Annotated in this window: 48 protein-coding genes, 2 tRNA genes and 1 pseudogene (1 of these 51 only partly in view); 15 read left to right on the top strand and 36 right to left on the bottom strand. The window is 71.8% G+C overall.

The window, feature by feature from the left end:
* Nucleotides 1–51 precede the first annotated feature (51 nt).
* Entirely contained in the window at nt 52–1,578 is a 1,527-nt protein-coding gene (locus ACQPY0_RS06570; RefSeq protein ID WP_432985938.1) for a glycosyltransferase family 39 protein, read from the top strand.
* A gap of 9 nt (nt 1,579–1,587) precedes the next feature.
* The gene (locus ACQPY0_RS06565; protein ID WP_432985936.1) at nt 1,588–3,195 is read left to right on the top strand and encodes a glycosyl hydrolase family 79 C-terminal domain-containing protein; all 1,608 of its coding nucleotides are present in this window, start codon (nt 1,588–1,590) and stop codon (nt 3,193–3,195) included.
* Here the strand turns inward: ACQPY0_RS06565 and ACQPY0_RS06560 are convergent.
* The 16 genes from ACQPY0_RS06560 to sigJ all read right to left on the bottom strand — a co-directional run bounded on the left by ACQPY0_RS06560 (nt 3,182) and on the right by sigJ (nt 22,026).
* Entirely contained in the window at nt 3,182–4,003 is an 822-nt protein-coding gene (locus ACQPY0_RS06560; RefSeq protein ID WP_432985934.1) for a TIGR02452 family protein, read from the bottom strand. The two genes, ACQPY0_RS06565 and ACQPY0_RS06560, sit on opposite strands and share 14 nt — an antisense overlap.
* A gap of 67 nt (nt 4,004–4,070) precedes the next feature.
* Nucleotides 4,071–4,895 (bottom strand): sortase, encoded by an 825-nt coding sequence (locus ACQPY0_RS06555; RefSeq protein WP_432985932.1) that lies wholly within the window; start codon nt 4,893–4,895, stop codon nt 4,071–4,073.
* Nucleotides 4,892–7,660 carry a hypothetical protein gene (locus ACQPY0_RS06550; RefSeq protein ID WP_432985930.1) on the bottom strand — a complete coding sequence of 923 codons (2,769 nt, stop codon included), beginning with the start codon at nt 7,658–7,660 and terminating at the stop codon, nt 4,892–4,894. The genes ACQPY0_RS06555 and ACQPY0_RS06550 overlap by 4 nt, the downstream gene beginning before the upstream one ends.
* Complete coding sequence (locus ACQPY0_RS06545; RefSeq protein ID WP_432985928.1) at nt 7,657–9,345, bottom strand: substrate-binding domain-containing protein; 1,689 nt, start codon at nt 9,343–9,345, stop codon at nt 7,657–7,659. The genes ACQPY0_RS06550 and ACQPY0_RS06545 overlap by 4 nt, the downstream gene beginning before the upstream one ends.
* 20 nt (nt 9,346–9,365) lie before the next feature.
* Nucleotides 9,366–10,451: a phosphate ABC transporter permease PstA gene (gene pstA / locus ACQPY0_RS06540; protein ID WP_432985926.1), complete on the bottom strand. Its 1,086-nt coding sequence runs from the start codon at nt 10,449–10,451 to the stop codon at nt 9,366–9,368.
* Nucleotides 10,452–10,463: 12 nt separating this feature from the next.
* Nucleotides 10,464–11,465: a phosphate ABC transporter permease subunit PstC gene (pstC, locus tag ACQPY0_RS06535; protein ID WP_432985924.1), complete on the bottom strand. Its 1,002-nt coding sequence runs from the start codon at nt 11,463–11,465 to the stop codon at nt 10,464–10,466.
* On the bottom strand, nt 11,462–12,277 hold the full coding sequence (locus ACQPY0_RS06530) for a phosphate ABC transporter ATP-binding protein (protein WP_432995042.1): 816 nt from the start codon (nt 12,275–12,277) through the stop codon (nt 11,462–11,464). The genes pstC and ACQPY0_RS06530 overlap by 4 nt, the downstream gene beginning before the upstream one ends.
* Nucleotides 12,278–12,285: 8 nt before the next feature.
* Nucleotides 12,286–13,065 (bottom strand): LPXTG cell wall anchor domain-containing protein, encoded by a 780-nt coding sequence (locus tag ACQPY0_RS06525; protein ID WP_432985922.1) that lies wholly within the window; start codon nt 13,063–13,065, stop codon nt 12,286–12,288.
* Nucleotides 13,062–14,132, bottom strand: coding sequence for a WxL protein peptidoglycan domain-containing protein (locus tag ACQPY0_RS06520; protein WP_432985920.1), 1,071 nt, complete (start codon nt 14,130–14,132; stop codon nt 13,062–13,064). The genes ACQPY0_RS06525 and ACQPY0_RS06520 overlap by 4 nt, the downstream gene beginning before the upstream one ends.
* A 74-nt stretch (nt 14,133–14,206) precedes the next feature.
* Nucleotides 14,207–15,931 carry an Ig-like domain repeat protein gene (locus tag ACQPY0_RS06515; RefSeq protein WP_432985918.1) on the bottom strand — a complete coding sequence of 575 codons (1,725 nt, stop codon included), beginning with the start codon at nt 15,929–15,931 and terminating at the stop codon, nt 14,207–14,209.
* 46 nt (nt 15,932–15,977) lie between these two features.
* Nucleotides 15,978–17,027, bottom strand: a complete 1,050-nt coding sequence (locus ACQPY0_RS06510; RefSeq protein ID WP_432985916.1) for a PstS family phosphate ABC transporter substrate-binding protein — start codon at nt 17,025–17,027, stop codon at nt 15,978–15,980.
* A 172-nt stretch (nt 17,028–17,199) separates the two neighbouring features.
* Complete coding sequence (locus ACQPY0_RS06505; protein WP_432985914.1) at nt 17,200–17,760, bottom strand: hypothetical protein; 561 nt, start codon at nt 17,758–17,760, stop codon at nt 17,200–17,202.
* 168 nt (nt 17,761–17,928) lie between these two features.
* Entirely contained in the window at nt 17,929–18,816 is an 888-nt protein-coding gene (locus tag ACQPY0_RS06500) for an alpha/beta fold hydrolase (protein ID WP_432985912.1), read from the bottom strand.
* A 38-nt stretch (nt 18,817–18,854) separates the two neighbouring features.
* Nucleotides 18,855–19,901, bottom strand: a complete 1,047-nt coding sequence (locus ACQPY0_RS06495; RefSeq protein WP_432985910.1) for an NADPH:quinone reductase — start codon at nt 19,899–19,901, stop codon at nt 18,855–18,857.
* Nucleotides 19,902–19,939: 38 nt separating this feature from the next.
* Nucleotides 19,940–21,106, bottom strand: coding sequence for an FAD-dependent oxidoreductase (locus tag ACQPY0_RS06490; RefSeq protein WP_432985908.1), 1,167 nt, complete (start codon nt 21,104–21,106; stop codon nt 19,940–19,942).
* Nucleotides 21,103–22,026 (bottom strand): RNA polymerase sigma factor SigJ, encoded by a 924-nt coding sequence (gene sigJ / locus ACQPY0_RS06485; protein WP_432985906.1) that lies wholly within the window; start codon nt 22,024–22,026, stop codon nt 21,103–21,105. The genes ACQPY0_RS06490 and sigJ overlap by 4 nt, the downstream gene beginning before the upstream one ends.
* A 149-nt stretch (nt 22,027–22,175) precedes the next feature.
* Here sigJ and ACQPY0_RS06480 point away from each other — a divergent pair, with 149 nt between their 5' ends.
* Nucleotides 22,176–22,931, top strand: a complete 756-nt coding sequence (locus ACQPY0_RS06480) for an alpha/beta fold hydrolase (protein ID WP_432985904.1) — start codon at nt 22,176–22,178, stop codon at nt 22,929–22,931.
* On the opposite strand, the gene ACQPY0_RS06475 is transcribed toward ACQPY0_RS06480, so the two are convergent.
* The 5 genes from ACQPY0_RS06475 to ACQPY0_RS06455 form a co-directional block, all read right to left on the bottom strand.
* Complete coding sequence (locus ACQPY0_RS06475) at nt 22,922–24,283, bottom strand: aldehyde dehydrogenase (NADP(+)) (protein ID WP_432985902.1); 1,362 nt, start codon at nt 24,281–24,283, stop codon at nt 22,922–22,924. The two genes, ACQPY0_RS06480 and ACQPY0_RS06475, sit on opposite strands and share 10 nt — an antisense overlap.
* On the bottom strand, nt 24,280–24,849 hold the full coding sequence (locus ACQPY0_RS06470) for a DAK2 domain-containing protein (RefSeq protein WP_432985900.1): 570 nt from the start codon (nt 24,847–24,849) through the stop codon (nt 24,280–24,282). Before ACQPY0_RS06470 ends, ACQPY0_RS06475 begins: the two co-directional genes overlap by 4 nt.
* On the bottom strand, nt 24,846–25,838 hold the full coding sequence (locus ACQPY0_RS06465) for a dihydroxyacetone kinase subunit DhaK (RefSeq protein ID WP_432985898.1): 993 nt from the start codon (nt 25,836–25,838) through the stop codon (nt 24,846–24,848). Before ACQPY0_RS06465 ends, ACQPY0_RS06470 begins: the two co-directional genes overlap by 4 nt.
* 19 nt (nt 25,839–25,857) lie before the next feature.
* The gene (locus tag ACQPY0_RS06460) at nt 25,858–26,859 is read right to left on the bottom strand and encodes a LacI family DNA-binding transcriptional regulator (RefSeq protein ID WP_432985896.1); all 1,002 of its coding nucleotides are present in this window, start codon (nt 26,857–26,859) and stop codon (nt 25,858–25,860) included.
* Between the two features lie 62 nt (nt 26,860–26,921).
* Nucleotides 26,922–27,824, bottom strand: a complete 903-nt coding sequence (locus ACQPY0_RS06455) for a dihydrodipicolinate synthase family protein (RefSeq protein ID WP_432985894.1) — start codon at nt 27,822–27,824, stop codon at nt 26,922–26,924.
* 238 nt (nt 27,825–28,062) lie between these two features.
* Between ACQPY0_RS06455 and ACQPY0_RS06450 the strand changes: the two genes are divergently transcribed.
* The 4 genes from ACQPY0_RS06450 to ACQPY0_RS06435 are packed head-to-tail and all read left to right on the top strand — an operon-like array spanning nt 28,063 to nt 32,516.
* Nucleotides 28,063–29,430, top strand: a complete 1,368-nt coding sequence (locus ACQPY0_RS06450) for an ABC transporter substrate-binding protein (protein ID WP_432985892.1) — start codon at nt 28,063–28,065, stop codon at nt 29,428–29,430.
* An 11-nt stretch (nt 29,431–29,441) separates the two neighbouring features.
* Entirely contained in the window at nt 29,442–30,356 is a 915-nt protein-coding gene (locus ACQPY0_RS06445; RefSeq protein ID WP_432985890.1) for a carbohydrate ABC transporter permease, read from the top strand.
* Nucleotides 30,241–31,191, top strand: coding sequence for a carbohydrate ABC transporter permease (locus ACQPY0_RS06440; RefSeq protein ID WP_432985888.1), 951 nt, complete (start codon nt 30,241–30,243; stop codon nt 31,189–31,191). The genes ACQPY0_RS06445 and ACQPY0_RS06440 overlap by 116 nt, the downstream gene beginning before the upstream one ends.
* Before the next feature lie 5 nt (nt 31,192–31,196).
* Entirely contained in the window at nt 31,197–32,516 is a 1,320-nt protein-coding gene (locus tag ACQPY0_RS06435; RefSeq protein ID WP_432985886.1) for an FAD-dependent oxidoreductase, read from the top strand.
* A gap of 48 nt (nt 32,517–32,564) precedes the next feature.
* On the opposite strand, the gene ACQPY0_RS06430 is transcribed toward ACQPY0_RS06435, so the two are convergent.
* Nucleotides 32,565–33,617, bottom strand: a complete 1,053-nt coding sequence (locus ACQPY0_RS06430; protein WP_432985884.1) for a Gfo/Idh/MocA family oxidoreductase — start codon at nt 33,615–33,617, stop codon at nt 32,565–32,567.
* A 300-nt stretch (nt 33,618–33,917) separates the two neighbouring features.
* Between ACQPY0_RS06430 and ACQPY0_RS06425 the strand changes: the two genes are divergently transcribed.
* Nucleotides 33,918–35,447: a hypothetical protein gene (locus tag ACQPY0_RS06425; RefSeq protein WP_432985882.1), complete on the top strand. Its 1,530-nt coding sequence runs from the start codon at nt 33,918–33,920 to the stop codon at nt 35,445–35,447.
* Between the two features lie 235 nt (nt 35,448–35,682).
* Nucleotides 35,683–36,852, top strand: coding sequence for a cellulose binding domain-containing protein (locus ACQPY0_RS06420; protein ID WP_432985880.1), 1,170 nt, complete (start codon nt 35,683–35,685; stop codon nt 36,850–36,852).
* Between the two features lie 333 nt (nt 36,853–37,185).
* Here ACQPY0_RS06420 and ACQPY0_RS06415 read toward each other — a convergent pair.
* The 10 genes from ACQPY0_RS06415 to ACQPY0_RS06370 all read right to left on the bottom strand — a co-directional run bounded on the left by ACQPY0_RS06415 (nt 37,186) and on the right by ACQPY0_RS06370 (nt 45,139).
* Nucleotides 37,186–37,262, bottom strand: a tRNA-Met gene (locus ACQPY0_RS06415).
* Nucleotides 37,263–37,704: 442 nt separating this feature from the next.
* Nucleotides 37,705–38,262: a Uma2 family endonuclease gene (locus tag ACQPY0_RS06410; RefSeq protein ID WP_432985878.1), complete on the bottom strand. Its 558-nt coding sequence runs from the start codon at nt 38,260–38,262 to the stop codon at nt 37,705–37,707.
* A 170-nt stretch (nt 38,263–38,432) separates the two neighbouring features.
* On the bottom strand, nt 38,433–38,600 hold the full coding sequence (locus ACQPY0_RS06405; protein WP_432985876.1) for a hypothetical protein: 168 nt from the start codon (nt 38,598–38,600) through the stop codon (nt 38,433–38,435).
* Nucleotides 38,601–38,602: 2 nt separating this feature from the next.
* Nucleotides 38,603–38,728, bottom strand: a complete 126-nt coding sequence (locus ACQPY0_RS06400; protein ID WP_432985874.1) for a hypothetical protein — start codon at nt 38,726–38,728, stop codon at nt 38,603–38,605.
* A gap of 182 nt (nt 38,729–38,910) precedes the next feature.
* The gene (locus ACQPY0_RS06395) at nt 38,911–39,234 is read right to left on the bottom strand and encodes a hypothetical protein (protein WP_432985872.1); all 324 of its coding nucleotides are present in this window, start codon (nt 39,232–39,234) and stop codon (nt 38,911–38,913) included.
* Nucleotides 39,235–39,414: 180 nt separating this feature from the next.
* Entirely contained in the window at nt 39,415–39,783 is a 369-nt protein-coding gene (locus ACQPY0_RS06390) for a helix-turn-helix domain-containing protein (protein WP_432985871.1), read from the bottom strand.
* Nucleotides 39,784–39,924: 141 nt separating this feature from the next.
* Nucleotides 39,925–40,485 carry a Uma2 family endonuclease gene (locus tag ACQPY0_RS06385; RefSeq protein WP_432985869.1) on the bottom strand — a complete coding sequence of 187 codons (561 nt, stop codon included), beginning with the start codon at nt 40,483–40,485 and terminating at the stop codon, nt 39,925–39,927.
* Nucleotides 40,486–40,847: 362 nt separating this feature from the next.
* Nucleotides 40,848–40,921, bottom strand: a tRNA-Met gene (locus ACQPY0_RS06380).
* Between the two features lie 122 nt (nt 40,922–41,043).
* Nucleotides 41,044–44,043 carry a UPF0182 family membrane protein gene (locus ACQPY0_RS06375; protein ID WP_432985867.1) on the bottom strand — a complete coding sequence of 1,000 codons (3,000 nt, stop codon included), beginning with the start codon at nt 44,041–44,043 and terminating at the stop codon, nt 41,044–41,046.
* Between the two features lie 61 nt (nt 44,044–44,104).
* The gene (locus ACQPY0_RS06370) at nt 44,105–45,139 is read right to left on the bottom strand and encodes a YlbL family protein (protein WP_432985865.1); all 1,035 of its coding nucleotides are present in this window, start codon (nt 45,137–45,139) and stop codon (nt 44,105–44,107) included.
* A gap of 56 nt (nt 45,140–45,195) precedes the next feature.
* On the opposite strand from ACQPY0_RS06370, the gene ACQPY0_RS06365 reads away from it, so the two are divergent.
* Nucleotides 45,196–46,572 carry a zinc-dependent metalloprotease gene (locus ACQPY0_RS06365; protein WP_432985863.1) on the top strand — a complete coding sequence of 459 codons (1,377 nt, stop codon included), beginning with the start codon at nt 45,196–45,198 and terminating at the stop codon, nt 46,570–46,572.
* A gap of 281 nt (nt 46,573–46,853) precedes the next feature.
* Here the strand turns inward: ACQPY0_RS06365 and ACQPY0_RS06360 are convergent, their stop codons facing one another.
* A complete protein-coding gene (locus tag ACQPY0_RS06360; protein WP_432985861.1) occupies nt 46,854–47,444 on the bottom strand; it encodes a hypothetical protein in 591 nt (196 codons plus the stop codon).
* A complete protein-coding gene (locus tag ACQPY0_RS06355; protein ID WP_432985859.1) occupies nt 47,441–47,965 on the bottom strand; it encodes a M48 metallopeptidase family protein in 525 nt (174 codons plus the stop codon). The genes ACQPY0_RS06360 and ACQPY0_RS06355 overlap by 4 nt, the downstream gene beginning before the upstream one ends.
* A gap of 373 nt (nt 47,966–48,338) precedes the next feature.
* Here ACQPY0_RS06355 and ACQPY0_RS06350 point away from each other — a divergent pair, with 373 nt between their 5' ends.
* From ACQPY0_RS06350 to ACQPY0_RS06340, 3 genes and pseudogenes are all read left to right on the top strand, one after another.
* On the top strand, nt 48,339–48,494 hold the full coding sequence (locus ACQPY0_RS06350) for a DUF5679 domain-containing protein (protein ID WP_425516560.1): 156 nt from the start codon (nt 48,339–48,341) through the stop codon (nt 48,492–48,494).
* A gap of 393 nt (nt 48,495–48,887) precedes the next feature.
* The gene (locus ACQPY0_RS06345) at nt 48,888–50,597 is read left to right on the top strand and encodes a hypothetical protein (protein ID WP_432985857.1); all 1,710 of its coding nucleotides are present in this window, start codon (nt 48,888–48,890) and stop codon (nt 50,595–50,597) included.
* Between the two features lie 474 nt (nt 50,598–51,071).
* Nucleotides 51,072–52,376 (top strand): annotated as a pseudogene (locus tag ACQPY0_RS06340) (ABC1 kinase family protein); the annotation flags it as partial.
* 558 nt (nt 52,377–52,934) lie between these two features.
* Here ACQPY0_RS06340 and ACQPY0_RS06335 read toward each other — a convergent pair.
* On the bottom strand, nt 52,935–53,318 hold the full coding sequence (locus ACQPY0_RS06335; protein WP_432985855.1) for a WhiB family transcriptional regulator: 384 nt from the start codon (nt 53,316–53,318) through the stop codon (nt 52,935–52,937).
* 776 nt (nt 53,319–54,094) lie between these two features.
* Nucleotides 54,095–56,203 (bottom strand): ATP-dependent DNA helicase UvrD2, encoded by a 2,109-nt coding sequence (locus tag ACQPY0_RS06330; RefSeq protein ID WP_432985853.1) that lies wholly within the window; start codon nt 56,201–56,203, stop codon nt 54,095–54,097.
* An 86-nt stretch (nt 56,204–56,289) separates the two neighbouring features.
* Here ACQPY0_RS06330 and ACQPY0_RS06325 point away from each other — a divergent pair, with 86 nt between their 5' ends.
* Both ACQPY0_RS06325 and ACQPY0_RS06320 read left to right on the top strand, forming a co-directional pair.
* Complete coding sequence (locus ACQPY0_RS06325) at nt 56,290–56,532, top strand: mycoredoxin (protein WP_432985851.1); 243 nt, start codon at nt 56,290–56,292, stop codon at nt 56,530–56,532.
* Nucleotides 56,533–56,595: 63 nt separating this feature from the next.
* Nucleotides 56,596–57,013, top strand: partial view of a hypothetical protein gene (locus ACQPY0_RS06320; RefSeq protein WP_432985849.1) — the 5' portion only. Its footprint extends 179 nt past the window's final position; the window shows 418 of its 597 coding nt (coding positions 1–418); it begins with the start codon at nt 56,596–56,598; its stop codon lies beyond the right edge, outside the window.

The raw sequence follows: 57,013 nt of genomic DNA, 5'->3' as shown, positions 1-57,013 counted from the left end.
CCGCGGGTGCTAGCCTCGGCACGAATCCGGGCCTGAGGGGAGGCGGAACCGATGTCGACCGATGTCGTTGCGGCGCCATCTGCCCCGTCGGCGACGCAGGAGGCCGCGGTCCGCCCGTGGTGGGACTGGTGGCGGGTCGCCCTCGGCCCCGCGGTCGCCGCGGTGGTCGCCGGGTCGATCCTGCCGGCCGGGCGGCACCTGTGGCAGGACGAATACGTCACCGCCTACGCCTCCCGGCTGACCTGGCCCCAGCTCGGCCACCTGCTGCAGCACATCGACATCGTGCACGGCCTCTACTACGTCTTCATGCACCTGTGGGTGCAGATCTTCGGCGCCTCGACGCTCGCGCTGCGGGCGCCCTCGATCATCGCCATGGGAGTCGCGGCCGGGGCTCTGGCCGTGCTCGGGCGCCGGCTCGTGGACACCACCACCGGTGTGCTGGCCGGGCTGCTCCTCGCGGTCGTGCCCTCGGTGTCACGCTACGCGCAGGAGGCGCGCTCCTACGCCTGGGTCAGCGTGCTGGTGCTGCTGACCACGCTCGGGCTCACCAGCGCCCTGCGCGATCCCCGGACCCGGCGCTGGGTGCTCTACGGGACCGGGCTGGTGGCGCTGACATACCTGCACTTCGTGGCGCTGCTCGTGGTGCCCGCGCACGCGCTGCTGGTCTGGCGGCTCAAGGGGGGCGGCCGGCGCGCGCTGCGGCCGTGGGCGCTGGCGGTGCTGATCCCGGCCGCGCTGGCGGCGCCGATGGCGTTCCTCGCGAAAGGCCAGGACGCGCAGGTCGCCTGGATCGGCCGGGACTCGCAGAAGGTGTCGGACTTCCCCACCACGCTCTTCGGCGACCACGCGGTCGCCTGGACGATGATGATCGCCGGAGCCTACGGCGCCGTCGCGCTCTGGCAGGCCTACCGCGAGGTGGTGCCCGCGCTGCTCGCCTGGGCGCTCGTGCCGCCGGTGGTCACCTGGGCGGTGTTCCCCGTCATCCACGTCTTCCTGGCGAAATACGTGCTGTTCACCCTGCCCGCGTGGGCGCTGCTGGTCGCGGCGGCGGTGGTCGTGCCACTGCGCCGGCCCGGCCCGCGGCTCGTGCGATACCGCTGGTTCGCCATGCCCGCCGCCCTGCTGGCCGTCCTCGCGCTCGGCTGGGGAGTCCAGGAGCGGATCCGCTCCGCCGAGTCCCTCGGCGAGCCGGACTTCCGCGGCGCCGCCGCGTTCATGCGCACTCAGGCGCAGCCGGGCGACGGCATCGTCTACTCGGCCCCGTCGGGCAACGCCGACGGGCGCGTCCCCATCCTGGTGGAGATGGGCCCGGCCGTCCCGCGCGAGGTGTTCCAGCAGGTCTCGGGCGCGCAGGCCGGCACCTACACCGGCATCGCCTGCCCCGACCCGGCCGCGTGCCTGGGCGACACCCAGCGCATGTGGGCGGTCGCCATCGACGCGCCGGCCGGCGACCCGCTGCACGACTTCCCCCAGGCCCGCAAGCGCCTGCTCACGGGCGAGTTCAGCATCGCCGGCACCGAGCGGTTCCGGCGCCTGCAGGTGGTGCTCCTGCTGCGGCACCCGGCCGAGGGCACCTGAGGCGGGCCGATGAGCGTGCAGCCGCCCGAGGTCTTCACACCCGGCCGGCCGGGCAGGACGCCACCGCTGTGGCTGATCGCGGCCGTCGTCGCCGTGACCCTGCTGTGCGCCACGGCCGCGGCCGCGTGGGGCAGCCGCGGCGGGCCGGAGGCCGCGGCGCTGCCCGGGCGGCGGCTGGCGCACGCCTCGCTCGGCGCGCACGGCTCACCCTCGCCCGCCGCGTCGCTGACCGTGTCCCGCGCGCCGGGCTCGGCGACGATCACCGTGGAGCGCAACGGATCCGGCAACCCGCTGCCGGCGGGCGCCCTGGGGCTGTCCTTCGAGGCCGACCAGCTGGCCCTCTCCCCCGGCTTCGACCCGAACCGCGGCAACATCAAGAATCTGCTGCGCACGCTCGGCACCGGCAACATCAAGATCGGCGCCAACGCCGTCGACTCGTACGTGCTGTGGAACCCCTCCGGCGGCCAGGTGCCGTCGTGGGCGAAGACGCCCATCGGCTACGCGGAGATCGATCGGCTGGCCGCGTTGTCGGCCGCCACCGGCTGGCCGGTCGAGCTCGCGGTCAACCTGGCCCACCTCGACGCGGCGGGCGTCGCCGACGAGGCCCGCTACGCCGCGTCCAAGCTCGGCCCGCGGCTGCTGGCCATGGAGTGCGGCAACGAGCCCAACGGCTACCCCGGGCGGGTGCGGGGCGCGGACTGGGGCTATCAGCAGTACCTCGCGGACTTCGACGCGTGCGCCAACGCCATCTCCGGCGCCGGGGTGCGGGTCGCCGGACCGAACACGTACAACAACACGTGGATCACCGAGTTCGCGCGGGACCGGCACGCGCGGGTGGCGTTCCTCACCGACCAGCCGTACTCCCTGTCCCAGCACAACCAGCCCGGGCACACGATCACCGAGCTGCTGTCGCCGGAGAACGCCCGCAGCGACGTGTCCTCGATGGCGCCGGCGCTGAGCGCGGCCCAGCAATACGGGCTCCCGCTGCGCCACGACGAGACGAACTCGGTCAACCTGGGCGGCCTGGCCGGAGTCAGCGACGTCTACGGTTCCGCGCTGTGGGCGGTCGACTACACGCTCATGCTCGTGCGCCAGGGCCTGTCCGGCCTCAACTTCCACGGCACCATCGGCGTGTGCGACCGCCCCGAGCAGGACAACAACGTCCGCGTCTACACCCCGCTGTGCGCGGCCACCGAGGACGACCGGCGGGCCGGCAACCTCAGCCCCCGGCCGCTGTACTACGGGATGCTCATGGTCGCGCTGATGGGCACCGGCACCTTCATCCCGGCGACGGTGAACACGCGGCACAACCTGACCGCGTACGCCGTGCGCGGCAGCGACGGCAAGACCCGCGTGATGCTGGTCAACAAGGAGGCCACGACGGCCGCCCCGGCCACGGTGGCGCTGAGCACCGGCCATCCCGCCGGCACCAAGGCCTCGGTCATCCGCCTCGCGGGCGCGTCCCTGGACTCCCGGAAGAACATCACGGTCGCCGGCGCCACGGTCCGCCCCGACGGCACGTTCGTCCAGGGCCCCGCCGAGTCCCTGACCACCACCTCGGCGGGCCTGACCATGACGCTTTCCGGCGGCAGCGCCGCCCTGGTCACGCTGTCGTGAACGTCTCCGCGAACGCGTTGTGTGCGGCGGGGGCGGCGCGGCGGCGTATTTGGACCGGGGTGTGCGGGAGCCGGTCGTAGATCGCGAACACGACCCGGTCGAAGCACGGGACCCGCTCCAGCGCGACCGCGAACGCCCGGGCCACCTCGTGCGGGACGTTGCGGAACACGCCGCAGCCCCACGCCCCGAGCACGAGGCTGCGGTGCCCGTGCGCGGCCGCGATCGCAAGCACCCGGGTCGCCCGCCGGCGCAGCACCTCCGGCACGTCCCCGGCGTCGGCGGGCTGGTTGCGCAGGATCGCCCCGAGGTTCGGCGCGGCGGCGGTGAGGAACGCGGTCTCGTAGGGCTCGTCGAGCAGGCGGCCCTTGTCGTCGCGGAACACCGGGACGCCGGGCGAGTAGATGACGCGGTCGCTGTAGCGCAGGTCGCGATGGGCGCGATGGAACTCGTAGAACGCGGGGGCGGTGCGCTGGCAGGCGTACAGCGCCGAGGCCCGCGCCAGGCTCTCCTCCTGTGCCTCGGCTCCGGCGAGAAACCCGCCGCCGGGATTCCTGGCCGAGGCGAACACGAGCGTGGCCGCGCCTTCCACGCGCCGCGCAGCGGCCAGCGTCGACTCGCGCGTGACCTCGATGGAGGTCTTCTGCGCTGGACCGGTTGCGTCGATCGGATCGTCCGGCTCGTACAGGCGCGTGCCGTCCATCGCTTTCCGGACGGCGAGCTGCCTGGTCTGCCCAGCCTCGTTGACGTACGCACCGCGCTCGGCGATCGCTACGCTCTGGCGGGCGATCTCCCGCAGTCGGCCACTCACGGCGACCACCGTACCGAACGCCCGCGGGCCGGCCTGCTGGTCGGCGCGGTCAGCCCGCCGGCCCGAGTCAGATGAGGTTGGGCAGGAGCTGGCCCAGGGAGTCCGTCACCCCCCAGAGGGTGGCCAGCAGGGCGGGGACGCCGACGATCCAGGTCTGCACAGCACCCCAGCGCCGTGCCGCCCAGGTGCCGCCGAACGCCGTCACCGCCAGCAGCTGCAGCCACAGCACCAGGCTGATCAGGGCGTCCGGGTTGGCCTGCATGGCCTTCTCGCGGGTCTCGATCGTCGACGGGCGGCCCGGCGGGCCCAGTTTCGGGTCACCCTTCAGCGCCGCGTCGACGTACACCACCTGGTCCGTGGCCCAGCCCGTGCGCCACCCCTCGCCCTCCGCCGTCGCCAGCGTCAGCCGGCTGCCGCCCTTCTGCAGGGGCGCCGGCATCGGGTCCTCGGCGTGGCGGATCTTCTGCACCTCGTAGTCGAACTCGCCCTGGCCGGTGATGACCGTCAGGTGGTCGCCGGGTGCGAGGGCGGTCAGGTCACCGAACGGGGCGCCGTACGCGGCCGCGTGGCCGTAGACGACGCTGGTGCCGGGCTGGCCGGGCAGGGGCGTGTCGCGGCGGTGGCCCGGGGCCGCGCGCATCACGTCGGCGTCCGTGCCCTCGACGATGACCTGGCTCAGGCCGATCGCCGGGGCGACGATCAGCGCGATCGGCGTCCCCGGGTCGATCATGCCGCCGATCGGGGCCTCGGCCGTCGAGAGGCTGCGGCGCAGCTCGGCGTACAGATCGCGCTGGTTGTGCTCCTGGCGCAGGGCGCTGGCGCCCAGCAGGTAGACCATCAGCCAGGCGCACAGCAGGCCCAGGGTCAGCAGCGCGCGGGACCAGATCCTCATCTCAGGCTCCGTCGCCATTCGTTGAAGCCGGTGACCATGCGCAGGATCGAGCCCGCGCAGCCCGCGCACAGGCCGACGAGCAGGACCAGCGGCAGGCCCCAGGACGCCAGGACCGAGGACAGCAGCGCCGTCGTGCCCGTGGGCTTGGCCACCGGCGCGGCCGGGGCCGGCGAGGCGCTCGCCGAGGCGCTGGGCGCACCCGACGGGCGGGAGCCGGTGTCGGGGACCGCCGCCGTGCCGCCGCCACCACCATTGCTGCTCGGCGTGGTGCCGGTGGCGGTGGGCTGGGGATTGTCGGCGACCGGGACGACGCGGGGGACGTCGCCCTTTTGGGCGGCGACCGCGTCCGCGGCCTTCAACGTGTACGCCGTCAGCTCCCCGAAACCGTTGGCCGCCGTCAGGGGCAGGTAGCCGGGCGGGAGCTGACCGTTGGCGGCTCCCTGGACCTGGCCGTCGGCGACCGCGTAGCGCAGCAGCTGCGCCAGGCGGGCCGGGTCGTCGCCCGTGATGTCCTTGGTCGCCACCGCCGCGTAGACGGGCAGGGTGCCGGGGTACGCGCCGGCCGAGGAGCGCAGCGCGTCGTACGGCATCACCCAGGCGTTCGCGACCGCGTCGGGCTTGGCCAGCTGCATCGCGGTCTTCAGGGACTCGTCGGTGGGGCCGGTGAAGGTGCGCCCCGACACGTCCGTGAACTTCGCCTTCTTGTCCACTGTGGACGTCGTCTGCAGGGCGGCCGTGCGCAGCTGGTAGTACTGCGCCTGCGCCAGCGACGTGATGCCCATGACGAAGCGGTCGCCGCGGCGCTGGCGGCCGTACGCGGTCAGGTTCAGCGCCGCGGGGGCGCCGCCGGTGTCCAGCGAGATGCTGCAGCGCATGCGCACGTTGGACTGGCCGAACTGGACGCGGTCGACGACCTGCATCATCGTCGTGACGGGGGCGGCGACGAGCGGGCCGAAGGGCTGCGGCGGGAACTGCTGGATTTGTTCCGCGGGCAGGCCGCAGGTGCTGTACGGCGTCACGCTCGGGTCGATGAAGTCGTCCAGCAGCGGCCAGAACTCGCGGGGCAGCTCGATGCCCTTGTAACCGGGGTTGACGACCATGCCCCAGGGGTCGGCCTCGCCGTTGAGGAAGGCCCGGGCCTCGGGGTCGGCGTTGAGGTACGCGCTCAGCGCCCACATCACGTCGGAGTTGCCCGACAGCGCGAGCAGGGCACTGGAGGACAGCGCCTCGAACAGGGAGTCGCCGACGTCCGGGTTGAGGGCGCGGAACTCCGGGTCCAGCGAGATGTACAGCGGATTGCCGGCCATGGCCTTGTACTCGCCCGTGGAGCGGCCATAGGCGTCGCGCAGGTCCGGGCGGGACGGGTAGGACTCGCTGAGCAGTTTGGCGATGAGCCTGGGGTTCAGCTTGAGATCGGCGTACTCGTTGTGGTTCTTGTCGTCGATCATGTAACTGATCGCGAACCCGGACACCGCGATCGGCGCGTTCACCACCGGCCGGCCGTAGTCGCCCGAGTCCGGCGGCCGGCTGACCAGGGCGGCGTTGATGGAGCCGTCGCCGAGCTGACTCTTGGCCTGCGGCTCGCCCATCTGGACGTGCCGGAACTTGAAGCGCGTCGGGTCCGAGCAGAACGCCGGCGCCCACTGCGTCGTGGCCTCGGCGAGCATCTCGGAGCCATACAGGTCGACGGGCACGCGGGTGTCGCCGATGTCGCAGATGTTGGCGGAGGTGCCGAACCCGAGCTTGACGCTGAACCGGTTCTTCCAGATCGACGGGCTCCACCAGTCCGCGGCGGTGACCGCGGTATCGACCTGGAAGCGGGAGACCGGGCTGGTCATGAAGTCGTTGACCTCGTGCTGGCCGCCGGCGCGGCACGCGGTCTCGGCGTCGGTGGTCGGGCGTCCCGGCGCCGGGCGGTCCCCGGCGGGCAGGTTCTTGAACGTCGAGTCGCAGCTCATGCCCATGATGGGCAGGATCACCAGCGAGCAGACTTCGGTGGCGGAGCAGCCCAGGGAGGCGTTCTCCTGGCCGGTCCACACGACGAACCGGGCGCTGCCGTTGCCGTCCTTGTCGGTACTGGCGAACGTGGTGTTGGTCGGCGGGGCGGCCGGGTCCTCGACGTTGACCATGTCGGGCGCGAGCACCGGGCCGCAGACGTCGCTGCGGTCGTAGCTGGTCAGCGGGCGGTACACGGTCTTGTCGGCGGCCACGAACGGCTCGTAGTGGGCGACCTGGTCGACCGGGCCGGGGCAGTTGGCCGGCAGCGGGTCGGGGAAGCCGACGATCTGCTTGACGTCGTTCGGCGCCGCGTCGCGGTCCAGGCGCCACGGCGGGAACATGTACGGGATGTTGTAGGTGTCCTTGCGCTGGTCGATGCCCTGGGTCCAGCAGGTGCTCGGCTTCAGGGTGCCGCTGGCGTCGTCGCCACGGCACTGCATGATCATGACGGGGTACTCCTGCAGGCTGGCGTCGGCCGCGTTCTGGTTGTCGACCACGCCCAGGCTCGGGTGCGCCCCGCTCCACTTGACCTCGATCTGCTGCCGGGCCTTGAGCTGCGCGACCTGGCTCACCTGGGCGGTGACCGTGCGGGTGTCGGCGGTGACCTCAGTCCCGTCGGCGTTGGTGTGCTTGCGGGTCATCGTCTGGGTGTGGTTGTACTCGAACGTCTCCGCCCGCGCGGGCGACACCGGCGGCAGCAGGGAGGAGGACAGCAGCGACACCAGGATGAGCAGGACGAGCGCGGCCGCCCGTCGCCGGGGTGTCACCGCTCGTCCCGGCGGGCCAGGCGGCGGGCGAAGATTGCCGGCACGAACAGCACGGCCACGAGTAGCAGCGCCGCGACCGGGCCGAGGATCGAGGCGTAGCGGTTGGCACGGAAGGCCGCGAGGTCGGTCGGGGTGCCGATGGCGTTGGCGTCGGTGGTGCCGTTCGAGCCGCTGCCGCCGACGACCTCGCCCGTGTCCGGGTCGATCTGCGCGCCGCCGTCGGTGCCGCCCGCTCCTCCGTTGCCGTTGGTTCCGTTCCCGCCGCCGCTGCCGTTCCCGCTGCCGCTGCCGTTGCCGCCGTTGCCATTGCCGTTGCCGCCGCCGTTGCCATTGCCGTTGCCGTCCCCGCCGCCGGAGCCGGCGTTGGCGCCCTTCGGCGGGCACGGGCCGGCACCGATCTTGTCGCAGGCCGGGGGCATCGGCGCGATCTCGGCGAGGTGGTTGCGGCTGAGGTTGCCCGGCACGAACGTCGGGTTGTTGCAGCTGGTGACCGGCTGGTCCTTGAGCTCCACGGCGGAGTCGGCGGCCTTGAGCTTCTTGACCTGCTCGAAGCCGGCCTGCACCAGGTTCAGCGGTAGCGGCGAGTAGCCCTTCTTGCCCATAACCTGCTGTCCGCCGCAGATGGAGTACGACAGGAAGTCCACCAGCGTCTGGCGCTTCGCGGTGGTCATCCGCTTCTCCTTGGGATCGCCGGCGGTGGCGATCGGCAGGATCATGTACGAGTACGAGGACAGCGGATACGTGCGCGCGTCGTCCTTGACGTACACGTCGTCGAGGTTCTGGATGAGGTACTCGTTCGAGTTCGGGTCGGTGTTGATCTTCGCCGAGGTCAGCGCGACGGCGACGTTGTAGTCCTTCGGCTCGGTGAAGTAGCCGGCCTTGTTGCCGATCTTGGCAACCGGGTAGTCGATGTTCGTCGCGTAGGAGTACTCGTCGTAGCCGATCGACCCGTTGCCGGACTTCGACACGATGAAGTTCATGACGCCGTCGGAGCCGGTCTGCGGCACCGCCTTGCTTCCCTCCGGCCGCGGGTAGTACTCGGTCGGCACGTTCCGCCCGGCGTACGCGCTCCACAGGGCCGAGTGCTGATTCACGAGATACCGCGTGAACTGCGCAGTCGACCCGGAGCCCTCGGCGTGCAGGACCGGGATGATCGGTAGCGACGGCAGCTTGCGCCCGTTGTTGTCCGCGGTGATCGCCGGGTCGTTCCAGTTCGTGATCTTGTTCGTGAAGATCTTCGCCAGCGTATCGCCGGACAGGCGCAGGTCGCGCACCAGCTTGCCGCCGACCTCGATGTGGTACGGGAACGAGGTGCCGCCGGCGACCAGGGGCAGGTACGCGTACGGCCGGTCCTTCGCCGTGTCGTCCTGCCCGGTCAGCGCGTCCTTGCCCTGGAACGGGATGTCGGTGATGGCGAAGTCGTTGGTCTGGTTCGCGTAGTCCTTGCGGCCGGCCGCCGAGCCCAGCGAGGTGAACACGACCTGCAGGCCCTGGGGGGTCACGTCGGAGATCCACTGGGTGAGCGCGTTGGCGCTCCAGGACGAGCCGGTGCCCTCGATGCGCACGTGCGCCGCGGCGGTGGCCGGGCGGGCGGTGGCGGTCAGCAGCAGGGCAACCACCGCACCGAACACGCCGAGGCGCCGGACGAACGCACCGGGCCGGAACACGGGAATGGTCGGTTTCATGCTGATCTTCCTCATGGGAGTTAGCGCCGGCGAGCCAGGTAGCGGGTGATCGCGAACAGCAGCAGGACGAGCACGAGCAGGACGATCGCGGCGCCGAAGCCGCGGGTGATGTAGTTCGGCTGGCCGCTGCGCACGGCCGTGAAGATGTACAGCGGCAGCGAGTTCATCGTGTAGTGCAGCGGGTCGTAGTTCATGAACGTCGACGCGCCGGAGGTGAGCAGGACCGGCGCGGTCTCGCCGACGCCGCGGGCGACGGCCAGGATCAGTGCGGTCGCCAGGCCCGGGCGGGCGGTCGGCAGCACGACCCGGCGGACCACCTGCCACTGTGAGGCACCCAGGGCCAGGCCGGCCTCGCGTAGGCCGCCGGGCACGACCCGCAGCACGACGTCGGAGGCGCGGGCGATGATCGGGATCATCGTCACCGAGATCGCGAGGCCCGCCGCGAAGCCGCTCTTGGGGAAGTTGAACGCCACGATGAGCGCCGTGTAGATGAACAGGCCGGCGAGGATGTCGGGGACCGCCGTCATCGCCTCGATCAGCGTGCGCACGGTCTTGGCGAGCCGGCCGCCGACCTCGGTCATGTAGACCGCGGTCGCGATGCCCAGCGGCAGCGAGATGACGACCGCGATGCCGACCTCGATCACCGAGCCGACGATGGCGTGCAGGATGCCGCCCCGGTCCAGCGGCGCGTCGCCGGGGACGCCGGCCATGTCCTTGGTGTAGAAGTTCAGGTGCGGCAGGGCCGGGGCGCCACGGAAGAGGGTGTACCCGATCGTGAGCAGCAGGGCCAGCCCGACGAGCACCGCCCCGGCGTGCAGCGCGGCCGAGGCCACCCGGTCGGCGACCACCGGGCGCGGGTTGCCCGCCGCGGTCACGATCGCGTAGAGCAGCACGAACGCGAGATACCAGCCGATGAAGAAGCCCGTCAGGCCGGACAGCAGCAGGACCTGGGTGTAGAGCAGCCAGGTCAGGCCGAGCGAGCCGGCCGCGGCGCCGATGAGGCTGGCCCGGTCGTCGATGGTCGCGGAGTGCAACTGGCGGGGGCGTTCGGGCTCAGCAGGTACCGATGCATCCGTCTGTTGCTTTTCGGGCAGAACCGTCGTCATGCTGTCCCCCGCTCAGATCTCGGTCGCCGCGCCGCTGCGGCTGCGGCTGACGATGACCGCGGCGAGCGTGTTGACGATGACGGTGATGACGAACAGCACGAAGCCGGCGGTGAGCAGGGCGGAGAGCTGGATCGCGGTCGCCTCGCCGAAGCGGTTGGCGATCAGCGAGGAGACGGTGATCCCGCCGTTCTCCAGGACCCGGGCCTTGAGCTCGAAGATCGGCGCGATGATCAGCAGCACCGCGACCGTCTCGCCCAGCGCCCGGCCCAGGGCCAGCATCGTGCCGCCGATGATGCCGCCGCGGCCGAAGGGCAGCACGACCGCGCGGACCATGCCCCAGCGGGTCGCACCGAGCGCCAGCGCCGCCTCCCGCTCGCCGACCGGCGCCTGCGCGAAGACCTCGCGCATGACGGAGCAGCCGATCGGGATCGCCATCATGGCCACGGCGACGCCCGCGATGAAGACGGATCCGGTGTACCGCGACTGCGCCCACACCGGCGCGTCCGGGTCGGTGTCCACCTCGAAGATCGGGATGAACCCGAGGTGCTGGTGGATCCAGTGGGCGACCTCGAGCAGGTACGGCTGGAGCATGAAGAAGCCCCAGAGCCCGTAGACGATGCTGGGCACCGCGGCCATGAGGTCGACCATCGCCACGAGCGCGCCGCGCAGCTTGGCGGGCGCGTACTCGCTGATGTAGAGCGCGCTGGTCACCGCGAGCGGGAACGCGACCAGCAGCGCGACACCGGCGACCAGGAACGTACCCAGGAGCACCTCGGACATGCCGACCTGGTCGCGCTCGGGCTGCCAGTCGTGCTCGGTGAAGAAGCTCCAGCCGTATCGCCGGAAGGTCGGCACGGCCTCGATGGCGAGCATGAAGCCGATCGCGCCGAAGATGATCAGGACGAGCACGCCGATGCTGGTGCTGCCGGTCCGGAAGATCCGGTCGACCACCGCCGGGCGGGTGACGAGCCGGCGCGGGACGTCCTCCGCGTCGCTCTCGAGCAGCTCGGTCATCCGAACCTGCCGTGCACGTAGTCGGCGGTGCGCGGGTCCTGCGGGTTGCCGAACATGTCCTCGGTCGGCCCGTGCTCGACGATCACGCCCGGCGTGCCCTGCTCGGCCAGGAAGAACGCGCACTGGTCGGAGACCCGGTTCGCCTGCTGCATGTTGTGCGTGACGATGATGATCGTCACCTCCGCGGCGAGCTCGGCGATGGTCTGCTCGATGACCCGGGTCGAGGTCGGGTCGAGCGCCGAGCAGGGCTCGTCCATGAGCAGGACCCGCGGGCGTACCGCGAGCGAGCGCGCGATGCACAGCCGCTGCTGCTGGCCGCCGGAGAGCGCGCCGCCGGGCGTGTGCAGCCGGTCGGCGACCTCGCGCCACAGGCCGGCCTTGATCAGGCACTCCTCGACGAGGTAGTCCCGCTCGGCGCGCTTGACCCGCTTGCCGGTGAGCTTGAGCCCGGCGACGACGTTCTCGTAGATGCTCATCGTCGGGAACGGGTTGGGCTTCTGGAACACCATGCCGATGTCCCGCCGGGCCTCGGTGATGCGCCGCCCGGCCGCGTAGATGTCCTCGCCGTCGAGCAGCACCTCGCCCGCGAGCTGCGCCGAGGCGACCAGCTCGTGCATCCGGTTGAGGATGCGCAGGAACGTGGACTTGCCGCAGCCGGACGGGCCGATGAGCGCGGTGACCTGGCCGGCGTTCATGGTCAGCGAGACCCGGTCGAGCACCTTGCGGGTGCCGAACCAGGCCGAGATCGAGCGTGCGTCGAGGGTCGCCGGGCGGGGTACCTCCGCGTACGGCGGCGGCGGCAGGAGCTCCATCGTCTCGGTCACGACCGCGCCCCCGCCCCGACCTTGCGCCGGCGGGCGGCGACGAGCGCCGCGGAGCCGAGCGCGACCAGGCCCACGCCGACGCCGGCGATGAGCAGGATGTTGAGGCCGGTCTTGGGCAGGTCGCCCCCGCCGCCGCCCGGCGTGGTGGTGCTCGTCGTCGGCTCGGGGCTGCCGCTGACGCTCACCAGGATCGGCACGCCGTCGTCGCGGCGCGGGGCGGTGAGCATCATCGGGGCCGCGAGATCGCTCTTGGCACCCAGCAGCGTCCAGGTGTCGCCGTTGATCTTGATGTCGGCCGAGACGTACTTGTCGTTCTGCGTCGGCTCGTTGGGCACGCCGAGGTAGATCCGCAGCTGGACCAGGCCGTTCCAGCGGGTGGGGTACTGCTGGATGAACTCCCCCATCGACAGTCCCCCGGCCGGCGCCTCGACGGTCGGGTGCGCGGGGTCGGCGTAGGCGGTCGCGCCGGTCAGGAACGTGCCGGTCCACAGCTGCGGCGAGACGCCCTCGCGCGGCTGGTAGGCCAGCAGCGTCGCCTTGCGCCCGTCGCCGTCGTACGGGCTGGGCGCGGCGACCCGGCTCACGGCCTTGGCCACGAACGGCTTGTCGCCGAGCTTCCCGGAGGTCCTGGCCTTGCCGTCAGCGCCGTAGAGCACGATGCCGCCGGTGGAGCGGTCGTCGGTGTACGGCACCTTCTGCGCGCTGCTGGAACCGCACGCGGCGACGGCCGCCGTGAGGGTCAGCACGGCCGCCAGGGCCGTGATCCGGCGGCTCATTTGCTCATCGCCGGCATGTCGCGCTGGGCCCTCTTCTTGGGAGTGGCCGTCGGCAGCGTGGGCCGCGGCTTCGGGGTGCTGTCCTTGGACTTGTCCTTGGGGCGCGGCCGGCCGAAGCGGCGGCCGAGCAGCACGGCCAGGCCGACGAGCACGGCGATGACGACCAGGGTCAGCAGCCACGGGATCGCCCAGATGGTCACCGAGGACTTCGCGGTCGCGATCTGCTGGCCAACCGGCTGGGCCGGGTCCGGGTAGGGCTCGAGGTCGACGTTGGCGTCGATCGGGCCGGCCGGGAAGACGCCGTCGATGTGCGCGGTGTAGGTCACGCGCTGGCCGGGCAGCAGCTCCGGCAGGTCGCGGCGGGCCTCGGAGCCGAGGTGGGTGCCGAAGATCGTGGAGGTCATGTACACCTTGGCGTGGCTGGACAACCGGATGTTGCCGGTGTTGACGACGGTGTACGTCACGTCGACGCCGCCCTTGCCGACGGGGTTGGCGGTGCCGCTGTAGGTCGCCTGGACCTTCTGCGCCTCGAGCGTCGGCCGGAGCAGCCCGGCGATCCTCAAGTAGAGCCGGACCGCGACGCGGGTGTCGAGCTTGACGTCGCTGCCGTTGGTGGCGAGCGAGACCACGACGCCGCCCGCGTGGTCGCCGGGGGTGGCGCCCTGGGGCACGTCGACGATGAACGGGATGGCCACGGACGCGCCGGGGTCGATGTCGACCGTCGGGCTCGGGAACTTCATCCAGGAGCCGATGTCGGTGGGCTTCGTCGCCGCGGGCAGCAGGTCGAACGCGCCGGTGCTGGTGTTGAACGCGTCGGTGCCGTAGATGAGGAACGTGGCGCGGACCTTGCTGGAGTTGGTGACGAGGACGTGCTCCTCGACCTTGCCGCCCAGCGCGCCCTGCAGCGTGTAGTGCGTGCGCTTGTCCGGCTTGCCGTCGGCGGTCGCGGGCCGCACGGACCACGCACGATTCCCGTCGTCGTTCGGCTCGGCTCGGGCGGGTGCGCCGGCGGCCAGCAGGAACGCGACGACGGTCGCGATGACGGTGGTCGTGCGGGCTAACTTCATGGCCGGATTCCGTTCTCGTCGCAAGGGGCCAGGCCGGCCTCACGGCCGGCCTGGCGACTTGGTGTTGCTGGGACTTACGGGCTGACCAGGGTCAGCGTGAGGGTGCTCTGGTACAGACCGGTCGGGGACGTGTCCGGAATCCGCAGCTCCAGGTTGGCGCTGAGGTTCTGGGTGCCCAGGCCGTTGCCCGCGCCGGCGTGGGCGAACAGGCTGCTGGTGTGCAGACCGTCGCTGTTCGCCGTCTTGAGCTTCGAGTCGACCGGGGTGCCGGCCCCGAGCACGCCCTCGGCGTCGCCGCCGGTGGCCAGCGCCGGGGTCCAGCCCAGGTTGCTCGCCGTGACAGTGGTCGAGCCGTTGACGAAGTCAGCGGCCTGGCCGTTGAGCGTCCAGCCGTCCTGGGTCGGGCGGGTGTCGTTGACCGACACGCCAGCCAGCGAACCGGTGAACACCCAGGCGTGACGGTGACCCGTCGCGTCGGTCGCCTGCGCCGGGTGGCCGTTCGGGTCGTTGACCGGAACCTGGGTCAGGTGCACGGCCGTGCCCGAGGCGACCTGCAGCGACAGGGCGCCCGCGAACGGCTGGGTGTCGTTCTGGGCGTCGATCGGCACGGCGGCCGAGTTGCTGCCCACAACGGCGTAGTTGATGATCGACGAGGACGACGACTGGAAGCCGTTGACGCTCGGGGTGAACGTGGCGATCAGCAGGTGGTTGCCGATACCCAGGCTCGCCGTCAGCGTCGCCGCACCCGTGCCGGCGTTGTAGTTGCCCGCGCCGAGGTCGGTGCCGCCGTCGAAGAAGTGGACCGAACCGGCGGTGCCGGCCGGGGCCACCTGGGCCGACAGGTTCACGTCGGCCTTGCCGTTGCCACCCGCGGTCACGCCGCTCGGCGGGTTCACCGAGAGGGTGGTGCTGGTGGGCGTGCCGGCGGGGTTCACCGTGTAGGCCAGCGCCGAGGACGTCGAACCGTTGAACGAGTCCGGGTCGGCCGGCGTGAACTGCGCGGTGAACGAGTGGTTGCCGTCGGCCGGGGTGGTCGCCAGGGTGGCGATACCGGTCGTGGCGTTGTAGGTGGCGGCACCGAGGTCGTTGGCACCGTCGAAGATGTGCACCGAACCGGCGGCCGCCGGCTCGACCTTGGCGGTCAGGGTGACCTGGCTGCCGTGGTTGGCCGGGCTGTTCGGGCTCGCCGTCAGCGTGGTGGTGGTGCTGGTCTTGCTACCGGGGTAGACGACCGACCAGGTGCCCGCCGAGGGGTTGACCTGGATGTCGACCCGGTAGTAGTTCACGTTCTGCGGCTGGCCCGGCGCCGTGGTGATGAGCCGCAGCTGGTAGATGTTCGCCAGGTTCGCGGCCGTCTCGGTGTTCGGGTTCGACGCGATGTAGCTGGCCAGCGAGGGCACACCGGCGACGCCGGTCGCGACCGCGTTGGTCGAGGTGGAAAGCGGAGCGGGAGCGTTGGGGTTCGGGAAGTTCTGCGCGCTCGTCAGCAGGCCGCTGATGAACTGGTCCGGCGGGGTGTTGGCCTTCGGCGTGGCCACCCGCAGGAACGCCCGGCTGTCGCCGTCGCGCCCGTGCCCGTCCGCCTCCGCGTAGGCGACGATGGGGCTGTCGTTCACGCTGCCGCCCGTCACGACCTGGCCGGCCGCGTTGTACAGCGTGAGCGAACCGATCACATTCGGGTCCGGCTCGAACGGCGGCTGGATCGTCGCCGCGAAGGCGCTGCCCCCGCCCACGAGAACGCCGGCCGCGACGATCAGAGCGGACGCCCCGACCATCAACGCCCTGGAGCGAATGCCCACTTTAGGGGCTCCCTTCCTTGGTTTGTTTGGGTGTGGCTTACCGACGTCAGGCGGTGTGGCAGAGGCCGGCGTCGGCGTACTGGTAGGTGAAGCCCGCAGCGTCCTCGATCAGCGGCTGCGCGAGGAACGACTGCGACATGAACCCGCCGGGCGCGAACAGGTCCTTGTTCCACTTCTGGTTGACCTCGCTCTGGCGCACGACGATGTAGACCGGGCGCGTCGCCGAGAAGCCGGCGCTGAGCAGCTTCACCGGGTCGGTGGCGACCGGCGTGCCGTTGTTGAAGTAGCCGTTGTGGATCATCACGACCCGGGCGGTCGAGAACGGCGCGATGGCGTTCGCGTTGTTCTGGATCGCCGACGGGTCGTGCTCCTCGGCGCGCTGGACGTCCGAGCGGACCTGCGCCTCGGACAGGCCGAGCTGCTGGATGAAGAACTGCTCGGTGCCGGAGGTCGACGGGGGCAGGATCGGCACGATCGGCGTGTTCGCCGCCGCGGCCGGGCCGTTCCAGCCGGTGACCTGGCCCCAGTTGCGGATGGTGCCGGTGGCCGAGAAGATCTGCGTCAGGTCGGCCTTGCTGATGCCGTTGGTGCCGGCGTTGGTCGCCGCCAGGTTCGACACGGCGATCTTGAGGCCGTCGAGCGCCATCTGGTAGCAGTGCAGGCCGCCCCAGCCGTTGGCCACGGCCGTGTCGTCCTCACCCTTCGACGGCGGGCGCGACATGCGGACGAACTGCACCTTGTGCGTGGCGCCCTTGTCGCTGTTGTTCAGGAACGTGATGCCGCCGCCGGAGCCGTTCGGCCGGGTGACCGGGACGGTGCCGCCGCGCAGGACCACGCCGGCGCCCGCGGTGAGCTTGCCGTTCGCGTCGCCGGTCGCGTCGAAGTTGAGCACGCGGCCGCCCGAGGCGTTGAAGCCCGGGTTGCCCAGGTAGTCACCGTCGGCGAGGAAGTTCCCGGCGTACTGGATGGTGTCCGAGCCGATGCCGACGATGTCGGCGGCCTCGCCCGCGTGGTCCGCGTGCGCCGGGGTGGCCTGGGTGAGCAGGAGGGCCGTGACCCCCAGGAGCCCGAGGCCGGCCTTGCTGAGTCTTCTCATTCCGTGCCCTTCTTTGCCTTTCGGGAATGGGTGCACCGGGCACGTTGTCAGTCGATAACCAAATATCGGAGGTCGAATCATGAACGACGAATGAAGCATTTTTTAGTTGAATTCCGGGCAGCCGGAACCGCGCCTATGACCCGTTTGGTCATAGACAAACATTTATATTCGATTAAGCCACCCGACGGTCCCGCGAAGCCTCGCGCAGCACCCGGCGACCGCCCGTCACCAGCGCGGACGGCACCGCGGCCAGAAAGCGGCCGACGTTGTACTGGCTTTCTCTGGCCCGCAGGTAGGAGCGGTGGGACACCGCGACCGGCACACCGTCGAGTTCAACCCGCCAGACCCAGTGCCCGCTGGTACCGAGTGCGGTGGAGACGGCGTGCAGGCGGTCGGCCCCGGCGACAACTTCCAGCACGGCGTCGCGGCACTGCGCCTCGGTGTCGAAGGCGCGTTCCCCACGGCCGAGGATCCGGTTGTTGGGCGAGCACAGCATCCAGGCGGTCGTCTGTTGCCGGTCCGCAACAGACTCGTCATCGCCGGATGCGACCATCGCCAGGAAAATAAACCGCGGCGGCAGCATGTGGACATTCCTCCCCGAATGTTCGATCCCGGCGCGCCGGAACGCTCGTGACACTGCCGGCGCGCAGGCCACCGTGCTGACATTCGATAAAGGCGATGACGCGCCGCGCGTTCCTGTCCGCACGCCGGACATGCGGGAGGTGAACATCAAGAAACGCGTGATAATCCATTCAGCAGGAATCGCTGACCGAACAGGCGATACCCAGCCGGTTCGCGCCTGAATTCCACCTGAATGCCCGCTGCAAGCGCACCGCCGGGGTGCGTTCAACGCCCTCCTGCCGCGCCTCGCGGCCGGCCGATCGCTCGCCGCGGGCCGCGGTCAGGCGGCTGCCGGCGCCGCGGCGCCCTGGGCGCGGGTGAGGAAGCCGGTGATGAGCGGCTCGGCCTCGTCGAGGTGGGACTCGAGGAGGAAGTGACCGCCGTCGAGGAGGTGGATCTCCGCGGCCGGGAGGTCGCGGCGGAAGGCCTCCGCACCGGCCGGGCCGAAGATCTCGTCGTTGCGGCCCCAGACCGCCAGCAGCGGGACCTGCGAGGCGCGGAAGTACTCGTGGACCGCCGGGTACAGGGCCACGTTGCTGGGGTAGTCCGCGAACAGGGCCAGCTGGATCTCGGGGTTGCCCGGGCGGCTGACCAGGGCGCAGTCGTGCCGCCACGAGTCCGGGTCGACCAGGTCGGGGTCGGGGACGCCGTGGGTGTACTGCCAGCGGATGCCGGCCTCGCTCAACGCGGTCAGCAACGGCTCGGCGTCGCGAGCGGAGCGGGTCTCGGCGTAGCGCCACAGCGGGTCCCAGAAGGCGGCGACGAAGCCCTCGTCGTACGCGTTGCCGTTCTGGGTGACGATCGAGCGCACGCGCTCCGGGTGGCGCAGGGCCAGGCGCCAGCCCGTCGGGGCGCCGTAGTCCTGGACGATCATGGAGTACTCGGCGATGCCCAGCTCGGCCAGGAGCGCCTCCATCGCGTCGGCCAGGTGCTCGAAGGTGTACTCGAACTCGTCCACCGGCGGGGCGGCACTCAGCCCGAAGCCGGGCAGATCGGGCGCGACGACGTGGAAGGTCGTGGCCAGCCGGGGGATCAGCGCACGGTACATGTACGAGCTGGCGGGGCAGCCGTGCAGCAGAACGACGTGCGGCGCGCCCGGGTCGCCGGCCTCGCGGTAGAAGACCGTCCGGCCGCCGACCTGCGCGTTGCGGTGATGAACCTGGGCCACGACCGGGCACTGCCCAGCACCGCGACGGGAAAACCCCGCTACTCGTCGCAGACGCGGATCAGAACCTTGCCCACGGCACCCGACTCGACCGCCGCGTGGGCCGCGGCCGTCTCCGCCAGGGCGAACTCGTGCAGCGGCACGCCGGCCGCCGCGCCGAAGCGCAGAGCGCCCGCGGCCAGGGCCGCGTTCACCGCCGCCGCCCCCTCGGCCAGGGCCGCGCGCGGGACGGTGTAGAGCAGGATGAACTGGTATCGCGCGTTGAGCACCATGTGCCGGCGCACGTCCATCGTGAGCGGGCCGCCCGAGCTGTCGTTGGCGTACACCGCGATGGTCCCGCCCGGCCGCAGCACCGCCAGGTTGAGCTCCGCGTTGTGCGCCGCCGCCACCTCGACCACCACGTCGACGCCGTCGGGCAGGGCGGCGCGGATCTGGTCGGCGGCGTCGGCGTCGCGGTAGTTCACCACGTGCGGGGCGCCGGCGCGGCGGGCCAGCTCGGCCTTCTCCGGGCTGCTGACGGTGGCCACGACCGAGGCGCCGGCCCACACCGCGAGCTGGATCGCCGCGTTGCCGACCGCGCCGGCTCCCCCCGCGACCAGGACGTTCACGCCGGCCAGCGCGCCGGGGGCGAGGCGCGCCGGCGCGCCCTCGTGGACGGTGAGCGCGCGGTGGGCGGTCATGGCGGGCACACCGACGCTCGCGCCGGCCTCGAAGGAGGCCTCGGCGGGCAGTGGCACGGCCCGATCCGCCGGCACCACCGTGAACTGCTGCGCCGTCCCGCTGCCCGGGCGCTGGTACGCGGCCATGACCAGCCACACCCGGTCACCGGCGGCCAGCCCGGTCACGCCCGCGCCGACGGCGTCGACCACGCCCGCGCCGTCCTGGTTGGGCACCTGGCCGTCGCCGGGCACGGGCGCCATGGCGGTGGCGCCGGTGCGGGTCTTCCAGTCGGTCGGGTTGACCCCGGACACCACGACCCGGACGCGGACCTCGCCCGGGCCCGGCTCGACGATCTCCCGCTCGGTCTCGCGCAGCACGGAGGCCGCACCGAACTCGCAGTACACGATCGCCCGGTTGCTCTTCGTCATGCGCCAACCCTACGAGGCCGGGCCCCCGACCGGCATCATCAGCCGCGTAGGGTCGACGCCCGCCGGAGCGCGGCCTGCGCGAGCCGCACCGCGGTGCGGGCCGAGTTCAGCGACACCTCGCCGAGCAGGCCCGGCGCCGCCACGCTGTCGCCGGCCAGGAAGACGCCGTCGCCGCGGTCGATCGGCGGGCGGTCGCGCCAGGTCGCGCCGGGCGGGTCGACGGCGCCGGTGCGCTGGTTGGCGAACGCGTCACGGCGCCAGACGACCCGGTCGCGCCACCCCGGCACGGTGGCGTCGGCGAGGGACTCGAGGCGGGCGGCGGCGGCCCGGATCGGCTCGTCGGCGCCGGCCAGCAGCTCCAGCTGGAACAGGGCGTGGCCGGGCGGGGCGAGGGAGGGGTCGGGCAGGGAGTACCGCTCCACGAACCCGCCCTCGTCGAGGTCCGAGACCACGAACGGGTCGCGCCGGTCCGCGCGCAGGCCGAGGTCGAGCAGCGCGGCCCGCCCGCTCGGCCAGGTCAGCGCGGCGCCGCCGAGCAGCGTGCGGGCGGCGTCCAGGGCGGTGGCGACGATGACGGGGCCGGGCGGCAGGGCATCGACGCGCTCGCCGGTGACGATCCGGGCGCCGAGGCCGCGGGCGTGGGCCGCCATCCGCTCGACCATCGCCGACCAGCCGCCGTGGACGTAGCGGACCGCGGGCCACGCCGGCCTGGCCGCCCGCAGCGCCCGCTCCCAGACGAAGGCGGCCGAGAGGCGGCCGGGGTCGGCGGTGTACGTGATGACGCCGACCAGCCCCTCGATCGCCCGCGCCGCGACCGGGCCGAAGCGGCGCTCGGCCCACGGGCCGAACGGCTCGCCGGCCGGGGCGGCCACCCGCCGGTGCGCGAGCGCCCGCAGCAGCGCGAGCGGCGGTGTGGCCCGGACGCGCCCGCCGTGGCGGAACCGGAACCGGGCGAGCTCTCCCGGGGCCGGCCGGCTGCAGGGCTGGACCAGGCCGCGGGCGGCGAGCCAGCGGAAGGGCTCGCCGTCGCTGTAGAGCACGTGGGTGCCGTCGTTGGCGACGTAGGGCGCCGGCGTCGAGCGCGCCCGGCCGCCCAGCGTGCGGTGGGCCTCGTACAGCGTGACGTCCAGGCCCTGCTCGGCGGCGGCGATGGCGGCGGTGAGGCCGGCCAGGCCGCCGCCGACGATGGTGATGGATTGCCTCATGCCGAACCAGACGCGCGCCCCGCCCCCGATCGTGACAAGGAGGCCAGCTTCTGCGGGTTGGCGACGAGGAACACGGTGCCGATCCGCTCCCCGGCCGGCTCGATCGCCACGACCAGGATGATCCGCTCGCCGACCCGCATGACGATGGCCGGCGCCCCGTTGACCTCCTCGACGCTCGCGTCGAACTCGGCCGGCCCGGCCAGCCCGATCGACTCCAGGTAGCGCTGCGCCCCCTGCGAGTTGGAGATCGCGGCGAAGAACCGCCCGACCCGGTCGGCGCCCTCGATGACCCGCAGCGGCGCCTTGGCCCGCCCGCCGCCGTCGCCGACCAGGCGCACGTCGGCCGCGAACAGCTCGATGAGCGCGCCGAGCTCGCCGCCGAAGCACGCGGCCAGGAACCGCTCGGTGAGCCGGCGGCGGTGGGCCCGGTCGGCGCGGTACCGCGGCCGCCCCTCCCGCACGTGGTCCCGCGCCCGCCGGGCCAGCTGCCGGGTCGCCGCCTCGCTGCGCCCGATCACCTCCCCGACCTCGGCGTGCGAGAGCCCGAAGGCCTCGTGCAGCACGAACGCGGCCCGCTCCAGCGGCGAGAGCGTCTCCAGCACCACCAGGAGCGCCAGTTCCACCGACTCGGCGAGCTCCACCCGCTCCTCGGCCACCGGCTCGGTGCTGATCAGCTCGGGCAACCAGGGGCCCGGGTAGCTCTCCCGCCGCGCCCGCAGCCGCCGCAGCCGGTCGATCGCGAGCCGGCTCGTCACCGTGACCAGGAACCCCTCGACGTTGCCGACCTGGTCGCGATCCACGGTGGACCAGCGCAGCCAGGCCTCCTGGACCACGTCCTCGGCGTCGGACCACGTGCCGAGGATGCGGTACGCGACGTCGAGCATCCGGCGGCGGTGCGGCGAGAAGTCATCGGTGGCCATGCGAGACAAGACGCTCCTCGGAGCCGGTTCGTGACATTCGTGCGCCGGCGAGCCGGTCGTGGGCGATTTTACCGTTCTGGGCGCTGCGGGACCGGCCTCATCCGCCCGGGCGAGGACTGCCCGGCGCGGCAGCTGCCACCGTTGGCCCTATGAGCGCGGTCCTGACCCTCGCACTGATCGCCCTGCTGGCGCCCGCCCCGGCCGGCGCGGCGAAGCCGACGGTCGTGCTCGTGCACGGCGCGTGGGCCGGCACCTCCAGCTGGAGCGGCGAGGTCGAGCGCCTGCAGCGGGCCGGCTACCCCGTGCGGGCCTACGCCAACCCGCTGCAGGGCCTGACCGGCGACGCGGCCGGGCTGAGCCGGTTCCTGGGCACGATCAAGGGCCCGGTGGTGCTGGCCGGGCACTCGTACGGCGGGGCCGTCATCACCAACGCCGCCGCGGACGCTCCGAACGTGAAGCAGCTGGTCTACGTCGACGCGGCCGCGCCGGCGGTCGGCGAGACGACCGGCCGGCTCAGCGGCGCGGGCTCGGCCCTGGGCGGGGACCCCGCGACGCTGTACGACACCGTCGGCTCCGACCTGTACCTCAAGGAGCCGGTCTTCCTCGACGCCTTCGGCCCCGACCTGCCGAAGGCGTCCGCGCGGGTGCTGTGGGCCGGCCAGCGCCCGGCCGCCATGGCCGCGTTCACCACCCCGTCCCGGGCGGCAGCCTGGCAGCGGATTCCGTCGTGGTACGTCATCGGCTCCGCCGACCGCATCATCACCCCCGAGTCGCAGGCGGCGATGGCGAAGCGGGCGCACGCCAAGGTCCGGACGGTCCCGGGTGGGTCGCACCTGACGCTGGTGTCCCACCCGGGGCCGGTCACGGAGCAGATCCTGGCGGCCGCCCGGGCGGCTCAGGGCTGAAGCTCGGCCGGGAAGTCCTGATACGCGACCGGGCGCAGGAAGCGCTCGATCGCCATCGTGCCGACCGACGTGCTGCGCCCGTCCGACGTGGCCGGGAACGGGCCGCCGTGCACCTGGGCCGCGTTGACCTCGACGCCCGTCGGCCAGCCGTTCCAGATGATCCGGCCGGCCTTGCGCTCCAGGGCCGGCAGCAGCCGGCGGGCCAGGGCGAGGTCGGCGGGCTCGCCCTGCAGGGTCGCGGTCAGCTGGCCCGAAAGGGACTCCACGACGGCGGCCAGCTCGTCGGCGTCGGCGCAGGTGACCAGCAGGGACGCGGCACCGAAGACCTCCTCGCGCAGGTCCGGGGTCGCGGCGAACTCGGCGGCCGTGGCGGCGAAGACCGCCGGGCGGCAGCCCTGCGCCGTGCCGGCGACGATACGGTCCGCGCGGCCGGCGACGCCCTGCTGGTACGCCTCGGCGATCGCGGGGGTCAGCATCGTCGCGGACGGGGATTGCGCGAGGGCGCCGGCGAGCGCGGCCCGGAACTCGGACAGGCCCGGCCCGTCGATCGCCAGCAGCAGGCCCGGGTTGGTGCAGAACTGCCCGGCGCCGGCGGTGAGGGAGCCGACGAAGGCGGCGGCGAGGCCGCCGGGGTCGGCCGCCAGGCGGGCCGGGAGCAGCAGGACCGGGTTGATGCTGGACATCTCGGCGTACACCGGGATCGGCACCTCCCGCGCCTGCGCGACGGCCATGAGCGCCAGGCCGCCGGAGCGGGAGCCGGTGAAGCCGACGGCGGCGATGTGCGCATCGGCGACGAGCCGCGCGCCGAACTCGTTGCCGGGGCCGTGGACCAGCGCGAAGACGCCATCGGGCAGCCCGGTCGCGGCGGCCGCCTCGGCGACGCAGCGGCCGGCCAGCGCGCCGGTGCGCGGGTGGGCGGGGTGGCCCTTGACCACGACCGGGCACCCGGCGGCCAGCGCGGCCGCGGTGTCGCCGCCGGCGACGGAGAACGCCAGCGGGAAGTTCGACGCGCCGAAAACCGCGACCGGGCCGAGCGGGATCCGGCGGGAGCGCAGGTCCGGGCGGACGCCCGGGGTGCCGGGCACGTGGCGCGGGTCGTCCCACTCCGGCGTCTGCAGCAGGTCGGCGAACATCCGCAGCTGGTTCGCGGTCCGGGCCAGCTCGGTGCGGCCGCGCGCCTCGGGCAGCGCGGTCTCGGCCCGCACCAGCTCGACGAGCTCGTCGCCGTTGGCCTCCAGCCGGTCCGCGATCCCGCGCAGGAACTCGGCGCGCCGCTTGGCGGGCAGCGCACGGTACTCGTCGAACGCCGCCCCGGCCCGGGCGCACGCGGCGGCCGGCTCGACCGTGCTCATGCGTTCAACCCTTCCTGCTCGGCGAGGGCGGCGAAGAACAGCGCCATGCCCGTCGCGCCCGCGTCGGGGGTGCCGATCGCGCGCTCGCCGACGTAGCTGGCGCGGCCGGCCCGGGCCCGAAGCTGCGACGTGGACAGTGCGGCCCGGGCGGCCGCCTCGGCGGTACCGGCGAGGTCGCCGGGGTGCGCGACGAGGAAGTCGCGGGCCGGGATGAGACAGTCGAGCATCGTGCGGTCGCCGAGCTTCGCCTCGCCGACGCGCTGGACGGCCTCGATCCCCTTGGTCAGGCCCTCGACGAGGGTCGGCGCGGCCGCCATCTCCTGCAGGAGCAGGCCGATGAGCGGGCCGCTGGTGCCGCCGACCTCGTCGAGGAAACACGTGGCGGCGACCGCCAGCTCGGCCCGGGCCGTCGCGTCCGCGGGCACCCGCTGGACGACGAGGCGCAGGGCGCCGCGCAGGTTGTCGCCGAAGTCGCCGTCGCCGGCCGCCTGGTCCAGGGCGGTCAGCTCGGCGTGGTCGCGCTCGGCCAGGCGCAGGTAGGTCTCCATCAGCATCGTGGTGCTCACTTCCGAAGCGTCGCGGTCCAGACCGGCGCGTCCCAGAGGGCCTGCCAGTCGTCCTGGAGCATGGTCACGGTCAGGGAGAAGCCCTTCATGTCCAGCGCCGGGGTCCAGGTGCCGACCAGGCTGCCGCCGAGGCTCACCCCGCGCTCGGCGAGGGCATCGGCGGCGAGGTCGAAGACGTTGTGCAGCTCGATCGCGGTCGTCGCGCCGAGCCCGTTGACCAGCAGCAGCGCCCGGTCCCCGGCCGGCGTCCTGGTCAGCACGTCGTCGAGCATCCGGCCGACGAGCTGCGGTAGCGGCGGGCGCGGGACGCTGCGGGCCGCGCGCTCGCCGTGGATGCCGACGCCGTACTCCACCTCCCCGTCCGCCAGCTCGAACGCGAGCCGGCCCGTGGCGGGCGAGGTGTGCGCCTGCGAGGCGACGGCGAGGCTGCGGGAGCGCTCGGCCACCCGCGCGCCCAGCTCGGCCAGCTCGCTCAGGCCCAGCCCGGCGTCGGCGGCCGCGCCGAGCAGCTTCTCGACGAGGATCGTGGCGCCGGTGCCGCGCCGCCCGGTCGCCGTGTCGGCGGAGTCCGTGGCGATGTCGTCGTCGACGAGGACCCGCTCGACGCGGATGCCGTCGTGGCGCAGCCGCTCGGCCGCGATGCCGAAGTTGATCCGGTCGCCGGTGTAGTTCTTGACGATGTGCAGGACGCCCTCGGGGCCGGCGACGGCCCGGCTGGCCTGGTAGACCTGCCGGTTGTGCGGCGAGGCGAAGACCTTGCCGGGCACCGCGGCGTCGAGCATGCCGCGGCCGACGAGCCCGGCGTGCATCGGCTCGTGGCCGGAGCCGCCGCCGGAGACGAGGCCGGCCCGGCGGCCGGGGTCCGGCGCGACGGCCCGGACGAAGACGGGGTCGGTGTGCAGGGCGACGACGTCGGCGTTGGCGCGCGCGAAGCCGCCCAGCGCCCGATCGACGTAGTCGCTCGCGGACGCGAGGAACGGTTCGGCCATAGGAGGAACTCAGCTCGATTCAGATGGACGGTGGGCCCAGCGACTCACGGGTGATCAGCGTCGCGGGCAGGACGACGTCGGCGACCTCGGCCTCACCGGCGATGCGGCGCAGCAGCAGCTCGGCGGCGGCGCGACCCATCTCGTAGGCGGGCTGGGCGATCGCCGTGATCGGCGGCTCGACGAGCGGGAACAGGCTCATGTCGTCGAAGGCGAGCAGGCTCAGGTCGGTCGGGATCTTCAGTCCGGCCGCGCGGATCGCCTTGAGCGCGCCGACGGTGACGAGGTTGTTGAAGCAGAACACGGCGGTCGGCGGCTCGGGCATGGCCAGCAGCTCGGCCATGGCGCGATAGCCGCCCTCCTCGCCGAGGTGGCCGTGGCTGATGTACTCCTCACGCACGGGCAGGCCCACGTCGCGATACGCCAGCCGGAAGCCCGACAGCCGCTGGCAGGCGGTGTCGAAGTCGCGCGGGCCGGAGATCATCGCGACCTTGCGGTGGCCGAGCCGGAAGAACTCCCCGACCGCGTCCCGGGTGACCCTGCGGTTGTCGGTGCGTACCAGCGGGGCGTGCAGCCCGCGCGGGCGCCGGTCGACGAGCACCAGCGGCCCGCGCTGCCCGGTGAGGGCCGCCCGGAAGCTCTCGTCGGTGCCCAGCGTCGTGGCGGCGAGCCCGGCGAGGGTGCCGTCGTGCAGCGAGGTCACCATCTGCCGTTCCCGTTCCGGGTTCAGGTGGGAGCCCGCGATGACGAGCTGGTAGCGCGCCTCGGCGGCCCGGTCGGCCATGCCCTGCGCGACGGAGGCGTAGAACGGGTTGACGATGTCCGGCACGAACAGGCCGAGCACGCTGCTGCGGCCCTGGGACAGGGCGCGGGCGGCGGCGCTGGGCACGTAGTCGAGCCGGGCCGCGGCGGCCAAGACCTTCGCCTTGGTCTCCGCGGTCACCGACGCCTCGTCGCGCAGGGCGCGCGTCACGGTTGCGGTCGACACCCCGGCCAGTCTGGCCACGTCACGAATGCCTGCCACAGTGAGCTCCTCGGGGGGTATAGCAGGTCACGCGGCACCGCGTGGATGCCGGGCGACACCTATCAAACCGGAAGGACGCCCGCCTCCACCAGCGCGGCCTGGATCGTCGCCCGCTCCGCGTCGCTGACGGGGGTGAGCGGGTGGGCGCCGAGCCCGCCGTCGCGGCCCTGCAGGGCGAGGGCGGCCTTGATGCGGACCGTCATGTTCGGCCCGTCGATGGCGCGCCACACCGGCAGCAGCTTGTTGTGGATGTCCAGCGCGGTCTTGTGGTCGCCGGCCTGCACCGCGTTCCACTGCGCGACGCACAGGTCGGGCACGACGGTGAGGGTCGCGCTGACCGCGCCCTGGGCGCCGAGGAGGTAGGCCGGGTACAGCAGGTCGTCCACGGCGGTGAGCACCGCGCCCTCGGTCGGGGCGGCCTTGAGCAGGTCGGCCAGCTGGTGGATGTTGCCGCCGGACTGCTTGACGCCGACGACCAGCTCGATCTCCTGGATGCACCGGTAGACGGTGGTGGCCGGGATCAGCGCGTACGGGATGACGTTGTAGATGATGACCGGCACCCCGGTGGCCTCGGTGATGCGCCGGTAGTACTCGATCGTCGTGGCCTCGTCGGGCTGGAACAGGTAGTGCACCGGGGTCACCTGCAGCGCGTCGACGCCGGTCTCGGCGATCGCCTTGCCGTAGCGGATGACCTCGGCGGTCGAGTCGCGGATGATGCCGGCGATGACCGGGATCGCCCCGGCGACCTCCTCGACGGCGACCTTCGCGACCGTCACGGACTGCTCCAGCGAGAGCATCTGCCCGTCACCGGTCGAACCGGTGACGCAGATGCCCTGCACGCCGGCCGCGAGGTGGAGCCGGACCTCGGCCCGCAGCGCCTCGACGTCGATGTTCTCGTCGGCGTCGAACGGGGTCACGAGCGGCGGGATGACGCCCTTGAAGGTGCTCTTCGTAGCCAGGGTCATGTGATTGCAGCCTTTCCGAGCCTCAGCGGTTCATGTAACCGGTTACAGCTGACCGCCAATATCGCCGATCGCCGCCCTCCTGTCAACGGCTTGTTTCAGGCGACTGACCTGGAATGTTTCGACTCCCCCACTTGACACCGGCCGGGCCTGGCGTCACGGTGTAACCGTTAACACGGGGTTGCAAACTGATATCCCGGCCGTCCCACACCGCACCGTCGGCAAACAGCGAGGAAATCCCATGCTTCGACACCCTCCGAGAGGCAGGCACGCCCTGACGGCCGCGGCCGTCGCCGGCGCTCTCGTCCTGACCTCGGCCTGTTCACCACCGTCCGCCAAGGGCCCCGGCGGCAGTGCCGCCGACAACGGTGGCCCGATCAAGCTGACGTTCTGGACCAACCTCACCGTCAAGGCGCAGGCGGACGTCATCAAGCAGCAGGCGGAGCAGTGCGTCGCCAAGCAGACCGACGTCAGCGTCGCCTTCGAGGCCGTCCCCTTCGACAGCATGTACCCGAAGATGGTCACGGCCTTCCGGGCCGGCAACGGACCCGACATCATGAACACCATCGAGGGCGGGGTGGCCGCGGCGCAGGCCGGCGACTACATCGTCCCGGTCGACGACGTGATCGACCAGCACGGGCGCGCCGACTTCGTCGGCTCGTTCCTGCACGCGGTGGGCAAGGACGGCAAGACCTGGGCGGTGCCCGACTGGGCGCTGCACCAGGAGGTGTACTACCGCAAGGACCTCTTCGCCGCCAAGAACATCAAGGTGCCGACCAGCTGGGGCGAGCTGCTCACTGCCGCGAAGCAGCTCGACGACCCGGCCGGTGGCGTGCGCGGGTTCTCGGTGCCGATGGCCTCCGCGCTCGTCGCGCCGCAGACGTACTACCAGTTCCTCTACGCCAACGGCGTGCACACCTTCGACCCGCAGACCGGCGCCTACGCGCTGGACAGGGACAAGGCCAAGGCCGTCGCGGCGACCCAGTTCATGCTCGAGCTCTACAAGGCCGCCTCGCAGCCGGAGTCGCGCACGTGGACCTGGACCGACTTCCGCACCGCGTTCGTGCAGGGCAAGAGCGCGATGACGCTGGACTTCGGCGCGGTCGTGGGCATGGCCAACGAGCAGAACCCCGCGATGCTGGACAAGATCGGCGTCTTCCAGCTGCCCGGCCCGACGGCGGACGTCAAGCCGCAGGGCTCGCTCGGCGGTGGATACTTCTACATGATCGGCAAGAGCAACGACCGCCGGCAGCAGGCCGCCAAGTCCCTCGTCACCTGCATGATGCAGGCGGACCTGCAGGCGGCCCGCGTCAACACCCGCCCGGTCTTCGCGCTGCCGGCGACCAACAGCGCCGCGGCCTCGACCGTCTACACCGGCAACCCCACGGTGCAGAAGTTCTCCGAGCAGGTGCAGACGATCCGCGACAAGTCGCTGCCCCAGTGGTACCGCTACGGCATGGAGGCCGGGCTCAACCCGCTGGCCGGCCAGATCGAGGCGACCACGTTCGTCGGTGACAACCTCCAGGCCGCGGCGGCCGGCAACCAGACCGCCGAGCAGGCCTTCGACAAGATCAATGCCGAGATGAAGCGTCTCGCCAAAGTGAGCTGACAGGCGGACTCATGGCCTCCACACCCGCGATCCTCACGCGCGGGCTGACCGGACGGCAGCAGCGGGCAGGCATCGCCTTCGCCCTGCCCGCTGCGCTGCTGTTCGCGACGATCCTCGCGTATCCCATCTTCGAAAGCTTCCGCACCTCGCTGTTCTCGATCGACCTGCTCACCGGCGACGCCGAGTTCGTCGGCCTGGGCAACTTCAGCGCCGTATTGTCGGACCGGACGCTGTGGTCGACGATCGGGCACACGCTCGCGTGGACGGTGCTGTCGCTGGCCGGCCAGCTCGGGCTGGGCCTGGCCGCCGCGCTGCTCATCGACGCCGACTGGCCCGGGATGCGCTGGATCCGCCAGCTCCTGCTCATCCCCTACGTCGTGCCGGTCATCGCCAGCGCCCTGGTCTGGCAGTGGATGCTCGACGGGCACTACGGCATCATCAGCACCAGCCTGCAGTCCTGGGGCGCACTCCAGCCCGGGGCCAACCCGCTCGGGCAGGAGTCGACCTCGCTGGCGATGGTCGTGCTCGTCAACATCTGGCGCGGCTTCCCGTTCGCGATGCTCGTGTTCTGGGCGCGCATGCAGAGCATCGACAAGGCGCAGTACGAGGCGGCCCGGGTCGACGGCGCCGGTCCGTGGCGCGAGTTCGTCCACGTGACGCTGCCCAACCTGCGCTCCGCGGCGCTGTCCCTGCTGGCGCTGCGCGGCATCTGGACCCTCATGTACTTCGAGCTGGTGTGGCTGCTGACCCGCGGCGGCCCGGCCGGGTCCAGCGAAGTGTTGTCGACGTACATCTACAAGGTGGTCATGGGTGAGTTCCGTGTCGGTTACGCAGCAGCGATCGCATCCCTCGCCGGGCTCTTCCTCGGCCTCGCCGGGCTCGTCGGCTGGATCATCTACCGGCTCCGCGTCCGGCGCACGGCCTGAGCGGCGGCGCTCGAAGGCGGCCGCGGCCGGGATCGCCGGCCGGGTCGTCGCGCTCGCCCTCATCGTCTTCTTCGCCGTCGGCCCGATCCTGTGGATGGTCGTGAGCTCGGTACGCCCGGCCGACCAGCTCTTCGTCAGCGACCCGTCGGTCGTGCCGACGGCGGTCACGGGGGCCTGGTACGAGGAGGTGTTCGGCTCCGGCGCGCTGCGCTGGTTCGCCAACAGCTTCGTGGTCGCGATCGTGACGACCCTCGTCTCGCTCGCGCTGGGCACGGCCGCCGGCTACGCGGTCACCCGCTTCACCTTCCCGGGCCGCCGGGTGTTGCTGGCGTGCCTGGGCATCTCGTACCTCTTCCCGGCGATCCTGCTGCTCGTCCCGCTCTACCTCGTGCTCGCCTCGCTCGGCCTCGCCGGATCCCTGGCCGGCATCATCATCGCGCACCTGACGATCACGCTGCCGCTGACGACCTGGCTCATGAAGAGCTTCGTGGAGGCCGTACCGCGGGAGCTCGAGGAGGCGGCCTGGGTCGACGGCCAGGGGTACCTGGGCGCCTTCCTGCGCGTCACGCTGCCGCTGCTGCGCACGGGCCTGGCCACGACGGCCATGTTCGCCTTCATCCTGTCCTGGGACGAGTTCCTGCTCGCCAGCGTCATCGCCCAGGGCGACAACGTCACCGCGCCGGTCGGCATGGCCGGCCTCGTGACCTCCTTCGACATCCGCTGGGGCGCGATCATGGCGCTCAGCACCCTCGTGACCATCCCGGTCGTGCTCCTCTTCTTCGTGCTGCAGCGGTACTACGAAAAGGGCCTGACCGCCGGCAGCGTGAAAGGCTGATCGCGTTGAGCACCACCGTCCTCACCCCGCAGGTCCTGGTGATCGGGGCCGGCTCGGCCGGCGTGGCCGCGGCGGTCGCGGCCGCCGAGTCGGGCGCCGACACGCTGCTCGTCGAGGCGACCGGCCACGTCGGCGGCACGCTCGCGTGGCAGCTGCTGGAGCACAGCGCCGGCTTCCACGACGCCGCCGGCAACCAGGTCACCGGCGGCGTCGGGCAGCGGATCATCGCGCTGCTGCAGCGCTACGGCGGCAGCCCCGGCCACATCCCGGACGACGTCGCCTACACCGCCACCCGCACCCCGGTCAACCACGCCGAGCTCGCGATGGCCGAGGCCGTGCTCCTGCACGAGGCCGGTGTCACGCTCATGCTCAACACGGCGGTCACCGGCGTGTCCACAGTGGACTCCCGGGTGACCGGGGTGCGGGTGGAGACCGCGGGCCAGGGCGGCACCCTCATCAGACCCGCGCTCGTCGTGGACTGCTCCGGCGACGCGGTCGTCTTCGCCCTGGCCGGCGCGGCCGTGCAGACCGACCACCCGGACCGCACCCAGCCGGTCTCGCTGCTGCTGCGCCTCGGCGGCGTCGACTTCGGCCCGCTGCTGGACTACGCCCGCGCGAACCCCGACGACTTCCGGGCCGGCAGCCGCATCGGGCGGCCGGACGAGGACCACGTGAACCTGTGGGGCTTCGGCGCGCTGCTGGCCGCCGGCCACGCCGAGGGGCGCCTGTCGTGGCGCCGCACCGAACTGCACCTGGCCGGCTGGCCGACCCGCGGCGAGGCGGTGCTGAACGTGACCCGCACGGTCTCGGGCTACCTGATCCTCGCCAACCAGGTGCTGGAGACGGTCGCCTGGTTCCGCCGCTACGTTCCCGGGGGCGCCCACGCGTACCTGTCGGCCGTCGGCGACCGTGTCGGCGTCCGCGAGTCCCGCCGCGTCCTCGGCCTGCGCACGCTCACCCAGGACGACGTGCTGAGCGCCCGCCGCGACGAGACGTCGATCGGCATGGGGGCGTTCCCGATCGACGTCCACGACCCCGACGCACCGGGCCTGTCGCACACCGACGGGCTGCCCGCCGCCTACGACATCCCGTACGGCACCCTGGTCGCCCACGACCTGACCAACCTGCTCGCCGGCGGCCGCTGCATCTCCACCACCCACGAGGCGAACGGCTCCGCCCGCATCACCGCGACCTGCTTCACCACCGGCGAGGCGGCGGGCACGGCGGCGGCCCTGGCCGCGGTCGGCGGCTTCGACGCCCACGCCGTAGACGTCGGCAAGCTCCAGGCGGCCCTGCGCTCGCGGGGTGTCATCGGCGCCCGGTAGCCCGGCCCGGCACGGCCCTTCGCGGACGTACCGGGCCGCCACGGCTGCTCAGAGCCTGACGACTTCACCGCGCTCGGCGGAACGGCGGGCCGCCTCCAGCACGCGCAGCGCGGCGATCGACCCGGAGACCTCGACCGGCGAGGGCCCGCCGTCGCGCAGCGCGGCCGCGAGGCCGGCGTAGAAGCTCTGATACGCCCCCGGCTCGGTCGGCACGGTCCGGTCCTGCCCGTCGTAACCGGTCAGCACCCCGTGGGCGGCCGGGTCCTCCGCACCCCAGCCGGGCTCGGTGGGCAGCCGCCCGGCCCGCAGCGCGTCCTCCTGGACGTCGAGCCCGTACTTCGTGTACGCCCCGCGATCGCCCAGCACCCGCAGCCGCGGCCCGGCGGACGCGGCGAGCGCGCTCATCCACAGGTGCGAGCGGGCGTCCCCGGCGTGGCGCAGCGCGACGAACGTGTCGTCGTCGACGGTCAGGCCGGCGCGGCGGGTGTGCACCTCGGCGTAGACCTCGGTCGCCGGGCCCAGCAGCTGCAGCGCCTGATCGACGAGGTGGCTGCCGAGGTCGTACAGCAGCCCGCCGGCCTCGGCCGGGTCCCCGCTCTCCCGCCAGCCGCCCTTGGGCACCGGCCGCCACCGGTCGAACCGCGACTCGAACCGCAGCACCCGCCCCAGCTCCCCGCCCTCGACGAGCTTGCGGGCAGTGAGGAAGTCCCCGTCCCAGCGCCGGTTCTGGTACACGGTGAGCAGCAGCCCCCGCTCGGCGGCGAGCGCGGCCAGCTCCTCCCCCTCCGCGGCGGTGGCCGTCAGCGGCTTGTCGACGACGACGGACAGCCCGGCCTCCAGCGCGGCCCGCGCGAGCGGCGCGTGCGTCCGGTTGGGCGAGGCCACGACGACGGCGTCGAGCCCCGCGCTCCAGAGCTCCTCGGCCCGCTCGACGATACGGGCGCCGGGGTACCGTTGCGCGGCGGCGGCCTGGCGCTCGGGGCTGGCGGTGACGACGGCGTCGAGCCGGAGCCCGGGCGTGGTGCTGATCAGCGGCGCATGGAACGCGGACCCGGCCAGCCCGTAACCGAGAAGCCCGACGCGCAGGGTGGTGTCGCTCATGGCGCCAGTCTCCAGCACCAGACTCCGTCGATACGAAGCCCCTCGCCCGCCACCGCCAGGCTCGCGGCAGGTGCCCATGGTCGAGCACGTCACCACGGTCGCGGGAACCGATCTGCACTCGTACGGCGCCCGAACTGCCCGCCACCTGGTGAGCAGGTACAGCGGGACGCGGCTGCCCAACCCGTGCAGGTCGGCGCCGAGCACACCGTAGGCGAACCCGTCCGTACCATTGACCCGCTGGTCCAGAACCGACGTCACCCTCCTGACACCGTCCCCGACCGTGTGAGCGGAGCACATCAGATGGCGCAGACAGCCGTCCAGGCGCGGGTCGTGATCCTGACCGCGCTCGATGTCGAGTACGAGGCGGTCCGGGCCCACCTGACGGGCCTCGCCGAGGTGTCCCACCCGGCCGGCACCCTCTTCGAGGTCGGCGACCTGCGCGACTCCGACTGCCGCGTCGCCATCGGGCTCACCGGCGCGGGGAACACCAACGCGGCCGTGGTCGCCGAGCGCTCCATCGCCACGTTCCGGCCGCGGGCGCTGTTCTTCGTCGGCATCGCCGGCGCGCTGCACGGCGACCTCGAGCTGGGCGACGTCATCTTCGGCGAGAAGGTGTACGCCTACCACGGCGGCCGCGCCGACGACCAAGGCTTCCACGCGGCGCCGGACGCCTGGTACCCGCCCCATGATCTGCAGCAGATCGCGCACCAGTTCGCCCGGACGGGCTCCTGGCAGGCCCGGCTGCCCGACGGGGAGGCCCGGCGTCTGATCCTTCGCTCGATCGCCGCCGGCGAGGTCGTGCTCAACTCCGCGGCACACCCGCTGCGCGATCAGATCAACCGGCATTACGCCGACGCGGCGGCCATCGAGATGGAGAGCGCGGGCGCCGCCCGGGCGGGCCAGCTGAACGGGGCGCTGCCGACGCTGGCCATCCGCGGGATCAGCGACCGCGCCGACGGGCGCAAGTACGACACGGACGGCCGCGGCCATCAGGCCCATGCCATGGTGGGCGCCGCCGCCCTGGCCGCCGCGCTCGCCGATCGCGTGCCGGCCGGGCCGCCCGCCGCCGAGCCGGCCGGGCCGGCGAGCGTGCAGCACATCACCGCGTACGGCGGGCTGGCGGCCGGAGTGCAGCACGGCGACATCTACTTCTACGGCGCCCCGCCGGCGGCGGGTCCGGACGGCGTGGGGTGGAAGGTGTTGCCGCGACCCGCCGGCGTCGTCTGGCGGACCGATCGGTTCGCCCGGCCGGGCGCGTCCGAGCGCAGCGCCCTCGAACTGCATCTCGTCGCGGTGGAGGAGACCGGACGGATTCCCGTGCGGCGGCTGACCGAGCTGCCCGCCGAGCTCGCCGCCGGCGGTCGCCGGTCAGGCCTGTTCACCGCGGGTCAGGCGCTCACCGTAGCCGCCGACGACCGGGCGGCCTGGGCTTTCACCGGCGAGTATCAGCACGGGCCGGCCGGTCTGGCTGTCGCCCGCGACGGTCAGCGGTCGGCGTGGCGGCCGCTGCCGTCCGACGCGCTCGGCGCGGTGCTCGACGAGGACGATGTGCTCCAGCGACTGACCGGGATGCTGGAGTCCCTGACGTCGCTGGACCTTCCCGCCACGGGCAGATACGCACCGGCGCTGGGCATCGAGCCCGCCGCGATGGTCGCCCAGGGCCGGGTCGGCGACATGCCCCGGCGCCAGGCCTCGCTGGGCTTCTCCCAACCGGCGTCGGTGCGGGTCCCCGCCGAGGAGTCGGTGTCCGCCGAGGACCTGCGGCGGCACGCACACGACGTCGCCGCGGAGCTCACCGCCCGGCTGCTGGCCGCCTTCCGCCGCCGCTGAGCCCTGAGGGCCTCCGTCGCCGCCAGCGCGCCCGGGCCGGGCGGCGACCCCACCCGCGGCCGCGATGTGCGCGCCGACGCCCGCCACGGGCCGGCTTCTCCTTGTTGCGGGGCCCGCCGGGGACCATCGGGCCCGGGTCCGGGGTAGCATCGACGCAGCGCGATGCCGTGGGAGCCCGGCCGGCGCGGATGCGTCGGCAGACCGCACCCGTCTGTCTCCATGAGGAGTCTCCCCCGTGCTTCGCAGATCGTTCCTTCCTGCCCTGATCGCCGCGCTCCTGGCCGCGGCCGCCTTCGTCCTCGTGCAACCCGCCGGGCCCGCCGGGTCGGCGGCGGCGGCGCCCGTGCGCATCATGCCGCTCGGCGACTCCATCACCGCCGGCCCGGGCTGCTGGCGCGCCAAGCTCTGGCACCGCCTGCAGACCAGCGGCTACACGAACATCGACTTCGTCGGCGGCGTCTCCGACGGCGGCGGCTGCAACCCCGGCTACACCTACGACTTCGACCACGAGGGCCACGGCGGCTACTCCGCGACCGGCATCGCCGACAACAACCAGCTGCCGCCGTGGCTGGCCGCGGCCCACCCCGACGTCATCCTCATGCACCTGGGCACGAACGACATGTGGGGCGGGTACATCCCCCTCGCCACCAAGCTGGCGGCGTTCACGAAGCTGGTCGGGCAGATGCGCGCCGACAACCCGGCGATCAAAATCGTCGTGGCGCAGATCATCCCGATGAGCCAGGCCGCCTGTGCCACCTGCCCGGCCGACGTGATCGCGCTGAACAACGCCATCCCGGGCTGGGCGGCCGGCCTCACCACGGCCCAGTCGCCGATCACCGTCGCGGACCTGTGGACAGGCTTCGACGCGGTCGCCGACACCGGCGACGGGGTACACCCGAACGACGCCGGCTTCCAGAAGATGGCCGACGCCTGGTACCCGGCACTCACCCAGGCCCTGAGCGGGGTGACCCCGTCGGCGTCCGCGTCCCCGTCCCGCTCCGTGTCACCGTCGGCGTCCGCCTCGCCGTCCCGCTCCACGTCACCGTCGGCGTCCACGTCCCCGTCCCGCTCGGCGTCGCCGTCCGCGTCGTCCGGCGGATCGCGGTGTGCCGCGACCTATCGGATCATCTCCCAGTGGGGCGGCGCGTTCCAGGGCGAGGTGGCGGTGACGAACACGTCGACCACCGCATCGTCGGCCTGGACGACGACCTTCACCTTCGCCAACGGCCAGCAGGTGAGCCAGGCATGGAACACCACGCTGACCCAGTCGTCGGCAACGGTGACGGCGCGCAACGTGACGTACAACGGCACCCTGGCGCCCGGGTCCTCCGCCTCGTTCGGCTTCCTGGCCTCGTGGAACAACGTCACCAACGCGGCCCCCACCGTGACCTGCACGCTTTCCTGACCCGACCGCGGGCCGCTTTCCTCACGGGAGGCGGCCCCATCTCGTACAGCGGGGCGTCGCGTGGAAACCTGATCGATCCCCGGTGTGCTGCACGCGCTGCGGCTGCTGCTGAACCGGGCCCGCAGCCAGCGCGGCTGGGTCGTCGTCGGCTGCTGCCCCAGGCGCGGGCCGAGGTCGAGGTGAACAAGTAGCCCCAGCCGGTCCATGCTCGCAGGTCAACTCGCCGACGTCCGTGACGCCCCGCACCGCCTGCTGGCACAACCTCTGCCCGGGCCAGACCCGGAAGGAAATCAAAAACGCGGTCCCTCCCGAAGGAAGAACCGCGCCTTTCAGTGGTAGCGGGGACAGGATTTGAACCTGCGGCCTCTGGGTTATGAGCCCAGCGAGCTACCGAGCTGCTCCACCCCGCGTCGCTGTACTTAGCTTAGCTCGTCCCCACCCTTGCGCCCAAATGGGTTACCCGATCGCTCACAGCCCAACGAGTTCTCGTCTTCCCCGGAGTATCGGCCAGATCGCCAGTTCCGGATGCAGCGAACCGCCCAAACGCCGAGCATGGCCGCCGGAAGCAGAAAGCCGACCCAGGTCCACGACGCCCGCTGACGACCTCCGCACTCATCCCACGACGTTACTTCCCCACCGCGAACACCCCAAGCCGCGAGGCACGCAGGGACCGCAACCACCGCGGTTTGGGGCGTGGGTGGAGCGAAGCCCCCACCACCAGGAGCGAGCGAAGATGTCGCTCACAGTCTCTGAGAACGATCTATGAGCTGCGGTAGCAGCTTCGCATCGTCTCACCCGTCGCGATCTGTCCGCCGATGTGTCGAGGCGTCTGGGCTACTCAGTTCGGTGCGGTCAGCCGCCGATGTGGTCGGCCGGTGCGGTCTGCAGCAGCCAGGCCAATGGCATCTTGGCCGTCACCTCGTAGGTTCCGTCCGAGCCGAGCCGGTGCAGCGTCACCGTCTGCGCAGCGTCCCGCGCCACCGTCCAGTACTGCGCAATGCCGGCCGCCGCGTACTCCGGCACCTTGGCGCCCTGGTCGATGGCCTCCGAGCCCCGCGACACGATCTCGATGACGAGAAGGAGGTCGGTGACGGCCAGCCACACTGCCCGCGGTTGAGGTCGCGACCATATGGTGAGGTCCGGGATGCGTCCGCCGTCCCCGTCGGGACCGGGAATGCGGACGCCCGCGACCTGCATGATCTGCTCAAGGGGCCAGCCCACCGCGATCAGCCACGCCATCAGGCGGGTAGCAATGACGGCATGCTCGCTGTCCGGAGGCGGCACGACGGAGAGAACACCCTCGGGACTGGTCTCGTACCGACGGCCGTGCGTGTCTGCGGAGATCATGGCGGCCAGGTCGTCGAGCGTGATGATGGCCGGCATGTGCCTGCCAACAGCCTCCGCGCTCATGCGGCGACATTACCTCCCCAAGGATGGCCCATGGATTGCGAAGCGGCTGCGTCCACGGTAGTGGTGTCCGAATCGCCCGCGCCGGCCGCCGAGCGCGGCGACACTTGCTGCCTCGCCCCGGCCCGACCGTCCCTGGCCGCGGCGCGTGTAGGGCACGCCTCAGTGGCGCATCATGCTTGCGCCGAGCGTGGCGCGATCCCCCGCCCGTCCCCTTCCACTGCGCCGGCGGCCGAACCGTCGGGGTCGTCCGCATCCACCGGCTCGTCGTCGCCGTCGATCGGGATGCCGGCGACGAACTTGACGTCGGGCTCCGAGACCGGATTGATCCAGCACCGCATGGTCAGCAGCGGGGCACGTCGGCACCGAACGCCTCCTCGGCCTGCGCGAAGTCGGGGTTGGCAATGCCGAGGGGTAGCCCTGGCCGGGTCTGGACAGTCGTGGCGCCGTCGGCGAGATAGTGCCCCATGACTTCCCGAACGCTTCTCGGCGAAGAGGCGGACGATGTCACCGCAGTGCGCGTAGTACAACAGCTTCGCGGGACCCGAGGGTCTCACTCGCGGCCCGTGCGGTGCGAGCGGATTACCCGGCGCAATGTTCCCGTAGCCACCGGCTTACGACGGCGGCCGTACGATGACGGCGAGCGTCAGCTCATAGTGGAGCATCGAGACGCTGGAGTCGTTCGCCATTACCCGCGCCAGCTCCGCCTGGAATGAGTACGGCTGCGGCGGACCCCACAGCGCGCAGGCGCCGCTGCTCGAATTTGTCGTAGACGTCGTCAGACGGCTCGCCGATCGTTCCGTCGTGGTCCGCGGGCGTCTCGTACAGGCTCTCCTGCATCGCGATGGGCGCGAGGTGGGCCTCCGGTCCGCTCTGTGCCGAGCCATCGAGCCAGCCGCTGCCGTGGACCGGCCCGTCGGGGAACGGCCGCGTGACCAGCTCTTCGGCCAGGTCCGCGAGGGCGTTGCCGTTCATCGCCGGATGGTATCGGCCCGGCTGTACCCGATGACGCGGCGGCATCGCCGCCGACGCCGACCTCAGCTGCGTCCCACTTGTCGCACCGGTGTCCGCCGGAGCTGCGGCGACAACCTCGCAGCGTCTCACCCGTCCCGGTCTGTCCCGCCCAGTGCCGGACCGTCCGGGCTACACATCTGGCTACAGATCCTGGCCGCGACACGTCCCGCGAGCGGGCTCAGGCGACGTTGAGCTGAACGTTGCCGATGCGAGCGACGATGTCAAGGTGCCACCGAGGCCAGCCACATAGGCACGCAAGGACTCCAAACTGGTGGCCGTACCGTTCTCGATCTGACTGATGCGAGCCTGCGAAAGACCAGCGGCCTCAGCCAGTTGCGCCTGGGTCAAACCAAGCTGCTTCCGGATGTCGGCCAACTGGGCGCCACTGACAGACGCCAGCATCTCCTGACGCATCGCAGCGCGGCGCGCCACCCGTTCCGCGCCGTCCCACGTCGGATCGACCGCACGAGCCTTGGCCTTCACATCCCGCCACTTCGATGGCTCAGTCATGGCTGCTCTTCCTTCAGACGCGTCAGGTGCTCTTCAAATCGGCCATCGGCCAACGGGATTTGAACCTGCGACCTCTGGGTTATGAGCAGTCAGCGCGACGTCTCACCCATCCTATGGCGTTCGGCGAGCGGCCCTGCTCGCTCAGCGGAGCTTCTGGGCGAGATCGCTGTTGAGCACCCACGCGAGCGGCTGCGGCGACGGCGCGGCCTGGGCGTAGCCATCGGAGGCCAACTCCCACATCGTCACGGTGTTCGCGTTGTCCCGATCAACGGTCCAGTACCGGGGTATACCGGCCTTCGCGTACTCGTCTTTCTTGATGATGTGGTCGATCGCCTCAGACCCACGAGACACGATCTCCACAGCCAGGATAAGCCCCTCGAGAGGCGCCCACACCAAATCCACCGCAGGCGCCGTCGACCACACCGTCAGATCCGGCACCCGACCACCTACGCCGTCCTGCACAGCCGTCCGCAGCCCGCAATTTTGCAACACCTGATCAGCCGCCCAACCGGCCGCCAGGAACCAAGCGAGGAGCTTCGAAGCGATGATCGTGTGCGCAACCCCAGCGGGCGGCATGACCGACAAAACTCCCTCAGGACTCATCTCGTAGCGATGACCATGCCCATCAGCCGCCGCCATCTCCGCCAGGTCGTCAAGCGTGAGCGTCGCAGGCATATGCGCACCAAACGATTCAGCGCTCATCACACCCACCTCTCCCAGCGCCCAAGTCGTGTCGATCAGTCCAGAGTCTACCGGGCCATGCGCAGCGTCACCGACTGCTGCCGGTCACGGCCTGCAGGCCCTTGGCACCGCGGAGGTGGCAGGGAGGGCCGTCAAGGCCCGACCGGTGTCTGGCGGGAGCGACGGTCCGGGGTTGCACGAACCCGAGCAAAAATGTTCAGGCAGCACCCGCAGGTGAACCACCCAGCGCAAGCCACGCGGGTTTGAGGGGGTGTGGGTGGAGCGAAGCTCCCCCACCAAAATGAGCGAGCGAAGCGAGCGGGCAAGGCTACAACCCAAACGGCAAGGGGCCCCTGCCACGAAGCAGGGGCCCCTTAGGGTTGTAGCGGGGACAGGATTTGAACCTGCGACCTCTGGGTTATGAGCCCAGCGAGCTACCGAGCTGCTCCACCCCGCGTCGGCTTGTTCACATTAGCGCACGATCGTCCCGGGTTCCAAATCGTCGCCGGGTGATCGTGTCGGGGGTCACCCGGGCCGGGATTCTCGCGAAATTCCGGCCCGGGCAACGCCTGGCGAAGATCAGCCCGAGGACGGCTGGACCGACGGCGACGGTGAGGCGCCGGCCGAGGTGGAGGTGCTCGGCGACGCGCCCGGGGACGGGGGCGCGCTGGCCGCCTTGGTCGCCGCCTCGTACCTCGCGATCGCGTCCTGCAGGGCCTTGAGCGCGCGCCCGTACGCCTCGAAGTCGCCGGACTGCTGGGCGGCCTTGAGGTCGGCGATCGCCTTGTTCATGGCGGCTATCGCCTCCTGCGCCTGCGGCGTGCCCTGGTTGGCGCCCTGGTTGCCGGTGTTCGGGTCGGTGTTGCCGCCGTTGTCGGTCTGGGGCACCGGCGCCTGGCCGGTGACCTGTTTGACGAGCTCTGCCAGGCCCGAGGCGAGATCGTCGGCGTAGGCCATGTACTTCGGACCGTAGGCGACGAGCACCTTCTGCAGGCGCGGGAACGCGGTCTCGTTCTTGGCCTTCAGATAGATGGGCTCGACGTACAGCATCCCGTTGGCGACCGGCAGCGACAGCAGGTTGCCGTAGAACACGTCCGAGTTCTGCGAGCTGAACTGGGTCAGCTCGCGTCTGGCGTCGGCGATCGAGGTCATGCTGCTGTGGGTCTGGTTCGGGCCCTGGATCGCGGTGTTGGCCGGCAGCTCGAGCACCTCGAAGCGGGGCTGGCCGTTGAGGTACGACGCCGACATCAGCGCCGCCAGGTTGCCGCGTTTACGCGGGACCATCGCCGCGGTGAGCTGGAAGCGGGCCGACTCCTGGCCGGGCAGCTGGGCGACGAGGTAGTACGGCGGCTGGTCGGCCGTCGCGTTCGCCGGGTCCTTCGGGACCTCCCAGAAGTCCTGGCCGGAGAAGAAGCCCTCGGGCGTGGTCACGTGGAACCGGCTGAGCAGGTCACGCTGGACCTTGAACTGGTCCTCCGGGTAGCGCAGGTGGTCCATCAGGCTCTGCGAGATCGCCGAGCGCGGCTGAATCAGCTTGCCGCCGAAGGCCTTGTTCCAGGTCTTGAGTACCGGGTCGCTCTCGTCGAACGCGTAGAGCTTGACCTCGCCGGTGTACGCGTCGACGGTCGCCTTGACCGAGTTGCGCAGGTAGTTGACGTCCTGGCGGGGCTCCGGGAACACCCGGCCGCCGGTCGAGGAGTCCTGGATCGCGGTGTTCCAGTCGATCTTCTGCGCGTAGGGGTAGGTCGCCGACGTGGTGTACCCGTCGATGATCCACTGGATCTTGCCGTCCACGACCGCCGGATACGGGTCGCTGTCCAGAGTCAGGAACGGCGCGATGTTGCGGACCCGCGTCTCCGGGTCGCGCACGTAGAGCACCTTCGAGTGGTCGTTGAGCACGCCCGAGAGCAGGAAGTTGGTCTCGCGGAAGTAGGCGGCGTAGAGCAGCCGGCGCCAGAAGTTGTTCACATCGACGCCGCCGCTGCCGTCGTACGTCGAGTACTGGTCCTCGTTGCCGGAGCCGCCGGTCGGCCGGTCGAACTCGGCGTTGCGGTCGGACGCCTTGGACTTGCCCACGATCGCGTAGACGTCGCCCATCTGCTCGCCGTAGTAGATCTGCGGGTGCGTGACCGGGATCTGGTCCTGGTCGGCGGCGCACTTCTCGCTGGCCTGGTCGTCGGGCTTGGTGCTCTCGCTCAGGAAGCCCGAGACGTAGAACGGCTGGCCGCTGCAGACCACCTGGGCGGCGGGGGCGGCCACAAAGCCGTAGCCGTGCGTGTACACACTGTGCCGGTTCTGCCAGTTGTTCTGCTGCAGCTGGTCGTAGCGGATCTCGCGGACGCCGACGATGTAGTCCTGCGTGCGGTCCCGGCCGGTGGAGGGGTCCTTGATCGTGTACCGGTCGATGTCCAGCTTCGGGTTGAACTCGTAGAAGCCGCGGACCTGCTGTTGCTGGGTGTACGTGTCGCCGACGACCGCGGGGTCGAGCAGCCGGATGTTGTTGACGGTCGGGTCGCTGCCGTTGGTGAGCGAGCCCGGCGGGTTGGTGTTGTCCGCCGCGTACGGCACCACCTGCACGTCCTTGAGCCCGTACGCGTCGCGCGTGGCGTCGATCGCGTACTTGAAGTACGGCGACTCCTTCTGCAGCTGGCTCGGCTTGACGGTGAAGGACTGCACGGCGGCGGGGTAGATGCCCCCGACCGCCACGGCCGACAGCGCCAGCAGGCCCAGCGCGAGGCCCGGCCACACCAGGTTACGCATGAACGCGTTGGAGAACACGAGGATCGCGATCGCCACGACGATCGAGATCCAGGCCAGGATCTCCTTGGCCGGCAGCAGTGCGTTGATGTTGGTGTAGCCGGCGCCGTAGAGGTCCTGGGTCGGGAACTTGTCCAGCAGCAGCCCGCGCCGGTCGAGGAAGTACGCGGCCGCCTTGAGCAGCACGAACACCGCTACGAGGGCGGTGAGATGGGCCCGGGCCGCGGCCGTCATCCGCTCGCCGGCGCCCTGCAGGCGCACCCCGCCGAAGAGGTAGTGCAGCGCGAGCGCGCCGAGCAGCGCGAAGACCACGGCGGTGAACGCGACGCCGAGCAGGTAGCGCCAGAACGGGTACTCGAACACGTAGAACGACAGGTCGACGTGGAACTGCGGGTCGGTCCGGCCGAACGGGGTGCTGTTGCTGAACAGCATCCAGTCCTGCCAGTGCCCCTGGGCCGAGAGCCCGGAGAACAGGCCGATCAGGCCGGCCACCAGGATGATCCAGCCCGCCATATGGGGCAGGAGGAACAGCCTGTACCGGTCCAGGGCATGCTGCTCCGCGGAGTGCGGGCGCAGCAGCGGGCGGGTGCGGTACGCCAGATAGAGGTTGCCGGCGATGACGAGCCCCACCGCCGCACCGAAGATCAGGAACATCCAGATCCGGGTCATGAGCACCCCGGTGAACACCTGGGGATACTTGACCTCGGAGAACCACAGGTAGTCGGCCCACGCCCCGACCACCCGGTCGAACAACGTGAACAGCAGGAAGACGACCACCAGGACGGCGATCGTGACCCGGCCACGCCGGCTCACCCTGGTCATCGGATTACGCATTACCACGGTCGGCTCCGCCCGTTCGCGTATGGAAACTCGTCCAGCGTAGTCATCTACTACACAGCATCGGCGTCCGACCGGCCCGCAGCGTGTCGAGAGCGGTCAGCGCGTCGTCGATGTTATTGATTTTAATCAATGGCAGGCCCGACTGCGGGTTGTCCATCGCCTCGGCGCAGTTGCTCGCCGGGGTCAGGAAGACCTTGGCCCCGGCGGCCTTCGCGGCCACCAGCTTCTGCGGGATGCCGCCGATCGGGCCGACGTTGCCGGCGTCGTCGATCGTGCCCGTACCAGCGATGATCATGCCGCCGGTCAGGTCCTCGGGCTTGATCGTGTCGATGATGCCCAGTGTGAACATCAGGCCGGCCGACGGGCCGCCGATCCGGTCCAACTGGATGGTGAGCTTGAACGGGTGCGGCTGGCTGGTCGTCACCGTCACGCCCAGGCGCGGGTTGCCGTCGTCGCCGGCCTTCGTCGCCACCTCGACGGTCTGGGTCTGCCCGCCCCGGACGATCTCCAGCGCGTGGGTCGTGCCGGCGGGCTTGCCCCGGACGAGTTCGGTGAGCTTGTCGGGCGAGTCGACCGCGGTGCCGTCGACGGACTTGATCACGTCGTCCTGCTGCAGCTTGCCCTCAGCGGGAAAGCCGGCGGTGACCTTACCGACGGTGACCATCACCGGGTAGCCGAGCTTGCGCAGCGCCACCGTCTCGGCCGACGACTGCGACTGCTGGAAGTCGCGGGCGTTGTCCTCGTCGACCTGCTGCTCGGTGCGGTCCGGCGGGTAGATGAGCTCGCGTGGCACCACCGCCCGGTCCTTCTCCCACCAGCCGATCATCGCGTCGAGCAGCGTCATGTTCGGCTGCACCGACACCGTGGTCATGCGCAGCTGGCCCTTGGACTTCGTGGCGTCGGCGCCCTCGACGCTGATGATCGGGTGGCCGCCGGGCTTGCCCGTGTCTGTGCCGAGCGTGTCGTACGTCGGGCCGGGGCCCATCTCGACGTACGGCACCTTGACCACGGTCGCCTGCCAGGCCAGTACCAACAGCAGCAGCGCGCCGAACAGCACGGTCAGCCCACGACGTCTCATGGCGGCGAGCCTAGCGCTCCCGGCCGAACGCACCTGGAAGCGAGTACCGTTGTGGAATGCCCGCAGACATCCCGTTCGGCTTCGGTCCGTCCGGCGGCGACATGCCGGATCCCAATGATCCGCGCCAGATGCAGCAATTCCTGAGCCAGCTGCAGCAGTTGTTCGCCACGCCCGGCGGCGGTCCGGTCAACTGGGATCTGGCCCGGCAGCTGGCCCAGGCGCACCTCACCGGCGGCGGCCCGGGTGGCTTGTCGCAGTTCCCGGTCGGCTTCCAGATGCCCGGCACCCCGCTGCCGGCCGGCGAGCCGGCCGACCCCGACGCCGCCAAGCCCGTCGGCGACCCGGCCGTGACCGCGGTCGAGCGCGCCGCCGTCATCGAGGCGCTGCGCCTGGCCGACCTCTGGCTGGAGCCGGAGTCGTCGCTGCCCTCCGGCGTCCGCGCCACCTCCGCCTGGAGCCGCGGCGAGTGGCTCAACCAGACCCTTCCCGTCTGGCGCAAGCTGTGCGACCCGGTGGCGGCCCGCATGGTGTCGGCGATGACCGAGCTGGTCCCCGAGGAGATGCGCGCCCAGATGGGCCCGATGACCTCGATGGTCGCCTCGCTCGGCGGCGCCCTGCTCGGCGGTCAGCTGGGCACGGCGCTGGGCTCGCTCGCCGCCGAGGTTCTCTCCGCCGGCGACATCGGCCTGCCCCTCGGCCCGGCCGGGACGGCGGCGCTGGTGCCGGCGAACATCGCGGAGTACGGCAAGGGCCTGGAGATCCCCGACGACCAGGTCCGGCTCTACGTGGCCCTGCGCGAGGCGGCCCACCAGCGCCTCTTCGGCCACGTCCCGTGGCTGCGCGGGCACGTCTTCGCCGCGGTCGAGGCCTACGCGGCCGGCATCCACGTCGACCGGGACGCGATCGAGGAGGCGATGAGCCGCATCGACCCGTCCACGCTGGGCAACGACCCGCAGGAGCTCGTCCTGGAGGGCATCTTCACGCCCGAGGACACGCCGCAGCAGCGCGCCGCCCTCGCCCGGCTCGAGACGGTGCTCGCGCTCGTCGAGGGCTGGGTCTGCCACGTCGTAGACCGCGCGGCCGGCGACCGCCTGCCCGACGTGGTGAAGCTCTCCGAGGCCTTCCGGCGCCGGCGCGCGGCCGGTGGACCCGCCGAGCAGACCTTCGCGGCGCTGGTCGGGCTGGAGCTGCGGCCGCGGCGGCTGCGGGAGGCCACGGCGCTGTGGAACGCGCTGGCCGAGCACCGCGGGATCAACGGGCGGGACGCGCTGTGGGGGCACCCGGACCTGCTGCCCGACGAGGAGGCGTTCGCGGACCCGGACATGTTCGCACGGACGCAGCTGGACCTGGGCGATCTCGGCTTCAGCGAGGAGATCGGCTCGGAGAAGCCCAAGGACGACGAGGCCGGCGGCGAGGAGCCCCAGCCGGAGTAGTCCGGCCACCGTGATCGGATGCGCCCGCCGGGGTTGACTGCCTCGGCGGGCGTTTTTACGGATATATCCGACATTTCGTATTTGTCCGCTGCTGCGAGCACTGCCGCGTCTGCGGCATTTTCAGCTGTGCGCGAACGCGCGGCGGGCTAGGGGGCCCTACGGACCACCGTCCCGGCACCGCAACGGCCGTAGCACAGCGCCAGCCGCCAGGCTGGCTGGCCTGCTCGGCGAGATTCCGGAAACGGTGCCCTCGACAGCGATCAGGAGCTATGAACCGGGCCTCAGGTCAGGACGGCCCGGGTGGCTTCCCAGCCGTCCAGGGCCGGGTCGAGGCGGCGGAGGTCGGCCGGGCCGCGGAGGCGGTGCCAGCCGGGCGCGGCGGCGACCATCGTGGGCTCGGGGGCCGGGCGGCGGGCCGTGGCCACGTCGCCGGTCTCGGCGTCGAGCTCCGGCAGCCAGGCCGGCAGGGGCAGACGCGCGGCGGCTCCGAGCAGGCCGCCGTCGTGAGCCGGGGCGACCGCCAGCTCGCGGGTCGAAAGAGGGCGCAGGAGCTTGCCGATGAGCATGGCGGGGAGGTCGGGGGCATCGGCGAGTACGACTGCGGCTTTTTCATGGCCGTCACGGCCCGCAGCCGCAAGTGCTGCGCGGATCGTCGGCGCCTCCACCTCATAGATCCTGGTGGTCGGCCAGGCGATCTTCGCGGCCAGCGGCAGGTCGGCCGCGACCGCGGCGATCGCCGGCTGGACGCGCGGCAGCGGGGTCAGCAGGTCGACCAGGTCCTCGGCCATCGCGGCGCGCCACGAGTCCGGGTCGGTGCCGGGCGGAGACCAGGTCACGGGCACGAGCAGCGCGACGACGGCGGCGACCGTCATTCGGTGATCCCAAGACCGGCGGCCGCTGACACCCCCTCAAGATACCCCCGGGCCCGCTCGGCCTTCGGGTAGCGGGCGACCAGCGCCCAGAAGGCGCTGCTGTGACTCGGGATGACCAGGTGTGACAGCTCGTGCAGCAGAACGTAGTCGATGACCCAGTCGGGCATCTCCTGCACGCGGTGGGAGATCCGGATGGTACCGTCTGCCGGCGTGCAAGATCCCCAGCGGCCGTTCTGGTTCTGCACCCACCGCACGCTCGCCGGGCGAGCGGCCGCAGGGTGATCGGGCAGGTAGCGGGCGGCCAGGCGCTGCGCCCGGGCGCTGAGTTCCGTGTCGGTTCGCCGTGCGCGCTGCTCCCGCGCGGCGAGGCGCTCGAGCATGCGATCGACCCACTCGCGCTCCTCGGCGCGGGAGAACTGGGCCGGTATCAGCACGACCACCCGCTCGCCGTCGCGGTAGGCCGACACCGTGCGTCGGCGACGCTTGCTGCGCCGCACCTCGATGACCGGCTTGCGCGTCATGCCGGCCCCCCTCGGGTCCCGCTCACGGGGGAACGCTAGCTGTAGGCGGCCATCCCTTCGCAAGGCCCAATCTTGGGGAGCGCGCCCGTAAGTCACCCATTCGTGGCGGCTCGCCGGAAAGATTCCACCATAAGTCCGGCCTGCTCCGGGACTTGTCGCGATTTCATCCACAGCAACCCACACCGTTGCCCACACGGTTATCCCCAGGCTGTGCATAGTGTGTACGGTGCGGTTGGAGGAAGATCTTCCGATTACGCTCGGCGTGTCCCGTCTAACCGCACTTTCCCCGAGTGTCCGACAAGGCACACTCACCACGTTGGCCTAGCTGGTCAGCACCGGTGCGCGGGGCGTGCCGGACCGAGATGAGGAGGGCATCGTGGCCGAGACCTACAACGGCTACTGCGTCAAGTGCAAGGAGAAGCGGGACTTCGAGGGCGAGATCGCCATCTCGAAGACAGGCATGAAGATGGCCAAGGGCGCCTGCCCGGTCTGCGGCACGACGGTCAACCGGATCCTCGGCAAGGCCTGAGCTCGGGCTGCTCGGGCAGCACCGCAGCCTCCCCGCCCGGGCCCGCCGGCCCGCCTGCTTCACCGCGCCGAATGCGGTCACGGCCTCGCACCGCCTCCCCGCCCGGCGTTCGGCCCGGATATGTCCGCCACTTCGTGACGGACATATCCGATATTTCGGTTATGCGAACTTTGCAGGCTTCTCCGGCGGTATGACCGGTATCCACGACCCCAGACGTCCGCGAAAGGACCGGAGCGCCACGAAAATTTCTCGCGCGAACCCCGCGCGATATGCGGCCTTTTGCACCTTCCCCTGTGGATAACTCGGCCAAGTCCTGTGGATAACGCCGGCCGACGGTGGACTGTCCTGTGGACAACCGCGTCGGCCGGCGGCCGGGCGTGGCAGCGTTGCGGCATGCGACCGACGTTGCTTCCCGGGGTACGCCGCCTGTGGCGCGACGAGCGAACCATCCAGCTGGGCACCGACCCGGCGGCGGCGATCGTGCTGGAGCTGCGGCGGCCGGAGCTGGCTCGGGCCCTGGATCTGCTGGACGGGTCGCGCACGCTCCACGGGCTGCTGACCTTCGCGGAGTCGCTCGGGCTTGACGGCGGCGACGTGCTGGAGCTCGTACAGGCGCTGCGGGCGGCGGGGATGGTGGTGGCCGCGCATGCGCTGTTGCCGGCCGGGCTGCCGGCGGCGGTGGGGGCCCGGCTCTCGGTGGAGGCGGCCGCGATCAGCCTCCGGTTGCGGGCCGCTTCCGGAGCGGCGCACGCGACCGCCCTGCGCCACACCAACGCGCTCCGCACCGTCGACGATCCCTACGGGACGGATTATTCCGACATATACGCGGATATCGGGCAGGAGCTTTCCGGGGATGCGAGCGGGCGTTACGCAGCCGGTGCGCAGGCGTCGTCCGAGGCCGCCGACGGGCCGGCCGAGGCAGGCGACGGGCCGGCCGAGGCAGGCGACGGGCCGGCCGAGGCAGGCGACGGGCCGGCCGAGGCAGGCGACGGGCCGGTGGAGACAGGTGGCGAGCCGGGCCGGGCCAGCGACGGACGGGCGGAGACACGTCGCGAGCCGGGCCGGGCCGGCGGCGGACCGGCGGAGACACGTGGCGAGCCGATAGGGGCAGGCGGACCGATGGAGGCACATGGTGAGCGGTCCGGGGCCCGCGACGGACCGGCGGAGGCACATTGGGAGCCAGCCACGGCCGGCGGCGGGCCAATAGAGGCGCGTGGCGAGCCGGCTAGGGCAAGCCGTGCACCGGACAAAACGGGCATGGAGCCGGAGCGCGGCCGTCCGGCGGGTGCCCGGCGCGGGATCTCGGACGGGCCGAGGACGAGCGGGCGGCGCGGGGCGGAGGTGCGGGTTCGTTCCCGGCGCGGTGACCCCGCGGCGCCGGGACAGGCCCTGCGGACGCCAGCCGAGGTCATGCGGCGGCGAAACGGTGCGCGGGTTCTCGTGGCCGGGGACGGGCCGCTGGTCGCGCCCCTGGCGACCGTGCTCGCCGGGGCCGGGGTCGGGCACGTGGACCCGCTCGTGGAGGGCACGGCGACCCACGCGGACATCTCCGTCGGCGGGCTCGGCTGGGACGACGTCTCCGCGTCGCGGGTGCTCGCCACGTCCACGGCGATCGCGCGCTACGCGCCGGGGCTCGACACCTCGAATGTGCGCCCCAACAACGTCGACCTCGTCGTGCGGGTCGGCGACCGTAACCCACCGGCGCTGGACCGCCGCGGGGTGCGGCTGCAGGCGCTGACGCGGCTCGAGGTGACCGTGCGGCTCGGGACGGTGCTGGTCGGCCCGCTCGTACGCCCGGCCGGTTCGCCGTGCCGGACCTGTCTGGACCTGCACCGCCAGGATCGGGACCCGGCCTGGCCGGCCCTCGCCGCGCAGCTGGCCACCGCGCCGTCGGGGGTGGGCGAGCCGTGCAGCCTGACCACGGTCATGGCCGGGGCGGCGTTCGCGGCGGACGAGGTGTTGTCCTACCTCGACGGGTCCGCTCTGCGCACCGAGGCGGCGATCGTGGAGATCTCCCGGCCAGGAGAGTTCCGCCGCCGCGAGTGGGGCGCCCACCCCCGCTGCGACTGCCGCCGACGGCGCAGAGGAGGCCGCTCGGGATGACCGCGACACGGGCGAACGGCGCCGCCGACTGCCGCCGGCAACGTAGAAGAGGCCGCTCGGGATGACCGCGACACGGGCGAACAGCGCCGCTGACCGCCGCCGGCAACGTAGAAGAGGCCGCTCGGGATGACCGCGACACGGGCGAACGTTGGCGCAGCTGATTGCCGCATGCCTGCTGACGGGCGCTTCTCAAGACGGGCCGGGGCAAGTCGCGCCGCGGCCCGGCCACCGCCGTCGTTCAGGACGGCGGACAGGCCGTCCCCCAGGCGACGCGACCGCGACGGGGGCGGCCCGGGGCTGTAGGTGGGCACGATCGGCGGCGTCGTGCACGGTCTGGGGCGGGGCTGGAGACGCTCGGAGAGATGTGACGGATGGGTGGACGATGGCGGGACGAATGGTGTTGGAGCAGTGTTCGTACAGGGCTGTGACTGCCGTCGCCGTCGTCGGGCGGCTTCGACCGGGTAAGAATGACTTGTGACCGAGATCCCGAGGGGCGCAGTCGCCCGTACCGCACGGCTGGCTTCGTTGCCTCTTGGGCTGGCCGGACGGGCCGCGCTCGGGCTGGGCAAGCGGGTCACCGGAATCGCTGCCGACGTCGTCTCGGCCGATGTGCAGCGGCGCACCGCCGAGCATCTTTTCAGCGTGCTTGGGCAGCTCAAGGGCGGCGCCATGAAGATGGGGCAGGCGCTGAGCGTGTTCGAGGCGGCGCTGCCCGAGGAGCTGGCCGGGCCCTACCGGGCCGCGCTGACCAAGCTGCAGGAGGCCGCGCCGCCGCTGCCGGCGGCCAGCGTGCACAAGGTGCTCGCCGAGTCGCTCGGGGCGGACTGGCGTGAAATGTTCAGCGTGTTCGACGACAAGCCGGCGGCCGCGGCCAGCATCGGGCAGGTGCACCGGGCGGTCTGGTCGGACGGACGGGCCGTCGCGGTCAAGGTGCAGTATCCGGGGGCGGGAGACGCGCTGCGGTCGGATCTGAACCAGCTGGCGCGCTTTGCCGGGTTATTCAAGGCGATCCAGCCGGGGCTCGACGTCAAGCCGCTGGTGCAGGAGATTCGCGACCGGGTGACCGAGGAGCTGGACTACGAGCTCGAGGCGCGCTCGCAGACCGCGTTCGCGACGGCGTTCGCCGGGGATCCGGACATCTACGTTCCGCCGGTTCTCGCGTCTTCGCCGCGGGTGCTGGTGACCGAGTGGGTGGAGGGGACGCCGCTGTCGGCGATCATCTCCGGGGGCACCGAGGAGCAGCGCAACCGGGCGGGGCACCTCATGGCCCTGCTGCATTTCTCCGCGCCGGCCCGGGCCGAGATGCTGCACGCCGACCCCCACCCGGGCAACTACCGGCTTCTCGACGACGGGCGGCTCGGGGTGCTGGACTTCGGGGCGGTCGCGCGCCTGCCGGGCGGGCATCCCGAGGTGATCGGGCGGCTCACGCGGCTGGCGCTCGGCGGGGACGCGGAGATGGTGCTCGACGGGCTGCGGCAGGAGGGGTTCATCAAGGCCGACGTGAAGGTGGACGCGCCGGCGGTGCTCGGCTACATCCGGCCGATGCTCGACCCGATCGCCGAGGACGAGTTCCAGTTCACTCGGGCGTGGCTGCGGGCCGAGGCCACACGGCTGGCCAACCCGAAGAGCCCCGCGTATGCGTTGAGCCGGCAGCTGAACCTGCCACCGTCGTACATGCTGGTGCACCGCGTGACGCTCGGCTCCATCGGCGTGCTGTGCCAACTGGAGGCGAAGGCCGCCTACCGCTCGATCCTCACACAGTGGCTCCCGGGATTCGCCGAACCCGGGACGGAGGAGCCGACGCCGGACGAAACGGCGGCGGACAAGACGGCGGGAGACGAGACCGCGGCGGACAAGACGGCGGGAGACAAGACCGCGGCGGACAAGACGGCGGTGGACGAGACGGCGGTGGTCGCGCCGGAGGTGGACGAGACAGTGGCGGACGCGCCGGCGGCGGACGAGACGGTCGTGGTCGCGCCGGCGGCGAAGAAGCCGCGGCGGAAGAAGGCGATCACGGCGCCGCCGCAGGAATAGCGGGAACATGGGAACGGGCCCCTTCAGCTGGTGAAGGGGCCCGTTTCTCGTTGTCAGGGTCGGGTCAGGAAACGCTCCTGCTCGCTGCGTGCGCGCATGGCGACCTGACGGGCGGATGGGTAGGCCTCAGAGCGGTTCGCAGTCTGAGGCCGACGCATTCGGGCCCGTGACAGTGCTTCGTGGAGTAGTTGTAAAGACATCGCGGAGCTCCTGGATCGGTTGGTCTCGAGGTCGGTGGTACGGAGCCGGGTCGGCTGCGCGGCGCGCAGTCCTCGGCTGGCTGGCACTCGATGTGCGCTCATGTCAGGCCGCCACACTGGCGACAACGGCCGCCGTACGAGCGGCCACCTCGCCGCGCAGGACGGCGTCGCGGGCGACGTCCTCCTTGCGCGGGCGGCCCCGCGGACGCTTACGCGGCACGACGGCGCCGCGCTCGAAGATCTCGCCACCCCAGACACCCCAGGGCTCGGCGCGCTCGATGGCGCCCGCCAGGCACTCGGCGCGGAGCGGGCACTCCACGCAGAGCGACTTCGCGAGCTCGAGCTCCGCCGGCGAGTCGGCGAACCACAGGTCCGGGTCGAAGGTGCGGCACGGCAGGTCGGACTTGACGCCACTCGCAGCGACGCGGAGACGCTCGTCCGAGGCCGAGTCGACGCGCACGTCGATCGATGCCAAGGCCAGGCTCATCCCGGTCACCCCTTTCTGTCGGTCGATCGTTGGTGTGATCGTTCGGTGCAAATGAATGAGGCCGCGGATCCCGGTGTCGGGTTCCGCGGCCTCGAGGTGAGCCGGTGGTGAGTCGGTCTGCTAGACCGGCCTGCCTCGAGGTGGTATGCCGCGGACTCCGCCATTGGGCTTCGGAGCCGTCATGTCGTGCTTCGCGCTGAACCCAGTGGTCCCCTGAACCCGGATTCCGCGCTGGTCGAGCAGAGCCGCCGAAGCGACGTGGATCTCATCGATGCGGACGCCACCGAGATCGGCGCCACGGACTCTGGTGCCGTCGACCCGGGCCTCGTCTTTGCCAACCGGCTCGGTGACCCGAACCGCCGGCTCGACCCGGACCGACCTGGTAGCGCCAGCCGCAGCGGCCGCGACCGGAGCCAGGACGGCACCCGGGACGACCGAGACGGCAGCCGGAACAGCCAGGACGGCAGCCGGAGCGGCGGAGACGGCCAGGGCAGACTCCTGCCATTGCGGCGCGACGGACGGCGGCGAGACGCGACGGGCCGGCACGGCCGATGGGCAGAGCGCAGGCAGCAGCGAGTGCCGCTCCGAGGTTAGATAGAGCTTCACGGGTGCCACCTTCTCTCCACAGACTCGTCGTGTGTTGATCGCCGGTCGTCCGGCGTCGTGTTCGCAGGCTATGCCGTGCCTCAACGGTAGGGCAATCGAATTTCCGGGAAAAGTCCTTGTCACATTTCCAGCTGCCCGGCAACCGACCCCGTGGATGACAAAGATACTGGTCAGGCCCGGTCGCGGGCCAGCGCTTCGACGCTGGATCCACCCACGAGGGCGATCACGTCGTCGCCGTACAGCAGCAGCTTGCGCGGCCCGATCCCCGCGATCACCGCAAGCTCCTCGCGGCGCGCCGGGCGTCGCTCGGCGATCGCCGAGAGCGTCACGTCGGTGAAAACGACGAACGGCGGGATCTTCTGGATCCCGGCGAGGCGGGCCCGCCAGTCCAGCAGCCGGGCCAGCAGCTCCTCGTCGAGGTCGGAGGGGCAGGTGGCGCAGCGGCCGAGCTTGCGATCGGCCCCGTTGACCAGCCCGGTGCCGCAGACCCGGCAGGAGACGGCCATGACGCGGCGGGCGCGACCGGCCACGGCGGCCTTGTCCAGGGGGCGGCGCGGATAGCGGGCGCCGGCGCCCGATGCCGGGTCCGCGGGTGCGGCCGTGGGCACGAACCGGCTCGGGCGGCGCGGGCGGCCGCCGGGCTGGCGCGCGGCGGCGTGCGAGAGCCAGAGGGTGTGGCGGGCACGGGTCACCCCGACGTAGAACAGCCGCCGCTCCTCCTCGACGGCGTCGGGCGTGCGGGCGTGGATGACCGGCAGCGTGCCCTCGCAGAGCCCGACGAGGAACACCGCGTCCCACTCCAGGCCCTTCGCGGAGTGCAGCGAGGAGAGCGTGACGCCCTCGACGGTCGGCACGTGCTGCAGGGCCGCGCGCCGCTGCAGCTCGGTGTTGAACTCGGGAAGCGACAGCGCCGGCATGCCCTCGGCGAGGTTGACGAGCGCGGTGACCGCCTCCCAGCGCTCCCGCTGGGCGCCGCCCCCGGGCGGGGCCTCGGGACGCCAGCCGGTCCGTTCCAGGGCGGCATGGACGGTCTCGACGAGATCATCAGCAGGCGAACCGCGATAGGCGCGCAGGGCGATCATCGCCTCGCGGACCTCGGCGCGGTCGAAGAAGCGCTCGGTGCCGTGCAGCACGCACGGGACCCCGGCCTCGGCGAGTGCCTCCTGGTAGACCTCGGACTGGGCGTTGACCCGGAACAGTACGGCGATCTCGCGGGCCGGGGTGCCGCCGGCGATCAGCTCCGCGCAGCGGGCCGCCACGGCGGTGGCCTCCCCGGGCTCGTCGGCGAAGGTGTGCACGGTCGGCTCCGGGCCGGGCGGGCGCTGGCCGACGAGCTCCAGCCGCAGCCGGGACAGCTCGCCGCGGGCCCGGGAGATCACGGCGTTGGCGAGGCCGACGACCTGCGGGGTGGAGCGGTAGTCGCGGGTGAGGCGCACGACGGTGGCGCCGGGGTGGCGGCGTTTGAAGTCGACGAGGTACGAGGCGCTGGCCCCGGTGAACGAGTAGATCGTCTGGCTGGCGTCGCCGACCACGGTGAGGTCGTCGCGCTCGCCGAGCCAGGCGTCGAGCAGCCGCTGCTGCATCGGGTTGACGTCCTGATACTCGTCCACGACGAAGTGCCGATACTGCGCGCGGACCTGCTCGGCGACGTCGGAGTGCTCCTCGATGGCCCAGATCGCGGCGCGGATCATGTCCTCGAAGTCGATCAGGCCCTGGGCCCGCTTGGCCCGCTCGTACTGCGCATACACCTTGGCGACCATCGCCGCGTCGAACGGCGGCTCGCGCAGCGCCTTGGCCGCGGCGGCCGCGTAGTCGTCGGGCTCGATCAGCGACGCCTTGGCCCACTCGATCTCGCCGGCGAGGTCGCGGGCCACCTCGCGGTCGGTCTTCAACCCGGCCTTCGTCGCGGCGAAGGTGACCAGGCGCGCCTTGCTGTCCAGCAGCTCCGGCATCTCGCGGCCGGAGAAGAGCCGGGGGGCGAAGTAACGCACCTGGCGCAGCGCGGCCGCGTGGAACGTCCGCGCCTGGACCCCGTCGGCGCCGAGGCGGGTGAGGCGCTCACGCATCTCGGCGGCGGCCCGGGCGGTGAACGTGACGGCGAGGACGTGCCGGGCCCGGACCTGCCCGGACCGGACACGGTGGGCGATGCGGTGCGTGATCGCCCGGGTCTTGCCCGTCCCCGCGCCGGCGAGGATGCACAACGGCCCCGCCGGGGCGGTCACCGCGACGGACTGGTCCCGATCCAGTCCCGCGAGAATCTCGTCTGAGGAGTCCGCCACAGCTGGACATCATTCCAGCTGGGTACGACGTTATGCGGTATCGCCCTGTGTGACCCCGCCGATGCTTTCGGGAGGAACGACCCCAAATGCTCACCATGTACTCCACCACCTGGTGCGGCTACTGCCACCGTCTCAAGACCCAGATGGACCGTGAGGGCATCCAGTACCAGGTCATCGACATCGAGCGGGACCCGGAGTCGGCGAAGTTCGTCGAGAGCGTCAACGGCGGCAACCAGACCGTCCCGACCCTGCGCTTCGACGACGGCACGGCGCTGACCAACCCCACGATCGTGCAGGTGAAGAAGCACCTGGAAACCGTCGGTAGCTGAACGGGCATAAATCCGTTACGGTGGCTGGCTAGATAGCCGGGATGCCTGGGGAGGCCGGCCACCATGCGGGTCGCTCGTCTGTACGCAGTTCGCAATGCGCCGGAGCGCCCCCGGGTGGCCGATCCCGAACGCCGCCACCGGATCGCGGACTTCCTCGCCGGCGGCACCACCATCGGCCATGGCCACGGACCCGCGGTGCTGCACACCGACGGGTTCTGGCTGTGGCCGGAGCGGTTCGTCGCCGAGATCCTCGACGAGGGCCTGGCCCCCGAGGCCGACCTGCTCGCGCGGATGCACGCGCACGGCTACCGGGCCGAGGCGCCCGAGCCCGGCGAGCGGCTGACCGACGAGGCGCTGCGGGCCTGGCGCGCCGGGCCGCCGCGGGACCCGCGGCGGCTGGTGACGTACTTCGTGCGGGTCAGCCCCGAGACGACCCCGGACCGGCCGCTGTCGCTGCTGCGGCGCACGGTGACCCCGGCCG

The sequence above is a fragment of the Dactylosporangium sp. CA-233914 genome (assembly GCF_050942935.1).
In the GTDB taxonomy this organism is placed as follows: domain Bacteria; phylum Actinomycetota; class Actinomycetes; order Mycobacteriales; family Micromonosporaceae; genus Dactylosporangium.
The sequence above is the reverse complement of the archived record's forward strand: the minus strand, read 5'-3'. Positions and strand labels throughout refer to the sequence as shown.

Coding starts and splice junctions, on each gene's coding strand:
- ACQPY0_RS06570 (WP_432985938.1), top strand. CDS start 52: ATGTCGACCGATGTCGTTGCGGCGCCATCTGCCCCGTCGGCGACGCAG.
- ACQPY0_RS06565 (WP_432985936.1), top strand. CDS start 1,588: ATGAGCGTGCAGCCGCCCGAGGTCTTCACACCCGGCCGGCCGGGCAGG.
- ACQPY0_RS06555 (WP_432985932.1), bottom strand. CDS start 4,895: ATGAGGATCTGGTCCCGCGCGCTGCTGACCCTGGGCCTGCTGTGCGCC.
- ACQPY0_RS06545 (WP_432985928.1), bottom strand. CDS start 9,345: ATGAAACCGACCATTCCCGTGTTCCGGCCCGGTGCGTTCGTCCGGCGC.
- pstA (WP_432985926.1), bottom strand. CDS start 10,451: ATGACGACGGTTCTGCCCGAAAAGCAACAGACGGATGCATCGGTACCT.
- pstC (WP_432985924.1), bottom strand. CDS start 11,465: ATGACCGAGCTGCTCGAGAGCGACGCGGAGGACGTCCCGCGCCGGCTC.
- ACQPY0_RS06530 (WP_432995042.1), bottom strand. CDS start 12,277: ATGGAGCTCCTGCCGCCGCCGCCGTACGCGGAGGTACCCCGCCCGGCG.
- ACQPY0_RS06525 (WP_432985922.1), bottom strand. CDS start 13,065: ATGAGCCGCCGGATCACGGCCCTGGCGGCCGTGCTGACCCTCACGGCG.
- ACQPY0_RS06520 (WP_432985920.1), bottom strand. CDS start 14,132: ATGAAGTTAGCCCGCACGACCACCGTCATCGCGACCGTCGTCGCGTTC.
- ACQPY0_RS06510 (WP_432985916.1), bottom strand. CDS start 17,027: ATGAGAAGACTCAGCAAGGCCGGCCTCGGGCTCCTGGGGGTCACGGCC.
- ACQPY0_RS06495 (WP_432985910.1), bottom strand. CDS start 19,901: ATGACGAAGAGCAACCGGGCGATCGTGTACTGCGAGTTCGGTGCGGCC.
- ACQPY0_RS06490 (WP_432985908.1), bottom strand. CDS start 21,106: ATGAGGCAATCCATCACCATCGTCGGCGGCGGCCTGGCCGGCCTCACC.
- sigJ (WP_432985906.1), bottom strand. CDS start 22,026: ATGGCCACCGATGACTTCTCGCCGCACCGCCGCCGGATGCTCGACGTC.
- ACQPY0_RS06480 (WP_432985904.1), top strand. CDS start 22,176: ATGAGCGCGGTCCTGACCCTCGCACTGATCGCCCTGCTGGCGCCCGCC.
- ACQPY0_RS06475 (WP_432985902.1), bottom strand. CDS start 24,283: ATGAGCACGGTCGAGCCGGCCGCCGCGTGCGCCCGGGCCGGGGCGGCG.
- ACQPY0_RS06465 (WP_432985898.1), bottom strand. CDS start 25,838: ATGGCCGAACCGTTCCTCGCGTCCGCGAGCGACTACGTCGATCGGGCG.
- ACQPY0_RS06455 (WP_432985894.1), bottom strand. CDS start 27,824: ATGACCCTGGCTACGAAGAGCACCTTCAAGGGCGTCATCCCGCCGCTC.
- ACQPY0_RS06450 (WP_432985892.1), top strand. CDS start 28,063: ATGCTTCGACACCCTCCGAGAGGCAGGCACGCCCTGACGGCCGCGGCC.
- ACQPY0_RS06445 (WP_432985890.1), top strand. CDS start 29,442: ATGGCCTCCACACCCGCGATCCTCACGCGCGGGCTGACCGGACGGCAG.
- ACQPY0_RS06430 (WP_432985884.1), bottom strand. CDS start 33,617: ATGAGCGACACCACCCTGCGCGTCGGGCTTCTCGGTTACGGGCTGGCC.
- ACQPY0_RS06425 (WP_432985882.1), top strand. CDS start 33,918: ATGGCGCAGACAGCCGTCCAGGCGCGGGTCGTGATCCTGACCGCGCTC.
- ACQPY0_RS06410 (WP_432985878.1), bottom strand. CDS start 38,262: ATGAGCGCGGAGGCTGTTGGCAGGCACATGCCGGCCATCATCACGCTC.
- ACQPY0_RS06405 (WP_432985876.1), bottom strand. CDS start 38,600: ATGCGGTGCTGGATCAATCCGGTCTCGGAGCCCGACGTCAAGTTCGTC.
- ACQPY0_RS06400 (WP_432985874.1), bottom strand. CDS start 38,728: ATGGGGCACTATCTCGCCGACGGCGCCACGACTGTCCAGACCCGGCCA.
- ACQPY0_RS06395 (WP_432985872.1), bottom strand. CDS start 39,234: ATGAACGGCAACGCCCTCGCGGACCTGGCCGAAGAGCTGGTCACGCGG.
- ACQPY0_RS06390 (WP_432985871.1), bottom strand. CDS start 39,783: ATGACTGAGCCATCGAAGTGGCGGGATGTGAAGGCCAAGGCTCGTGCG.
- ACQPY0_RS06385 (WP_432985869.1), bottom strand. CDS start 40,485: ATGAGCGCTGAATCGTTTGGTGCGCATATGCCTGCGACGCTCACGCTT.
- ACQPY0_RS06375 (WP_432985867.1), bottom strand. CDS start 44,043: ATGACCAGGGTGAGCCGGCGTGGCCGGGTCACGATCGCCGTCCTGGTG.
- ACQPY0_RS06370 (WP_432985865.1), bottom strand. CDS start 45,139: ATGAGACGTCGTGGGCTGACCGTGCTGTTCGGCGCGCTGCTGCTGTTG.
- ACQPY0_RS06365 (WP_432985863.1), top strand. CDS start 45,196: ATGCCCGCAGACATCCCGTTCGGCTTCGGTCCGTCCGGCGGCGACATG.
- ACQPY0_RS06360 (WP_432985861.1), bottom strand. CDS start 47,444: ATGACGGTCGCCGCCGTCGTCGCGCTGCTCGTGCCCGTGACCTGGTCT.
- ACQPY0_RS06355 (WP_432985859.1), bottom strand. CDS start 47,965: ATGACGCGCAAGCCGGTCATCGAGGTGCGGCGCAGCAAGCGTCGCCGA.
- ACQPY0_RS06345 (WP_432985857.1), top strand. CDS start 48,888: ATGCGACCGACGTTGCTTCCCGGGGTACGCCGCCTGTGGCGCGACGAG.
- ACQPY0_RS06335 (WP_432985855.1), bottom strand. CDS start 53,318: ATGAGCCTGGCCTTGGCATCGATCGACGTGCGCGTCGACTCGGCCTCG.
- ACQPY0_RS06325 (WP_432985851.1), top strand. CDS start 56,290: ATGCTCACCATGTACTCCACCACCTGGTGCGGCTACTGCCACCGTCTC.